Annotated in this window: 41 protein-coding genes and 2 pseudogenes; 18 read left to right on the top strand and 25 right to left on the bottom strand. The window is 70.4% G+C overall.

All coding sequences use genetic code 11. The features are described 5' to 3' along the window. Window positions 1–177: 177 nt before the first annotated feature. Window positions 178–1,146 carry a GlxA family transcriptional regulator gene (locus tag ACZ5ON_RS08410; protein WP_465587391.1) on the top strand — a complete coding sequence of 323 codons (969 nt, stop codon included), beginning with the start codon at window positions 178–180 and terminating at the stop codon, window positions 1,144–1,146. 202 nt (window positions 1,147–1,348) lie between these two features. Next, window positions 1,349–1,897, top strand: a complete 549-nt coding sequence (locus ACZ5ON_RS08405; protein WP_465587388.1) for a GNAT family N-acetyltransferase — start codon at window positions 1,349–1,351, stop codon at window positions 1,895–1,897. A 101-nt stretch (window positions 1,898–1,998) separates the two neighbouring features. Here the strand turns inward: ACZ5ON_RS08405 and ACZ5ON_RS08400 are convergent, their stop codons facing one another. Further along, window positions 1,999–2,322, bottom strand: a complete 324-nt coding sequence (locus tag ACZ5ON_RS08400) for a DUF1330 domain-containing protein (protein ID WP_465587385.1) — start codon at window positions 2,320–2,322, stop codon at window positions 1,999–2,001. 406 nt (window positions 2,323–2,728) lie between these two features. Then, window positions 2,729–3,745 carry an alpha/beta hydrolase gene (locus tag ACZ5ON_RS08395; protein WP_465587382.1) on the bottom strand — a complete coding sequence of 339 codons (1,017 nt, stop codon included), beginning with the start codon at window positions 3,743–3,745 and terminating at the stop codon, window positions 2,729–2,731. A 339-nt stretch (window positions 3,746–4,084) separates the two neighbouring features. Between ACZ5ON_RS08395 and ACZ5ON_RS08390 the strand changes: the two genes are divergently transcribed. After that, window positions 4,085–4,381: a hypothetical protein gene (locus ACZ5ON_RS08390; protein ID WP_465587379.1), complete on the top strand. Its 297-nt coding sequence runs from the start codon at window positions 4,085–4,087 to the stop codon at window positions 4,379–4,381. Between the two features lie 138 nt (window positions 4,382–4,519). Continuing rightward, a pseudogene (locus ACZ5ON_RS08385) lies at window positions 4,520–4,711 on the top strand (aldo/keto reductase); the annotation flags it as partial. A gap of 187 nt (window positions 4,712–4,898) precedes the next feature. On the opposite strand, the gene ACZ5ON_RS08380 reads toward ACZ5ON_RS08385, so the two are convergent. Genes ACZ5ON_RS08380 through ACZ5ON_RS08365 form a run of 4 tightly spaced genes read right to left on the bottom strand, consistent with a single transcriptional unit; the run spans window position 4,899 to window position 8,303 of the window. Beyond that, on the bottom strand, window positions 4,899–6,047 hold the full coding sequence (locus tag ACZ5ON_RS08380; RefSeq protein WP_465587376.1) for a hypothetical protein: 1,149 nt from the start codon (window positions 6,045–6,047) through the stop codon (window positions 4,899–4,901). Beyond that, window positions 6,044–7,666, bottom strand: a complete 1,623-nt coding sequence (locus ACZ5ON_RS08375) for a hypothetical protein (RefSeq protein ID WP_465587373.1) — start codon at window positions 7,664–7,666, stop codon at window positions 6,044–6,046. The genes ACZ5ON_RS08380 and ACZ5ON_RS08375 overlap by 4 nt, the downstream gene beginning before the upstream one ends. 38 nt (window positions 7,667–7,704) lie before the next feature. Further along, on the bottom strand, window positions 7,705–7,950 hold the full coding sequence (locus ACZ5ON_RS08370; RefSeq protein ID WP_465587370.1) for a hypothetical protein: 246 nt from the start codon (window positions 7,948–7,950) through the stop codon (window positions 7,705–7,707). Next, entirely contained in the window at window positions 7,947–8,303 is a 357-nt protein-coding gene (locus ACZ5ON_RS08365) for a winged helix-turn-helix transcriptional regulator (RefSeq protein WP_465587365.1), read from the bottom strand. The genes ACZ5ON_RS08370 and ACZ5ON_RS08365 overlap by 4 nt, the downstream gene beginning before the upstream one ends. A gap of 95 nt (window positions 8,304–8,398) precedes the next feature. On the opposite strand from ACZ5ON_RS08365, the gene ACZ5ON_RS08360 reads away from it, so the two are divergent. Then, a complete protein-coding gene (locus ACZ5ON_RS08360) occupies window positions 8,399–9,049 on the top strand; it encodes an FMN-dependent NADH-azoreductase (RefSeq protein WP_465587362.1) in 651 nt (216 codons plus the stop codon). Between the two features lie 357 nt (window positions 9,050–9,406). Continuing rightward, the gene (locus ACZ5ON_RS08355) at window positions 9,407–10,462 is read left to right on the top strand and encodes an NAD(P)-dependent oxidoreductase (protein ID WP_465587359.1); all 1,056 of its coding nucleotides are present in this window, start codon (window positions 9,407–9,409) and stop codon (window positions 10,460–10,462) included. A 195-nt stretch (window positions 10,463–10,657) separates the two neighbouring features. Here the strand turns inward: ACZ5ON_RS08355 and ACZ5ON_RS08350 are convergent, their stop codons facing one another. Continuing rightward, window positions 10,658–10,969, bottom strand: a complete 312-nt coding sequence (locus ACZ5ON_RS08350; RefSeq protein ID WP_465587356.1) for a hypothetical protein — start codon at window positions 10,967–10,969, stop codon at window positions 10,658–10,660. Window positions 10,970–11,513: 544 nt separating this feature from the next. On the opposite strand from ACZ5ON_RS08350, the gene ACZ5ON_RS08345 reads away from it, so the two are divergent. Next, a complete protein-coding gene (locus tag ACZ5ON_RS08345; RefSeq protein WP_465587353.1) occupies window positions 11,514–12,470 on the top strand; it encodes a MerR family transcriptional regulator in 957 nt (318 codons plus the stop codon). Window positions 12,471–13,141: 671 nt separating this feature from the next. Further along, entirely contained in the window at window positions 13,142–15,553 is a 2,412-nt protein-coding gene (locus tag ACZ5ON_RS08340; protein WP_465587350.1) for an ATP-binding cassette domain-containing protein, read from the top strand. A 270-nt stretch (window positions 15,554–15,823) separates the two neighbouring features. Here the strand turns inward: ACZ5ON_RS08340 and ACZ5ON_RS08335 are convergent, their stop codons facing one another. Next, window positions 15,824–17,440, bottom strand: a complete 1,617-nt coding sequence (locus ACZ5ON_RS08335) for an alpha/beta hydrolase (protein WP_465587346.1) — start codon at window positions 17,438–17,440, stop codon at window positions 15,824–15,826. A gap of 628 nt (window positions 17,441–18,068) precedes the next feature. On the opposite strand from ACZ5ON_RS08335, the gene ACZ5ON_RS08330 reads away from it, so the two are divergent. Next, window positions 18,069–19,064 carry an aldo/keto reductase gene (locus ACZ5ON_RS08330; protein ID WP_465587344.1) on the top strand — a complete coding sequence of 332 codons (996 nt, stop codon included), beginning with the start codon at window positions 18,069–18,071 and terminating at the stop codon, window positions 19,062–19,064. A gap of 137 nt (window positions 19,065–19,201) precedes the next feature. Here ACZ5ON_RS08330 and ACZ5ON_RS08325 read toward each other — a convergent pair whose 3' ends face one another. The 3 genes from ACZ5ON_RS08325 to ACZ5ON_RS08315 all read right to left on the bottom strand — a co-directional run bounded on the left by ACZ5ON_RS08325 (window position 19,202) and on the right by ACZ5ON_RS08315 (window position 22,732). Continuing rightward, window positions 19,202–19,807, bottom strand: coding sequence for a DJ-1/PfpI family protein (locus ACZ5ON_RS08325; protein ID WP_465587341.1), 606 nt, complete (start codon window positions 19,805–19,807; stop codon window positions 19,202–19,204). After that, on the bottom strand, window positions 19,804–20,775 hold the full coding sequence (locus tag ACZ5ON_RS08320) for a GlxA family transcriptional regulator (RefSeq protein ID WP_465587338.1): 972 nt from the start codon (window positions 20,773–20,775) through the stop codon (window positions 19,804–19,806). The genes ACZ5ON_RS08325 and ACZ5ON_RS08320 overlap by 4 nt, the downstream gene beginning before the upstream one ends. Before the next feature lie 463 nt (window positions 20,776–21,238). Continuing rightward, complete coding sequence (locus ACZ5ON_RS08315; protein WP_465587333.1) at window positions 21,239–22,732, bottom strand: DHA2 family efflux MFS transporter permease subunit; 1,494 nt, start codon at window positions 22,730–22,732, stop codon at window positions 21,239–21,241. On the opposite strand from ACZ5ON_RS08315, the gene ACZ5ON_RS08310 reads away from it, so the two are divergent. Further along, complete coding sequence (locus ACZ5ON_RS08310; RefSeq protein ID WP_465587330.1) at window positions 22,712–23,188, top strand: MerR family transcriptional regulator; 477 nt, start codon at window positions 22,712–22,714, stop codon at window positions 23,186–23,188. The genes ACZ5ON_RS08315 and ACZ5ON_RS08310 overlap by 21 nt on opposite strands. 446 nt (window positions 23,189–23,634) lie before the next feature. On the opposite strand, the gene ACZ5ON_RS08305 is transcribed toward ACZ5ON_RS08310, so the two are convergent. Next, entirely contained in the window at window positions 23,635–24,000 is a 366-nt protein-coding gene (locus ACZ5ON_RS08305; RefSeq protein ID WP_465587327.1) for a hypothetical protein, read from the bottom strand. Between the two features lie 794 nt (window positions 24,001–24,794). Further along, window positions 24,795–25,805, bottom strand: coding sequence for a quinone oxidoreductase family protein (locus tag ACZ5ON_RS08300; protein WP_198504319.1), 1,011 nt, complete (start codon window positions 25,803–25,805; stop codon window positions 24,795–24,797). Between the two features lie 391 nt (window positions 25,806–26,196). On the opposite strand from ACZ5ON_RS08300, the gene ACZ5ON_RS08295 reads away from it, so the two are divergent. Continuing rightward, complete coding sequence (locus ACZ5ON_RS08295) at window positions 26,197–26,331, top strand: hypothetical protein (RefSeq protein WP_465587324.1); 135 nt, start codon at window positions 26,197–26,199, stop codon at window positions 26,329–26,331. A 187-nt stretch (window positions 26,332–26,518) separates the two neighbouring features. Here ACZ5ON_RS08295 and ACZ5ON_RS08290 read toward each other — a convergent pair whose 3' ends face one another. From ACZ5ON_RS08290 to ACZ5ON_RS08280, 3 genes are all read right to left on the bottom strand, one after another. Further along, complete coding sequence (locus ACZ5ON_RS08290) at window positions 26,519–26,854, bottom strand: helix-turn-helix domain-containing protein (protein ID WP_465587321.1); 336 nt, start codon at window positions 26,852–26,854, stop codon at window positions 26,519–26,521. After that, window positions 26,851–27,366, bottom strand: coding sequence for a tyrosine-type recombinase/integrase (locus ACZ5ON_RS08285; RefSeq protein WP_465587318.1), 516 nt, complete (start codon window positions 27,364–27,366; stop codon window positions 26,851–26,853). Before ACZ5ON_RS08285 ends, ACZ5ON_RS08290 begins: the two co-directional genes overlap by 4 nt. A gap of 205 nt (window positions 27,367–27,571) precedes the next feature. Then, a complete protein-coding gene (locus ACZ5ON_RS08280; RefSeq protein ID WP_465587315.1) occupies window positions 27,572–27,880 on the bottom strand; it encodes a hypothetical protein in 309 nt (102 codons plus the stop codon). Window positions 27,881–28,301: 421 nt separating this feature from the next. Between ACZ5ON_RS08280 and ACZ5ON_RS08275 the strand changes: the two are divergent. Then, window positions 28,302–28,498, top strand: a pseudogene (locus ACZ5ON_RS08275) (DUF4158 domain-containing protein); the annotation flags it as partial. A gap of 111 nt (window positions 28,499–28,609) precedes the next feature. Here ACZ5ON_RS08275 and ACZ5ON_RS08270 read toward each other — a convergent pair. The 5 genes from ACZ5ON_RS08270 to ACZ5ON_RS08250 form a co-directional block, all read right to left on the bottom strand. Next, entirely contained in the window at window positions 28,610–29,815 is a 1,206-nt protein-coding gene (locus ACZ5ON_RS08270; RefSeq protein WP_465587312.1) for a tyrosine-type recombinase/integrase, read from the bottom strand. A 220-nt stretch (window positions 29,816–30,035) separates the two neighbouring features. Then, window positions 30,036–30,647 (bottom strand): cation diffusion facilitator family transporter, encoded by a 612-nt coding sequence (locus tag ACZ5ON_RS08265; RefSeq protein WP_465587309.1) that lies wholly within the window; start codon window positions 30,645–30,647, stop codon window positions 30,036–30,038. A gap of 33 nt (window positions 30,648–30,680) precedes the next feature. Continuing rightward, window positions 30,681–31,220: a Chromate resistance protein ChrB gene (locus ACZ5ON_RS08260; protein ID WP_465587305.1), complete on the bottom strand. Its 540-nt coding sequence runs from the start codon at window positions 31,218–31,220 to the stop codon at window positions 30,681–30,683. Window positions 31,221–31,286: 66 nt separating this feature from the next. Next, window positions 31,287–31,445: a hypothetical protein gene (locus ACZ5ON_RS08255; protein ID WP_465587302.1), complete on the bottom strand. Its 159-nt coding sequence runs from the start codon at window positions 31,443–31,445 to the stop codon at window positions 31,287–31,289. Continuing rightward, a complete protein-coding gene (locus ACZ5ON_RS08250; protein ID WP_465587298.1) occupies window positions 31,442–32,014 on the bottom strand; it encodes a recombinase family protein in 573 nt (190 codons plus the stop codon). The genes ACZ5ON_RS08255 and ACZ5ON_RS08250 overlap by 4 nt, the downstream gene beginning before the upstream one ends. A gap of 247 nt (window positions 32,015–32,261) precedes the next feature. Here ACZ5ON_RS08250 and ACZ5ON_RS08245 point away from each other — a divergent pair, with 247 nt between their 5' ends. After that, window positions 32,262–32,513 (top strand): MerR family transcriptional regulator, encoded by a 252-nt coding sequence (locus ACZ5ON_RS08245; protein WP_465587935.1) that lies wholly within the window; start codon window positions 32,262–32,264, stop codon window positions 32,511–32,513. Between the two features lie 16 nt (window positions 32,514–32,529). On the opposite strand, the gene ACZ5ON_RS08240 is transcribed toward ACZ5ON_RS08245, so the two are convergent. Then, the gene (locus tag ACZ5ON_RS08240) at window positions 32,530–32,937 is read right to left on the bottom strand and encodes an ArsR/SmtB family transcription factor (protein WP_465587295.1); all 408 of its coding nucleotides are present in this window, start codon (window positions 32,935–32,937) and stop codon (window positions 32,530–32,532) included. 104 nt (window positions 32,938–33,041) lie between these two features. On the opposite strand from ACZ5ON_RS08240, the gene ACZ5ON_RS08235 reads away from it, so the two are divergent. Together ACZ5ON_RS08235 and ACZ5ON_RS08230 are read left to right on the top strand one after the other, a co-directional pair. Next, entirely contained in the window at window positions 33,042–35,033 is a 1,992-nt protein-coding gene (locus tag ACZ5ON_RS08235) for a heavy metal translocating P-type ATPase (protein ID WP_465587292.1), read from the top strand. Then, window positions 35,030–35,443: a (2Fe-2S) ferredoxin domain-containing protein gene (locus tag ACZ5ON_RS08230; RefSeq protein ID WP_465587289.1), complete on the top strand. Its 414-nt coding sequence runs from the start codon at window positions 35,030–35,032 to the stop codon at window positions 35,441–35,443. Before ACZ5ON_RS08235 ends, ACZ5ON_RS08230 begins: the two co-directional genes overlap by 4 nt. A 230-nt stretch (window positions 35,444–35,673) precedes the next feature. On the opposite strand, the gene ACZ5ON_RS08225 is transcribed toward ACZ5ON_RS08230, so the two are convergent. From ACZ5ON_RS08225 to ACZ5ON_RS08215, 3 genes are read right to left on the bottom strand one after another with little or no spacing between them, the layout of a single operon-like run. Further along, entirely contained in the window at window positions 35,674–37,068 is a 1,395-nt protein-coding gene (locus tag ACZ5ON_RS08225; RefSeq protein ID WP_465587286.1) for a cation:proton antiporter, read from the bottom strand. A 60-nt stretch (window positions 37,069–37,128) separates the two neighbouring features. Beyond that, window positions 37,129–38,688, bottom strand: a complete 1,560-nt coding sequence (locus tag ACZ5ON_RS08220; protein ID WP_465587283.1) for an amino acid adenylation domain-containing protein — start codon at window positions 38,686–38,688, stop codon at window positions 37,129–37,131. Further along, window positions 38,685–39,827: an acyl-CoA dehydrogenase family protein gene (locus ACZ5ON_RS08215; protein ID WP_465587280.1), complete on the bottom strand. Its 1,143-nt coding sequence runs from the start codon at window positions 39,825–39,827 to the stop codon at window positions 38,685–38,687. Before ACZ5ON_RS08215 ends, ACZ5ON_RS08220 begins: the two co-directional genes overlap by 4 nt. A gap of 214 nt (window positions 39,828–40,041) precedes the next feature. On the opposite strand from ACZ5ON_RS08215, the gene ACZ5ON_RS08210 reads away from it, so the two are divergent. From ACZ5ON_RS08210 to ACZ5ON_RS08200, 3 genes are read left to right on the top strand one after another with little or no spacing between them, the layout of a single operon-like run. After that, on the top strand, window positions 40,042–40,335 hold the full coding sequence (locus ACZ5ON_RS08210) for an acyl carrier protein (RefSeq protein ID WP_465587277.1): 294 nt from the start codon (window positions 40,042–40,044) through the stop codon (window positions 40,333–40,335). After that, window positions 40,328–41,683: an NAD(P)/FAD-dependent oxidoreductase gene (locus tag ACZ5ON_RS08205; protein ID WP_465587274.1), complete on the top strand. Its 1,356-nt coding sequence runs from the start codon at window positions 40,328–40,330 to the stop codon at window positions 41,681–41,683. The genes ACZ5ON_RS08210 and ACZ5ON_RS08205 overlap by 8 nt, the downstream gene beginning before the upstream one ends. Before the next feature lie 9 nt (window positions 41,684–41,692). After that, window positions 41,693–43,054, top strand: a complete 1,362-nt coding sequence (locus ACZ5ON_RS08200; protein ID WP_465587271.1) for a TrpB-like pyridoxal phosphate-dependent enzyme — start codon at window positions 41,693–41,695, stop codon at window positions 43,052–43,054. Window positions 43,055–43,180: the final 126 nt, after the last annotated feature.

Raw genomic sequence — 43,180 nt, 5'->3', positions numbered from 1 at the left:
CCCCTCTTGGGCGTTTTGGGGGAGGCCTTTGCGAGGGCCAAACAGCCCGGTTTTCGCGTTGGTTTTTTCCTTCCTTTTTTTTTGTGTTGCCCCCTTTTCGCCGGCCCCCCACGAAGCTACGGGCCGTACGCCCCCCGGGGCAGTGGCGTGTCCGGCAGATTCGATACCGTTTCCGCCATGCGTGTCGCTGTGCTGGTGCTTGAGGGCGTGTTCGATTCCGGGTTGGCTGCCGTCCTGGACGTGCTGAGTTGCGCGAACGAGCTGCGAGAGCGGCTGCCCAAGCCGCCACCGTCCTGGCAGGTCACCAAGGTCGGTTTCACCGGCACGGTCCGCACCGGTGCCGGGCACCTGGTCGAGGTGGCCCCGGTCGAGCAGGCCGCCGACTGCGACCTGCTGCTCGTCCCGGCGGTGTCCGAACGCCGGCCCGAGGAGCTGGTGCGCTGGGCGGCCGGAGACGACGCGGCCCGGGCGCGCGAGCTGCTGGCCGACCTCCGCGCCCGACGTACCCCCGTCGCCTCCGCCTGCGCGGGTACCTTCCTGCTCGCGGAGGCCGGCATCCTGGACGGCCTGCGAGCCACCACCACCTGGTGGCTCGCCCCGCTGTTCCGCAGCCGGTACCCGAAGGTGACCCTCGACCAGCAGCGCATGGTGACCAGCTGTGACGGCATCACGACCGCAGGTGCGGCCTTCGGGCACGTCGACCTCGCGCTGACCCTGGTCCGCCGGCGCAGCCCGGCCCTGAGCGACCTGGTCGCCAACTACCTCGTCATCGACGAACGTCCCTCCCAGGCAGCTCACACGATGACCGCCACCCTCGCCGAGAGCGACCCGACGGTCGCCGCCTTCGAACGCTGGGTCCGCGACCACCTCCACGAACCCCTGGCCATCAAGGACGCGGCCGACGCCCTCGGTGTCAGTGAACGCACCCTCCAACGCACCACCCGCGCCGTCCTGGGCACCTCACCGGTGCGTTTCGTCCAGGACCTCCGGATCGAACAGGCCGTCCACCTGCTGCGCACCACGGCCCAGCCGATCGACGCCATCGCCCATCGCGTCGGCTACGAGAACGCCAACACCCTGGGCATCCTGCTGCGAGAGCGCACCGGCCGCACCGCCGGCCAGCACCGTCGCAGCCACCACCACTGACCGGGCGACGGTCGGTAGGGGGTGGAGACGGCTGCCCTGCCGGCGGGCGGCCGGCGCCTGTCCGGTGCCGGTACTCAGGGGCCTGCCCATCTCCGGCGTCGCGTACATGAGAAAACCGTTGGCAGGCGGCCTACCGCTGGCTGTTGGATCTCCGATGTCGGTACTGCTGCCCGCTGCGGGCGAACGGAGGAGCGGCGATCGGATGACTGTCACGTACGAGCGGCTCGACACCGAGGCGGACGCCGACCGGCTGGTGGCGTTCCTGACCGGTGAGGTGTGGCCCTTCCATGCCTTCGCCTCGCTGACCGAGGAGATCGTCCGGACGAAGCTGGCGGAGGGGTACTACGGCGGCGAGTCGACCCGGAGCTTCTGGATCAGCGAGGACGGCGAGCGAGTCGGCCTGATCCGGCTGGAGGACCTCGACGACGACACACCCCTCTTCGATCTGCGGATCGGCGCCGCGCACCGGGGCCGTGGCCTGGGCGGCCGGGCACTCCAATGGCTGACCGGTTACGTCTTCTCGGAGTTCCCCGACGTCACGCGGATCGAGGGCACCACGCGCCAGGACAACGAGTCGATGCGGCGGGTGTTCCGCGGCTGCGGCTACGTCAAGGAGGCGCACCACCGCGAGGCCTGGCCCGACCACGACGGCGCGCTGTACGACTCGATCGGCTACGGCATCCTGCGGCGGGACTGGCTCACCGGTTCGCGGACCGAGGTGCGCTGGGACGACGAACCGAACGGTCGTTGAGCTGTCGACCGGCGGACCGGCCGAACGCCCCGATGTGCGAGACGACTTGACTCATGGAACGGAATCACCACAGTCGAGCCTCGTACAGCGACAGCTCAGTGTCACTTGTGGAGCGCATCCGCGCCGTTGTAGCCCACCGGTAGGCCGTCGGCGAAGAACACGTCCGCGGTCATGTGGTCGGTGCGCAGTCTGAGGATCGCCTGATACGCGGGCGAGTCGTACCAGGCGCGTACCTGGTCGCGGTCGGGGAACTCGATGACGATCAGGTCGCCGGTCCAACCGCCCTCGATCGCTTCGACATTGCCGCCGTGCACCAGGAAACGGCCGCCGAACGGTTCCAGGGTGGCGTCGATCCGCTCGAGGTACTCCACGATGTCGGGGCCGAACTCGACCTGGTGGACGATGGCGACGGCGTAGGCGGGCATGGCGACCTCCGGTAGTCCTGGCTGATGGGCGGGCCCGGGGGCGAGAGCGGATCCGCGCTCGTTCCCCGTCACGTCATCGACGGTATGCCGGTGCACCCGAGCGGCGAATCAGTCACCTATCAGTCGTCGACTCCGAGACTCCGAATGTCGACTGCCCGGCCCCACAGCACGGCTTGCCGAGGCTGTGGGCAGGGCTGGTCCGCTTGCTGCCCCCGGCTCTACCCACAGCCCGTGGCCCGCTCGGTTGTTGGCAGAGCCGTGTGAAGCGGGTTGTGGGTTGTGGGGCTGGTACGGCTGCCGTCCTTCACCGGCAGGCTTGCTTGTTCCGCCCGCGTCCTCCGCGCCAACGTCCCGATCGAGCAGAGCAGTCGACCTTCCCGGCCATGACCGTCGAGCCGGAGGAGCTTCAACGTGCGACGATCCGCCGGAGCCAGCGGGAGCGGGCGTCGCGGGCATCCTGGCTGAGGACGGCCTGCGGTGCGAGAGTGTCGAATCCGTGGAAGGCGCCGGGCCATACGTGCAGTTCGGCCCCGCCGCCGGCCTGCCAGATCGCGTTGGCATAGGCCACGGCCTCGTCCCTGAAGGACTCGGCCGACCCGACCTCGATGTAGGCCAGGGGCAGCTCGGACAGATCCGTGGCGCGAGCAGGGGCCGCGTAGGGTGGCAGGTCAGCAGCCCCGTACAGGTCGCCCAGCAGTGCCTGCCACGCGGTCGCGTTGGAGGTCCGGTCCCAGGTGTCGCGGCCGGCCATCTGGTGGCTGGAGAAGGTGTCGTTGCGGTCGTCGAGCATCGGGCTCAGGAGCAGTTGACCGATCGGAACCGGCCCGCCGCGGTCGCGGGTCAGCAGGGCGAGTGCTGCGGCGAGTCCACCGCCGGCACTCTTCCCTCCGACGGTGATGCGGTCCGCGTCGACGCCCAGTCGGGCCGCGTGATCAGCCGCCCAGACGAGTCCGGCATAGCAGTCCTCCACGGGTATGGGGTACTGAGCCTGCGGCGCCAGTCGGTACTCGACGGAGATGACGGCGAGTTGCAGCGGGAGAGCCCATTCGCGAAGCAGGCGCGGAAGGACGGACCATGCATTGCCCGTGATCATCCCGCCGCCGTGCATGTAGTACAGGAGCGGCAGGGGCCCGGCGATCCCGGCGGGCCGTGCGCTGACGAGCCTGACCTCGCTCCCGTCCCGTCCCGGCGCACGCAACTCCTCCACCTCGAACCGGCCGTCGGCCTGGAGCTCCCGAACCGTCGGTCTGGGCCGGGCCACAGCATCCCGCTCCTGCCTGGCAGTGAGGCCCTCCGGGGTGACGGGCTCCTTCGCCTCCTCTCCCATGGCCGCCAGTACGGCCCGCAGCTCCGGGTCGAAGGGGGGTGCGTGCCGAGCCATCGACGCAGGGCCGTGCTCCGGCGGCATTCCAGCAACACCCATGACAGGACCTCCTCTTGGTCGAGGGACGCCGGGCGGCATCCGGACCAGGACAGCTTGTCAGGCCGACCGCGCCCTTGCGGAACGCGGTCTCCAAGCTGCCGCCCGTGACTCGCCGGAACCACCGCGACCCGTGACCGTCCGTACTGCCTCCGGCTGGTCACCATCGTTGCTCCGCAGGCCACTTCGGAAGCGGCTCGACCGGGCGTCACCGGCTCGTGGATCACCTGAACAGCCGTGAGCGCCGAGCAACGATGTTGCCGTCCACCACAGCGATCGGTCTCAAGTCGCCCCCCGCTGATGCCGATGGAGGAACGACTTCCCAAGTGAGAGGTGTCGTCCATGAAGCGAGTCATCCTTGCGGTGCTCACCGCCGCTCTGGCGGTCGGCCTGTTCGGTGCGGTCACCCCCCCGACTGCCGCCCACGCCGTCGACCGCGACTGCATCCCGGGAGCTCCGCCCACCCACGTGGGTGAGCCGCGCAAGTGCCTCTGGGACGGTGGCAGCACCGGTGACGGCTACCGGGACGAGGAAACCTGCGAGGCCGCCGCCGACCGCTACAACGACCAGGATCCCGATCGCAGCTACCAGTGCGAGGACGTCTTCGGGAACAGCCGGTACTGGGTCGTCCGGTCCTGAGAAGCGGAGCCGAGCCTCAAGGCACCGAGGTTCGGTCCGTGCGGAGCGAACCGAGGGAGCTGGCGCCGGCCGGTATGCGCGGGTTGCCAGCTCCGCCGGACCGCAGGATCGGCTGAATGATCGCCGAGGAGGCCGGAGATCGCCCGCGCACACGCTGCGGCACCCGCGCAGGTCCGGTTGGCCTGGACGTTGCACCGTGGGCCGCATGTGCTGGCGATCCCGGGCACCTCCAAGCCGGACCACCTGGCGGAGAACCTCGCCGCCGGTGCGCTGGGGCTCTCCCAGACGGAACTGGACCGCCTGCAGGCCGTCCCGCAGGACGACGCCTGACGGGGGTCGTCGAAAGGCGGGAGTGACGCGCCGGCTCTGCCGCGTGGGCCGGTGCGCAGCCTCACCCGTCGAAGGTGACGGCGGCGCACCCGGCCAATGCGGGTCGGGCGGGGGAGACCGGCCGGGAGGTGGGACCTCGGACGGCCGGGCCACCCGCGCGTGCGAGCAACTGCCCGGGACGAGGGGGTCAGCGGCGACGGGTGCGGGAGGCGGGGTGCGGGGCGGCGTGGTAGCCGTGGGAGGAGAGCGAGCTGATGTGTCTGGCGGCCTCGGCCGGTCCGGCCGGGGCGGTGGCCAGTTGCAGGCACGCGGTCTTCGGCGGGGTGGTGCTCTGGCCGAAGCGGCAGGCGACCGCGGTCAGTCTGATGGTGATGTAGTCGGCGATCTGCGCACCGTACTGGATGGGGGTGCCGTTGACGGTGATGTCGCCCACGGTGAAGCCCTTGTCCCGGGGCACCTCGTAGACGAACCGCACCGGGTGGGACTCGTCGCCGCGCTGGCGGGTCCAGTAGCTCTTGGGGTCGGAGCCGTCCGGGGTGGCCCAGCCGTCGGTCTTCAGGTCGTCGAAGTAGAGGCCGACCGGGTCGGCGAGGGCGATGTCGGCCTTCTGACGGGCGAGGGCGTTAACCGCCCCGCCGATGTGCGGGTCGCTGTTGCGTTCCGGCTCTCCGTACCGGCTGCACTGGATGAGGTCCTGGTCGGTGGTCAGTTCCGTGCCGTTGATGTTCCGTACGATGGTGGCCGCGGCGGCGAGTTCGATCTCGGCACCGAGGGTGTTGTTGGCCTGGATCAGGTGCATGGCGCCGTGGCTCGTGGAGTCGTTCCACTGGTTGCGCGGCTGGTAGGTGCCGGTGGCGCCGAAGAGGTCGCCGTGCTTCACATCGGGGCTGATGTGGGTCTGGTAGAGCTGGAGGACCTTGGCCGGGTCGGACTGCGCGAGGAGGCTCCAGTACTCCGGGCCCTCGCAGGTGAACATCACTTTGGTGATCTTCCCCGAGGCGGGATCGCGGGTGACGCTCCACTCGCAGTACTCGTCCTGGACGTCCCGGCTGGCATCGGCGCGCTGCCACCGCTGGATGTCGCTGAGCGAGTGGACCTTGATCCGGCGGGGGAAGGCCGTCCAGGTGACCGTGGCCGGTTGGGCGTCGGCGGCGGTGTCCGTCTTGACGAGGTCGTAGAACTGGCTGCGGGGGCTGTCGTTGAGGACCTGCGAGGGATCGGGCCCCTTGATCGCCTGGTCGACACTGTCGCCGATGAACGTGTTCCAGGCCTTCAGCCCGGTGTCGTCGAGATCGTCGAGATTTCCGGGCGGGCCGTAGGAGTTGATGGTGCTCAAGAGGGATCCTTCCCTGAAGGGGGACCGGCGGGCGGAGTTTCGCCCGGGGCGCGGGACGGCTGGGACGGCCTGGGGGCGACGGTGCCGTCCTCGAGCATCTGGAGACCGGACGCGTCCGGGGGGATGTTGGTGACCGGCAGGGTGAGTTCGAACTCGTTGAGCCGCATCGACCTGAAGTCGCGGCGGCGGGACTCGGCCAGCCGCACGTAGTCGTCGAAGCCGGCCGAGGTGCGGATCAGCTTCGCGACCCGGCCTTGAGCGGGCAGGTTCGCGGCGGCTTGGGAGATCGCCTGGACGATGTGGTCCTGCAGGGCCGTGACAGCGGTCGGCGTGCTGGGCACGTGGGCCATCAGCTGTGCCCGGGCCGGGCTGAACACCGGGTTGGTGAAGTCGAGCATGAGCGCGCAGGCGGCGAACTTGGCGGTGATGACGCCCTGCCGCACCAGCTGCCGCACCACGTCGTTGTCCTCGTAGGCGGCCTCCGGCACCACGAAGGCGAAGAAGGTGTCGCCGGGCTGGGAGAACCCGCTCGCCTTCTCCTCCAGGTGGAATCCGAAGGCGGACAGGCCGGCGACGTAGAGGGCGGCGGGCGCCATGGGCAGGGCGGAACTCACGGGGAGGGCGAGGTCGTCAAGCAGGGCGTCCTTGTTCAACCAGAAACCCGCCGGCAGCGCCAGGTCCCCGCCGGACGCCGTGATCACCGAACTCTGGGTCGCCGAACTCGCCAGGTTCACCGTGGTACTCGTGAACAGATGGCGCATCAGATGGTCGGGCTGCGCCACGCTGCCGCCTCGGGTGACGGCGGCCAGGCGCGCGGTCGTCCAACGGCTGATGAGCGAGCGGACGGTGAGTTCGAGACTCTCCCCGCCGATGACCTGCTGGTACAGCGGATTGCCGCGGAGCTGGTCGTCCGGGGCGAGCTGGATCGTCGCGGCCTGGGACTGCCAGTTGATCCAGGGAAGCTTCAACTCCTTCATCACCACACTGCCGTTGATGTGGCTGTCGAAGCACCCGTTCCCACGGGAACCGGAGGCCAGGGCCGACCAAGAGTTGCCCGCCCAGACCCAGGCCGGACTGATCCGCATGTAGTAGTTGAAGACCCCGGCGGCCTGGTCCCAGGCGGCGACCTGGAGGAAGGTCGTCGCGGGGTCGCTGTCGGCTCCGGTGCTGATCAGCAGGTCCACCTCCCGGCCCTGAACGGCGCGGGTGATGGCGAACCGCAGGTCACGCGGCAGGTCGACCCCGGGAGGGATCTGCCCGGCCTCGCTGATCAGGTAGACGGACTGGGGCGCCGCGGCCGTCGGCTGCGGAAGGCCGGCGAGGAGGTCCTGGACCGTCATCGGGTACTTGTTCTGCTGGAAGAAGACCGTGGCCATCGGGTCGCGCAGCTCCTGCAGCTCCTGAGCATCGAGCGGGCGCGCCTGCTGATCGATGCCGGAGACGTAGCGGTACAGCGTTGCCGCCCCGGCCGCCATGGAGCCGGGATCACCGATCGCGGCCAGCACGGCATGCCTGGTGGCGGCCCCGACCACCGGATCCCGGGCGGAATCCCCCGAGTCGCCAGCGCCCGGGCGCAGCAGCCAGGCGGTCGCCCGTCGGCGCTCTCGGAAGTCATCCACCGATTCCGCCCTTCGTCAGCGAACTCTCGCCAGCGAGGCTAGACGTGAGCCATCCGTAGGGCTGGATCCTGCTCGGCGTGCCTTCGGGCGTCACCCGCGCGCACCGGAGCCCGGGCTGCCTTCAGCGCAGGGCCGCGCCCGAGCGGGAGCTGGCGGCAGGCGGTGTCCTCGGCCGCTTCGGCCGGCCCGACTACGACGGTGCGCCGGCCGTCGGCTCCGCCCGGCCACTGCTCCGCCGGGGCGACGGCGGCGACGAGGTCGCACAGCTGCAGCAGGCGGCTCATGCCTCGCGCAGGCAGGGTCCGCCGCCGTTCAGATGCTCGGCCGCCCAGCGCCCCAGCTCCACCAGGGCGGGTTCCAGCGCCCTCCCCGATTCGGTCAGCCGGTAGGAGACCCGCAGCGGCGGTCCGGCGTCCACCTCCCGCAGGACCAGGCCCGCCGTGCCGAGTTCGGTGAGCCGGTCCGACAGCATGCGTTCGCTGATGCCCGGGATGGCCCGCCGCAGGTCGGCGAAGTGTGCGGGGCCCGGGAGCAGTGTGGCGACGATCAGGCCCGTCCAGCGCTTGCCGAAGAGCTGGAAGACGCGCGTCACGCCTTCGTCGACTGTTCTGCAGGCCTGCTCGCTGTGGTTCGGCATGTACTCCAGGGTAGTCGCCGTGCAGAGCTGCAAAAAAGTAAGTGACTGTGTTATCAATAGCTACGTAAGATCCTTCCGAAACGCCGGAGCTTCCCATGGCCACCCTGCTGCACCTCGACTCCTCCGCCCTCTCCCACGGCTCCGCCTCGCGCGAGGTGACGGCCACCTTCCGCAAGGCGTGGGAGGAGCAGCACCCCGAGGGCAAGGTCGTGTACCGCGATCTCGCCGCCGAGCCGCTGCCGCACCTCTCCGCCGCCGGCATCACCGCAGCTTTCACCGACCCGGCCGACCAGACGGAGGAGCAGAAGGCCGCCCTCGCCCTGCGTACCGAGCTGGTCGAGGAGCTGGAGGCGGCGGACGCGGTGCTCATCGGCGCTCCCATGTACAACTTCACGATCCCCTCCAGCCTCAAGGCCTGGCTGGACCAGGTGATCATCATGGGCCGCACCGGCGGCGAGAACTCCACCGTCGCCGGCAAGCCGGTCACCGTAGTCGCCAGCCGCGGCGGCGCCTACGGGCCGGGCACCCCGCGTGAGGGCTTCGAGTTCGCGGCCAACTACCTGGAGAAGGTGCTGAGCGGCCTGCTCGGCCTCGAGGTGGTCGACGTCATCGTGCCCGAGCTGACCCTGGCCCGTACCGTCCCGGCGATGGCCGACCTGGTCGGAGCGGCCGACGCCTCCCGAGCCCAGGCCCACGAGGCGGCCGCCGCCACGGCGAAGGAGCTGGCGGCCCGCCTCTCCGCCTGATCGGCGCTCCGGGATTTCGTGCGGACCTCCAGCCGAGTCACTCGGCTGGAGGGCACCGCCGAACTGACCGGCTGCCGCTGCGTACGGATGTGGTGGTCGAGGAACGGCCCCTGGGGCGGGGCGGAGGACTCAAGCTGGCGGCCACCCTGGCGATCCTCTTCCGAGCGTCAGTTGTGGTCGACGAGTTCGCGTTCGATGTCGTCCAGGTCGTGTGGCGTGTTGATGGCGGGCCCCGGCCGGTGAGGGTGAACCCGCACTGTCTCCTGCTCTCCGGAGGGCGGCGGTGCAACGGCTTGGCGTCCATTTGCCGCCGGCCCCGGATCCCGTAAGGTCCGCAGGCAGGGACAGGGGGGACTCATGGAGACGCGGGTACTGCTGCTCGACGCGGCTCCCGGGCAGCTGCTCGATCGTGAGCTGGAGCGCCTGTTGGCGCACGGGTTGGCCGTCACGCTCAACCTGCGGCGGGTGGCCGACCAGGCGAGCGCGCGGGCGGCATGGACGGGCCGGGTGGACTTCACCGATCTCGACGCCTTCGACGAGCCGGCCCTGATCGCCGGGATCGTCCGGGACGGACGCGGCTACCACGCGGTCAAGTCGCGTGCGGGCATCCCGTTGCGGGCGGGCCTCCTCGCGGCGGCGACCGATCCCGCACTGGCCAACCGGCTCCGGGTGATCGGCCGGGCCGGTGCGGGCACCGACCACGTCGACCTGGCCGCCGCAGCCCGCCATGGTGTCACCGTCACCCACACCCCGGGCTCCAACGCGAACGCGGTCGCGGAGTTCGCCCTGGCCCAGCTGCTCGCCCTGACCCGGAACCTGCCGGCGCACAACGAGGCCGCACAACGCGGCCGCTGGAGCACACCGTCCACTCCCGCGGTCGAGCTTTCGGAACTGACCCTGGGAATCGTGGGGTTGGGGCGGATCGGCCTGGCCCTGGCAGACCGGGCAGCGGCCCTGGGCATGACCGTCCAGGGCTTCTCACGGCATCCGAGCGGTGCGCCGGTGCGCCGGGCCGAGTCCCTCGGCACCCTCCTGGGCACCAGCGACGTGGTGTCGCTGCACCTGCCGCTCACCCCGCAGACCCGTGGGCTGATCGGCCGGAAGGAACTGGCGCTGATGAAGCCGGGATCGGTCCTGCTGAACACTTCCCGGGGCGGGATCGTCGACGAGCAGGCACTCGCCGACGCACTGCGCGCCCCAGCACATCCGCTGGCAGCCGCCGCCGTCGACACCTTCGCCCACGAGCACGCCGCCTTCGCCTCACCACTCTTCGGTCTCCCCAACGCCCTGCTCACCCCGCACATCGCCGGCATGACCAGAAGCGCCATGGCCGAAGCCGCCCTCCGCTGCGCCGACCACCTGGCCTCGCTGCTCGCGGGCCGCCCTGACGGCATCCCCGTGGTGACACCGTGACACCGTGACACCGGCAGTCGACGGCGGCGGCCGGCGGTCCGCCTGTCGCCGGCAAGTCCTTGCAACGTGCGGGAATTGACGGAGAAGCCCGCACTCCCGACCGACGCGGACGATCTCGCACACGTCGAGCGTGATCGGGGAAGGCGGCACCGTGCAGGCATCGGGCAACACCGGCATCTGCCTGGCCGCGTCGCGCTACCCGAGCTTGGTGCGGGCGCCGGCAGGTCTGACGCGGCCCCGGCTGGTGCGTGCGGGGCGGGACGGGCGCCGGTCGGGGCGGCTCCCGGTGCTCTCCGTACGGCTTGCAACCGCGGCCCGCATCGCCCGTACCGCCATGATCACGGCGACGGCGGCGAGTTCAGCAGGCTCCTCAATGCCCTGCTCGGCCATCACGGCCCGGCAGACGGAGCACCAGACGCTGCTCGCGGCCGTGCCGTCCCCGTACCGCAGGCCGTCGGGTGGCAGGTAGGCGATCGCGCACTCCTGGCAGACGAAGACGAGCCTCATCCCGTCACCACCCCGGCTCCTCCACATGTGGTGCACGGCGACCAGTAGCGGTTCTCCCGGGCCACCGTGTTCCCCTGCTCGTCGCGTTCGTAGGTGTGCTGCACCTTCTCAGTGCCTCTCTGGCCCGCGCAGGCCGGGCAGGGCCGTGGTTCTGACATCGCGATACCTCCTGCACTGACAGTAGCGGTCCGTGTGCAAGATCAGGAGTGGTCCAGCATTTCACCCGAGCGGGCAGATGTGCCGGGAGCGGCGTCGACGGTTCACGGAGAGGGAGAGGCCATGCCCGTTGCGGTTGCTGCCAACTCCCCTTCACCCCGTAGGACATCAGTCCCGGCGGGCCCGGCTCTGCGCGGCCGCCGCTGACCGGATTCCGATCGGGGCCGGACTGCTCCAGGGAAGGCTACGCCGAGGACGCCGCCGCGCTCATCGCCCACCCCGGCCTGAGCCCGTTGTCCTGAAGTAGTTCCAGCACGCGTAGCCCAGGAAGCGGGGCGCTTGACCTTGCCCCCGAGGGCAAGGTTTAGGTTCCTTCGCGGGTGATGACGTGAAGATCAGTGAAGTCGCGCGACGCGCAGGTGTGACGGCGAAGACGGTTCGCTACTACGAGGCTGTGGGGTTGATAAGGCCTGCCCGGCTCGTCAACGGCTACCGGGACTACTCCGAGCATGACGCCCGGATGGTGGCCGAAGCCCGAGCGCTGAACCGACTGGGGATCCCGGTCGAGCGGACACGCCCGTTTCTCGAATGCCTGGCCGCGGGCCGGGACCACGCGGACGACTGCCCGTCCTCGTTGGCCGGCTACCGGGATGCCATCGAAGACCTGACCCTGCGGATCGAGGCACTGACCGCCCGTCGGGCGGTGCTGGTCCGGCATCTGCGGGACGCCGCCTACCGCAACAGCAGCGCCGGTCGCCCCGGCGAGAAGGAGGACACCGTGAGTGACCCGAGCCGGCTTCCCGCAGGCCTGCCAGTCCCCGACGACGACGGCGCCGCCGACCATCTCGCGGGCTCGACGGTGCCCGATCTCGACCTCCCGAGTACCGCCGGTGGCACCGTCGCGCTGCATGCGCTGGGCGAGGGCCGTTCCGTCGTCTACTGCTATCCGCTCACGGGCCGGCCCGACCGGGACATGCCGGACGGCTGGGACAACATCCCCGGGGCGCGCGGATGCACTGCGGAGGCATGCGACTTCCGCGACCACCATGACGACCTGATCGCCGTCGGAGCAGCCCGCGTGTTCGGCCTGTCCAGCCAGGAGACCGGATACCAGCAGGAGGTGGTCGGCCGTCTCCGGCTGCCCTTCGCGATGCTCTCGGACACCGGTCTCCGTCTCGCTGCGACGATCGGGCTGCCCACCTTCGAAGCCGGAGGAGAGACGCTCTACAGGCGCACCACGCTGATCATCCGTGACGGCGTGATCGAGCACGTCTTCTATCCGATCTTCCCGCCGAACGAGCACGCCGGACAGGTGCTGCGCTGGCTGAAGGACAATCCGGCCTGACCGGGGCCGTGCGCGGGACGGCCCGCCGCCAGGCTGCGGTGCGGGGCACCCGGCCGAGGCGGTGGGCTTCCGCGCGGCTCGGTCCCGTCGCCTGGGCCCAGGGCCCAGGAGCGGGCGAGCGGTCCGATGGAAGCTCATCGCTGTTCGGTTGTCGCGATCGCTCTTCGCAGGGTCTGCCGGGCCTGGGCCAACTCACCGGCGCGCCGGTGAGTTGGGTGAGCTGGGCGAGTTGGGCGAGCTGGGTGCGGAACGTCCCGGAGAACCATGCGCTGCAGTGGGAGCAAGGTGACCGGTCCGTCGCGTAGACTGCTTCGACCCGCATGCGTCGGTCACGCCGTACCGCTGGTTCCGAATCCTCCCGCGCCGCAACCGCGCTTGGCACGAGGTGAACGAGACGCCCGGCGGCGAGCCGAGTCGCGGCCTCCGCTGGTCGGTCCGGCGCCCCGGCCCGGGCGCGGGTCGCGCCATGGCCAAGGACGGCACGCGCCGATTCCCGTGGTCCCCCGCGCCGAGCGTGACCCCGGTCGGCATCGCCGATCGGGTGGACAGCTACCGTGGCCGCGACCGCGCCGACGGAGGAGAACCGGCCGTGCTGCTCGACGCCGGTCGGGTCGAGCCAGGTGACGCCGACGGAGACCGCGCAGGCGGCCCGCCTCACAGACGGAGAGACGATGAGCATGCCCACGAGGACGGACACGCCCGCGCCGCACGCCGCCGACAGCCATGAGGTGATCCGCGTGCACGGCGCGCGTGAGAACAACCTCAAGGACGTCAGCGTCGAGATCCCGAAGCGCCGGCTGACGGTGTTCACCGGCGTCTCCGGCTCGGGCAAGAGCTCCCTGGTGTTCGACACGATCGCCGCGGAGTCGCAGCGGCTGATCAACGAGACCTACAGCGCCTTCGTACAGGGCTTCATGCCGACGCTGGCGCGGCCCGAGGTCGACGTACTCGAAGGGCTGACGACCGCGATCATCGTCGACCAGCAGCGGATGGGCGCCGACCCCCGCTCCACGGTCGGCACCGTCACCGACGCCAACGCGATGCTGCGCATCCTCTTCAGCCGGCTCGGGCAGCCGCACATCGGCTCGCCCAGCGCGTACGCCTTCAACGTCCCCTCGGTCCGGGCGAGCGGTGCGATCACCGTCGAGCGCGGTGCCCGCAAGGCCGTGAAGGCGACCTTCTCCCGCACCGGCGGCATGTGTCCGCGCTGCGAAGGCCGGGGCGCGGTCTCCGACCTCGATCTCGCCCAGCTCTACGACGACTCCAAGTCGCTCACCGAGGGCGCGCTCACCGTTCCCGGTTACAAGGCGGGCGGCTGGAACTACCGGCTCTACAGCGAGTCGGGCTTCTACGACCCGGACAAGCCGATCCGCGAGTACACCAAGAGGGAGCTGCACGACTTCCTCCACCGCGAGCCGACCAGGATGAAGATCGCGGGCATCAACATGACGTACGAGGGGCTGGTCCCGCGGATCCAGAAGTCGATGCTCGCCAAGGACCGGGAGGGGATGCAGCCGCACATCCGGGAGTTCGTGGACCGGGCGGTCACCTTCGCCACCTGCCCCGACTGCGACGGCACCCGGCTCAGCGAGGGCGCCCGGTCGTCGAAGATCGACGGGATCAGCATCGCCGACGCGTGCGCGATGCAGATCAGCGACCTGGCCGAATGGATCCGCGGCCTGGACGAGCCCTCCCCGAGCTCTTCGAGCAGGGGATACCCCATGGTGGCGCCGCTGCTCGCGAAGCTGCGGCACAGCCTCGACTCGTTCGTGGAGATCGGGCTCGGCTACCTCTCGCTCGACCGGCCGTCGGGCACGCTCTCGGGCGGTGAGGCACAGCGCGTCAAGATGGTGCGCCACCTCGGCTCCTCGCTCACCGACGTCACCTACGTCTTCGACGAGCCCACCACGGGCCTGCACCCCCACGACATCCAGCGGATGAACGACCTGCTGCTGCGACTGCGGGACAAGGGCAACACCGTGCTCGTCGTGGAGCACAAGCCGGAGGTGATCGCGATCGCCGACCATGTCGTGGACCTCGGCCCGGGTGCCGGCAGCGCGGGCGGCACCGTCTGCTTCGAGGGCACCGTCGAGGGGCTGCGGGCCGCCGGCACCATCACCGGCCGCCACCTCGACGACCGGGCCGCCCTCAAGAAGACGGTGCGCAAGCCCACCGGCACATTTGCGATCCGCGGTGCGACGACGCACAACCTGCGCGACGTCGACGTCGACATCCCACTCGGGGTGCTTGCCGTCGTCACCGGTGTCGCCGGCTCCGGCAAGAGCTCGCTGGTCCACGGCTCGATCCCCGTAGGCGCGGAGGTGGTGTCGATCGACCAGAGCGCGATCCGCGGCTCCCGACGGAGCAACCCGGCGACGTACACCGGGCTGCTCGACCCGATCCGCAAGGCGTTCGCGAAGGCCAACGGCGTGAAGCCGGCGCTGTTCAGCGCCAACTCCGAGGGCGCCTGCTCCAACTGCAACGGCATCGGTGTCGTCTACACCGACCTGGCGATGATGGCCGGCGTCGCCAGCACCTGCGAGGAGTGCGAGGGGAAGGGCTTCGACGCATCGGTGCTGGAGTACCACCTCGGCGGCCGCGACATCAGCGAGGTGCTCGCGATGCCGGTGACCGAGGCCGAGGAGTTCTTCGGCGCCGGCGAGGCGCGCACGCCGGCCGCACACCGCATCCTCGGCCGGCTGGGCGACGTCGGGCTCGGCTACCTCACGCTCGGCCAGCCGCTCACCACGCTCTCCGGCGGTGAGCGGCAGCGGCTCAAGCTGGCCACCCGGATGGCCGAGAAGGGCGGCGTCTACATCCTTGACGAGCCGACCGCCGGCCTGCACCTCGCCGACGTCGAGCAACTGCTCGGCCTGCTCGACCGGCTGGTCGACTCCGGCAAGTCGGTCATCGTCGTCGAGCACCACCAGGCCGTGATGGCGCACGCCGACTGGATCATCGACCTCGGCCCCGGTGCCGGCCACGACGGCGGCCGGGTCGTCTTCGAGGGCACACCCGCGGACCTCGTCGCCGCCCGCTCCACCCTCACCGGCGAGCACCTCGCGGCCTACGTCGGTGCCTGACGGAGCATCCGGTGCCCCACCGGGCCACCACGGGCCCGCTGTTTCGGCACCGAATTTCCTAACACTCATGCGCGTCACCTTTCGATCGTGTTGCGTGACGCGCCTCGGTGCTCTGTTTCCGGGCTACGCTCGGGCCGAAGACATGTCAAGCTGCGCTGTCTGCCCCACCTACTGTCAGTACCGAACTCGAAGAGCAGGGTGTCCAAGCCGCTCGAGATGGTCGGCGGCCGTCGGCTGGGTGCCAACGGCCGCCGGGCTGTGGCTGGTTGGTTACCGGAGGACGCCGTGGACGGCCTCGGGGTCGGTGGGCGGCAGGGGGCCGGTGGTGGTGGCGGATTTGGCGGTGAGGGTCGGGGTCACGTAGACGGGGGTGGGCTCGGGTTCGGGGGCGCAGTTCTTGGCGATGCGGCCGTTGCCCTGGGGCAGGCTGCCGTCGCGGAGGTAGGCGGTGAAGGTGTCGTCCAGGCAGGCGTTGCCGTGGAAGAGGATCTCGTGGAAGCTGCCGCCTGTCTGGACCACCAGCTTGGAGCCGGGCAGTGCGTCGTGCATGGCGAGCCCGCCCTGGTACGGGGTGGCGGCGTCCTCGGTGGCCTGGAAGAGCAGGACGGGCGGCAGGCCCTTGCCGGTGATCTTCGTCCGACCGGCCGGGTTGCCCTGGTACGGCCAGAACATGCAGGCTGCGTTGTACCACATGTTGTTGTAGGCGTAGAAGGGTGCGGTGGCGTTGACCTTGGCCTGGTCCTTCTTCCAGAACTCCCAGTCACGCGGCCAGGCGTTCTCGGTGCACTGCGCGGCGTTGTACGCCGGGAAGGTGCCGTCGTCGGCGCCGGGCGCCGCGTAGCGGTTGTAGGCGATGTTGAGCGGCCGGGTGTCGTGCTGGGTGAGGTAGGCCGAGAGCACGGTGGCCATCCGGGGCCAGCGTAGGAAGTTGTAGCCGCCGCCGTAGAAGGTGTCCTCGAACTCGGCCGGGCCGATCCTGCCCGGGGCCGGGGTGGCGTCCACCGGGCTGGTCCGCAGGGCGGCCTCGACCTGGTGGTAAGCCTTCTCGACCGCGGCGGCGTCCGTGCCCAGGTGGTAGACCGAGTCGGCCTTGGCCGTCCAGGCCGCGAAGGCGTCGAAGCGGCGCTGGTGCTCCTTGTCCTGCAGGACGTTGTGGTCGTACCAGCTGATGGTCGGGCCGACGATGCTGTCCAGCACCATCCGCCGGACGTGTGAGGGGAAGAGCTGGCCGTACGTGGAGCCCAGCGAGGTGCCCCAGGAGCCGCCGTAGAAGTTGATCTTCGGCACGCCGAGTGCCCGCCGGATGCTGTCCATGTCGCGCGCGTTGTCGACGGTCGTCATGTGCGGCAGAAGCCAGGACCAGTCGGCCGCGCAGTCGGCGGCGTACCCGGCCGCCTTCGCCAGCCAGGCCTTCGAAGTGCCCTGGCTCACCTGGTAGTCGGGCCGCTCGGCGTCGAAGTAGTGGGCGTCGCAGACGACATGGGGATCGCTGCCGTTGGTGCCGCGCGGGTCGAAGCCGATCCAGTCGTAGGTCGAGGCGACGTCCTTCGGAATCTGCCCGGAGATGTAGGCGGGCATCCAGAGGCCGGAGTCCCCGGGGCCGCCGGGGTTGAGCAGGATCGGGCCCTGCTGCTTGGCCTTGGGCGCGGTGGCGGGGAGCCGGTTCACCTTGATCGTGATCTTCGGGCCGTGCGGGTGGGCGTAGTCCACCGGAACGTCGAGCATCGCGCACTGCAGCGCGGGCGTGGTGTTGTCGTTGCAGGAGCTCCAGATGAGCTTCCCCTGCCCGGTGTCCTCGGGCGCGGCATCGTCGGACGCGGCGGCGGACGCTCCACTGAGGGCGGCGACGGCCGCGGCTGCCGAGAGCAGGGCGATGACTTTTCTCATGGGGAGCATGATGTGATATGTGCAATGTTACATCCAGAGAGCTGACTGGACGTTATCAAGCTGTGACTGCGGCGGAGTTGGTGCCTGCCGAGACCGGCGGTCGAAGTCGGGGCAAGCCACCCTTGCGGTCAATCGCCCGGCAGACAACGCGAGTTCAGCGGGATCCGGTCAGGAATCCGGTGGCTCGAGCCAGTCACCGGACGGCGTCGGCACGAACACCTGACAATGGCTACCGTGACCAGTCCGGCGCGGGGTCGGTGGCGAGGAGCGGTCGGATGGCGCCCAGTAATACTCGGCTGGCCGCACTGGTTCCAGGTGGTCCTGATGGTGACCGAACTCGGCCTGCCGCCGGTCTACTTCTGGCTGGCGGATGCCGAGGAGCGGGCGGTGCGGGGGCAGGGCCAGCGGTTCGGCCCCGCCCGGCGGACCCGGACCGGCGAAGGCCCGGGGCGTCAGGTGAGGATGCCGCAGAAGCGGGCGAGATCTGTTGCGCCCGAGCGGCAGTACGGCGGTCACCCGGGCTTCCGGAAGGCAGCAGGCCGGCCCGGGCCGGAGGCGGGGCGGCGGATAGGGTTCCGGTGCGGGCGGGCGGACCTCGCCCGTTGGAACGACCGAAGGGACCCTCAGCATGCCGGCCGTACCCGTCACCGGACCCTCCGTCAGCTCGCCCCTCGCGCGGTTCGGCCTCGGCACGGCCGCCGTCGGACGGCCCGGGTACATCACGCTCGGGCGCGACCTCGACCTGCCGGCCGAGCGTACCGTCGAGGCGATGCGCGAGCGGACGCACGAACTGCTCGACGCCGCCTACGCGGCAGGGGTGCGGTACTTCGACACGGCCCGGTCCTACGGCCGCGCCGAGGAGTACGTCGCCGAGTGGCTGGCGGCCCGGCCCGAGGCAGCGGCCGAGGTGGTGGTGGGCAGCAAGTGGGGCTACACCTACACCGCCGACTGGCGGACCTCCGGCGTGTCCGCGCACGAGGTCAAGGAGCACTCGGTGGCGGTGTTCGACCGTCAGGTCAATGAGAGCCGGGCGTTGCTGGGCCGGCACTTGGACGTGTACCTGGTGCACTCGGTCACCCCGGACAGCCCGGCGCTGACCGATCAGGCGCTGCAGGCACGGCTGGCAGAGCTGGCGGCGGAGGGCCTCCGGATCGGCCTGTCGACCAGTGGCCCGGCACAGGGCGAGGCAGTACGGGCGGCGCTGGAGGTGACGGTGGACGGCCGGCCGCTGTTCGCCGCAGTCCAGGCCACCTGGAACCTGCTCGAGCCGTCCGCCGGGCCGGCACTGGCCCAGGCGCACGCCGCGGGATGGCTGGTGGTGGTGAAGGAGGGGATGGCCAACGGCCGCCTCGCCGACCGCAACGCCACCGGTCCCGACACCGCCGCGCTGCGCTCCCTCGCCGCCCGCACCGGCGCGTCCTGCGACGCCCTCGCGCTGGCCGCCGCCGCTGCCCAGCCGTGGGCGGACATCGTGCTCTCCGGCGCCGCGACCCCGGAGCAGCTGGCCTCCAACCTCACCGCCGCCGGACTCGGCCTCGCCCCCGGTGACCTGGCCGGGCTCGCTGAGCTCGCCGAACCCGCCGAGGAGTACTGGCGGACCCGCGCCGCGCTGCCCTGGGCGTGAGCGGGTCCCCGCCGACGTGAACCCGAGGTCGCGACGCTGCCCCGTTGCGCAGCGCGGCGAGGGGCCGACCCGTCCCCCGATCAGGTCGGCCCCGGGCCGTGTTGCCGCGTCCCGCTCCTCAGACGGCCACCGGCTCCTCAGACGGCCATCGGCTCGTCGGCGAGGTACGGCGGGGCGGGCTCGTACTGGATGTAGCGGCGTACGGCGCGGGCGTGGTCGCGGCCGTGCAGCCGGCCGACCAACCAGAGCGCCATGTCGATACCCGCGGACACCCCCTGGCTGGTGGCCAGTTCACCGTCGACCACGTAGCGTGCGTCGCGGACCACCGTGATGTCCCCGCGCGCCTCCAGGGCGTCCTCGAAGGCGTGGTGGGTGGCCACCCGACGGCCACGGGCCGGTCCGGCCTGGTGCAGCAGCAGGGCTCCGGTGCAGACGCTGGTGGTCCAGGCGGCCTGGGCGGAGGTCTTGCGGATCCACTCGACGAGTACCGGGTTGGACACCTCGGTGCGGGTGCCGTTCCCACCGGGCACCAGCAGCACGTCGAGCGGCGGGTGGTCGTGGAAGGTGTGGTCGGGCAGCACCCGCATGCCCTTGTTGCAGCGGACGGCGTCCGGCCGTTCGGCGATCAGTACGGCGGTGTCGCCCTGGTCCCGGATCATCGCGGAGGAGGTGAACACCTCCCAGGGACCGACGAGGTCCAGCTCCTCGGCTCCGTCGAACAACAGCAGTCCGTAGGTCGTCATGCGTACTCCCTGATGGATCGGAATCTGTCCCGGTACTCGGACGGCGCGACGCCGACCTGCCGGTGGAAGGCGCGCCGCAGCGTCTCCGCGGTACCGAAGCCGTACCGGTGGGCGACGGCCTCGATGGGGTCGTCACCCTCGACCAGGGCCCGGCGGGCCGCCTCCACGCGTACCCGCTCCACATAGCTCGCCGGAGGCGTGCCGAGTTCGGCGGTGAACCGGCGCTGGAGGTGACGGGGACTCAGACCCGCCTGGACGGCCAGGTCGGTGATGCCGTGCCGGGCGCCGGGATCCGCGTGGATCGCCGCCACCGTGGCCCGTATCGGGTCGCTGGACGGCTGGCGCGACCACAGCGGCACGCTGAACTGCGACTGGCTGCCCGGCCGGCGGAGGAAGAGCACCAGCTCCTGGGCGACGGCGTGGGCGATGCCGCGACCCAGGTCGTGCTCCACCAGGGCGAGCGCGAGGTCCATGCCGGCGGTCACCCCGGCCGAGGTCCACACCCGCCCGTCCCTGATGAAGATCGGGTCGCGGTCCACCCGCAGATCCGGGTGCTCCCGGGCGAGCTGTTCCGCACGGGCCCAGTGGGTGGTGACCCGGCGGCCCTCGACCAGCCCGGCGGCCGCCAGCAGGAACACCCCGCTGCACACCGAGGTGACCCGGCGGGCGGTCGCCCCGGCCGCGGCGACCCACTCGGTCAGCGCACCGTCCCGCACCGCCCGGTCGACCCCGCTGCCGCCCACCGCCACCAGGGTGTCGATTCCGCGCGGGTCGAGATCGGCCACACCGTACCCGGCGTGCACGGGCAGGCCGCTGGCCGACCGGACCGCGCCGGCGCTCGGCGCCAGAATCCGGCAGTCGTAACCGCCCGAGAGCGAATCCGCGTACTGGAACACGTCGTGCGGGCCGACGAGATCCAGTGACTGGAAGCCATCGAAGACCACGAAGACGATTCGGCGTTGTTGCACGTCCTCAGCCTGCTGGGACCTCGGTGACGGCGTCAACGACGGACATCCCACGATTTGCGCCATCGCCTGAACGGCTGCGGTCCGGACGATGACCGGGGCCACCGCTGCCACGCGCCCGGCACGGCGGCAGCGCTCCCGCCACGGGCCGCCCGCGCCTAGTCAAGTCCTGCTGCTGTCGTGGGGTTACCGGCCATCGCGTCCACGGCGAGCACGGACACCCCACACGCTCACTGTTCGCCTCCCCGTCGGTGCAAGGAGCACATCGCGCAAGGCAGTTGGAAGTGCTGCAAAGCAAGCCTGCTGACGTGCCGTCAGTTGGCGCGGGCCCGCACCACCGCCGGTCGTAACTCGTCGTCCATCTCGGTGCCGAGGACGTCGCGGCGCTGCGCGACGCCCTCGGCACCCGTGGCCCACCCCAGTGGAGCCCTGACGGCCCGGGAGATCTGACCGACGCTCCCCTGCCTTACGACTGGGACCCGGCCATCGTGCCCGCACGTTCGGCCGTGCCGCGTGCCCAATGGCTGGAGCTGACCACGCCGAGGACGAGGATGCCCGCGCCGAGCACGAGGACCATCCACCACACGCCATGCGCCGCGCCCGTGAACGCCGTCCGGCCATGGGCGATCTCCGGCCCGATGACCGTCCCGGAGATCGCGACGCCCAGTGTGGTGCCGGCCTGGCGGCCGGTGGAGGCCAGCGAGCCAGCCAGCCCGGCCATCGAGCGGGGCATCCCGGAGATCGCCGAGTTGGTGATCGGCGGGTTGACCGCGCCGAGGAAGACGCCGAACAGCAGGTAGATCGCCAGCACGGCCGGGAGGGGGGTATCCGGCCCGAGCCATAGCGACACGCCGCCGCCGAGGGCCAGGGCGGTCCCCGCCACCACCAACGGGAGCAGGGGGCCGCGCTCGCCGACCAGGCGCCCGGTGAGCGGTGATACCACCAGGACCGGCAGCCCGACCGGGAGCAGGCACAGCCCCGCCGTCACCGGCGACAGGCCGCGTACGTCCTGCAGGTACTGGGTGGTCACGAACAAGAACGCGCCGAAGCCACACAAGGCGAACAGTGCCATCACGATCGCCGAACTGAACGGCACGCTGCGGAAGAGACGCAGTTCAAGGAGCGGGTCGGCGCGGCGCGGTTCGTAGCCGAGGATGCCCGCCACGCCGAGCGCGGCGACGGCGAGCAGCCCGACGATGACCGGCGAGGTCCAACCGAGCGACCTGGATTCGATGATCGCGTACACGACACCGCCCAGGACCAGGACCATCAGCGCCTGGCCGACAGGGTCGAACCGGCGTGCCCGGGCGGCACGGGACTCGGGCACGAACAGCGCGGCACACACGATCGCCACGGCCACGATCGGGACGTTGATCCAGAAGACCGACCGCCAGCCGAGGGCGTCGACCAGCCCGCCGCCGAGGATCGGGCCAAGTGCCAGCGCCAGCCCTGACATCGAGGCGAAGACCCCGATGGCCCGTGCCCGCTCGGCGGCACCCGTGAACGTGTTCGCGACGATCGCCATGGCCACCGGGTTGAGCATGGTCCCGCCGACGGCCTGCAACACACGCGCCGCGATCAGCCAGTCGATGCCCGGCGCCAGTCCGCACAGCAGAGACCCGAGGCCGAAGGCCGCGAGACCGGCCTGGAAGACACGCCGCCGGCCGACCCGGTCGGCGGTGGACCCGGCCAGCACGAGGAACCCGGCCAGCACCAGGGTGTAGGCGTCGACCGTCCACTGCAGGCCGGACTCCGAGGTGCGCAGGTCGCGCCCCATGGAGGGAAGCGCGACATTGACGATGGAAATGTCCATCACCACGACGACGATGCTGGCGCAGCAGATCGCGAGCACCAGGGACTTGTGGCGCGGGCTCAGTTCGGCAGCCGCGGTGGGAGAGAGCACTGATGAACTCATGGCCACGACGTTAGGATTTAGAGCGTGCTCGAAATCAAGTCGCACCCAGCATCCGGCACCGCCGAGTCGAAGGCGCACCCCGGCGCCGTGCCCGAAGAAGGCGTGACCATCGCCGAGGCGGCCCGCCGTACCGGGGTGAGCGTGCACACCCTCCGGTACTACGAACGGGCCGGCCTGGTCATCAGCCCGGTCGACCGCACGAGCGGCGGCCGCCGCCGTTACCGGGGACTCGACCTCAAGTGGATCATCATCTGCACCAAGCTGCGCGCCACCGGCATGCCCATCAGGGGCATCCGTCGGTACGCCGAACTGGTCGCCGCCGGACCGGGCAACGAGGCGGACCGGCTCGCGCTCATGGAAGCCCACCGCGCCGATGTCCTGGCCAAGCTGGCGGAGACCCAGGAGAACCTGAAGACGATCGACCGCAAGATCGAGGTCTACCGGGGAAGCCTGGCCGCGGGCGATGCCGACCGGCTCTGGGCACCCGTCAGCTCCCGTTGAGCAGCGCGCCGGGTGTCGGCGGCCATACGGGAACAGCGCCTGGACTCCCGTGGGTTCGGGGAAGCCGTGGGTCCTTCTGTGAGGACCACGGAACCGCCGGTGAGCGTCAGGCCGATGCATCCGTGGGTTCGGGCGAAATACGAGGATGCTGAGCGATCCGAGGGGCTCCGGCGGAAACCTCGGCCGGACCTCCTCCATCCGAGTTGCTCCCGTCACCTCCCCGCCCCATCGACGTCCTCGAGGTCCTGCCGAGCAAACCGCCCATGCCACGTCCCGGCCGACCGGACAGGACCACGGGCGAGACGGAGAGGCGAGGATCTTGGCCCGCCCCTCGGATCCGACTCACCCGCACAGGTAGACTGCGGGCTCGAAGACCAGTGATCGGCCACGCGGACGCTCAAGGCTTCTCGGCCAGAGGCCCGGTGGTCCACGAGAGGGCCGTGGGCTCAGCTCATCGCCGGGGCGATCCAGCCGAAGTACTCGATCGCCGTGCCGAGCAGCAGACCGCAGCAGTGCAGTGCGAAGAGCGCGGCCCGGTTCCCCCGGCGCACCGCCGGCGACAGCAGCATCAGGGCCGGTACCGCCAGGCCCAGCGCCGGGCCCGAGGCGAGCAGCAGTGCCAACAGGACCACCGCACCCACGGTTCCGCCGGAGGCGAGCCCCATCACACCGGTCACCAGGCCGCCGCCCAGGATCATCGTGACCATCGGGGCGGCGGCGAACAGCTGCAGCATCCCCAACAGCACCCAAGGCCAGGTCAGTTCGTCACCTTGACGGGCTCGGGACGGCTCTTTGACGTAGGTCTCCGCCATGCCGCTCACTTCCTCGCAGACGTGTCTCGCTGTGCTTGCTGATCCATTCTCGGGATCACACGAGGCTGCGGCCTGAGTAGCCGTACTCAAAGGAACCCGGGCACACTTGGAGGGCAGCCACCCCACCTCCCGAACCCTGTGCCACTCTCGCCGCCGGCCGGGAACCGTAACCGCTGTCTTCATCGATGAACGGCACCTTGTCCACCGGAGCACCATACCGACGCCCCGGCTCGCCCTACCGCCCGGCCTGGTTCACCGGCGTCGGTACTGGTGAGCTCGCCTATTCAACTGTCGCCAGTTCGCCGTGGAGTCCGGCCCGATGGTGACCGTAGGTGATCGCCGGCGGCGTACTGGCTCCAGGTAGTGCCCGGTGCGCAGGGGTTGCGCACTGCGGTCGGGGCCAGGGTGCCGCGGGTTCAAGGCGAACGGGGCGTCAAAAGTTTTGACAGTAAACCGGGCTCTTCGGTCCGTTCCTGCCGGACCCCGGGTGCGCCCCGCTGCTCGACCGTGGGCTAGGAGATCGCCAGCCAGCCTCAGCATCGTGAAAGTGTGACAGGCTTTCAGGTCAGGACGGAGGCCCGGTGGGCTAGGTGTTCTGTCCCGGGAGGTTGTGGACGGGTGAGCCAGGCCTCGACTGAGGGATCTTGAAGGGGTGTGACCCAGATACGCCAGAAACCCGCCAGAACTTGATCTTGGCCTGCTGAGTGCCTGACGCTGTCGGGGATCTTGGCGATGACGGTCGGCCATGCCCTCGACATCTCAGTCTTCAAGATCCCCGACCTCGTCACCCGCGATCAGCTCTGCGTCTCCTCGCGGCGTCCAATAGCGGCCGCATCGGGTACGACGAGCAGCTTGCCGGTGGTACGCCGAGCCTCCAGATCGCTGTGGGCCTGGGCGGCCTCGGACAATGCGTAGCGGCCCGTTACGGTGACCTCAAGCGCCTTGGAGCGCACCCACTCGAACACATCGGCGGCCCGTCGGAGCAGTTCGGACCGATCGGCGATGAAGTCCCCGAGGCTGGGCCGGATCAGGGTCAGCGAACCGCCGTGGGCGAGCCGAATCGGATCAAACGGAGGCACGGCACCACTTGCCGCGCCGAAGAGCACGAGATGGCCGCGGGTTCGCAGGCTGGCGAGGCTCGCATCGAAGGTGTGCGCGCCGACGCCGTCGAAGACAACCGGCAGTCCCTGACCGCCGTTGAGCCGCCTCACCTCGGCTGCGAGATCGTCGACTGCGGAGGAGAGGATCACCTCAGCGGCCCCGGCACGCTTCGCCAGCTCGGCCTTCGCCGTGGTCGACGTCGTGCCGATCACCCTGCCGCCGAGATGGGTGATGAGCTGGGTCAAAAGCAGCCCCATGCCACCAGCAGCCGCATGCACGAGCACCGTGTCGCCCCCCTGAACCGGGTAGGCGTCCTTGACGAGATAGTGCGCGGTCATGCCTTGGAGGAGCACGGCGGCGGCTGTCTCGAAGCCGATATCGTCGGGCAGCGGCACCAGCCGGGAGGAGTCCACGACAGCCCGCTCGGCATACGTGCCGGGAATCTCCACCCAACCGACCCGGTCCCCGACTGCGACGTCAGCGACGCCGGGTCCAACTTCGACGACCGTGCCGGCGCCCTCAGCGCCCGGGGTGAAGGGCAGCGGGAGGCTGTACCGGCCTTCGCGGTGGTAGACGTCGAGGAAGTTGACCCCGGATGCGGCGACCTCCACGATCGCCTCGCCCGGACCCGGCCGCGGTTGGTCCACCTTGGCCTCCTGCAGCACCTCGGGACCGCCCACTTCGTACACCTGAATCGCTCTCATGGCCCCACCAACCCCGTTGATGGCGATCCGATTCCCGGCAGGCAGACCAGCCCGCCGCCCCCGCCGAGAGCTGAGACGCCTGCTTTGCACCCGGGTCTGGGACAGGAGACCGAGGCCGTCAAGGGTCGACGAAGGCACCACCCGCCGCTTCCGCACCGCCGTACGGCCACCCACCATAAACGGGCTGCGGACGACCGTCTTGTTCGGACCCCCGGACCCGGCAACCTTCCGCACGATGGTGGACACCCGGATCGCGAACCTCCGGCTCGTCCTGGACCGGCTCAGCTACCTTCCGCTCGCCCGGGTCATGGACTCCGGCCTCGGTACTGGTGGGCTCGCGTATTCAACCGTCGCAGCTTCCCCGAGGAGCCCAGCCCGCCGGTGACCGGGTGTGATCGCCGGCGGCGTATCGGCTCCAGTTTCCGCCGGCCTCTCGGAGGAGGCGGCGAAGCCGCAGCGCGAGCAGTCGAAGGTCTGGGAGAAGCCGGCGCAGGTCGTGCAGATCGCCGAGCCGTCGACGGGGTGAAGTCCGGGGAGGGCGCGGTCCTGGACGCATCCTGGGCAGGTGCCTCGGGTTCGAACTGCGCGGTCCGAGCAGGTGCGGCAGACGTATCCGTCCGGCCAGGTGCCGGCCTTGTGCCTGCGCTGGCCGCAGCGGCAGCACTCGGCCATGAACCAGCGTTCGTACTGCTCGTCGGTGGCGTAGGGGCGGCTCATGCGTCGGGCAGGATGCGGGCCGCGCGGGGCCGGAGCTTCGCGACGTTCGCGGGCGGGGTGGGCAGGTCGCCGGTGGCGGTCTTGCGGACACCGGCGTTCTCGGCGGTGGTGGTCACCAGGTCGGCCGGGGTGCAGGAGAGGATGTCGCAGAGCGCGGACAGGACCTGCAGCGACAGCCGCTCCGGGGTTCCGGAGACCATGCGGTGGACCTGGGAGGCGGACAGGTCGATGCCGCGTTCGCGCAGCAGCGGGACCAGTTCGGTCGCGGTGAAGATGCGGTGTTGTGCCATCACCTCACGCAACCGCCAGGTGTAGCCGACCTTGCGCTTCATGCCTGCTTCCCGTTCTGGGCCTGGAGGGCGGCGGCGACGGTGGCTTCCAGGTGCCGGCGCAGGGTGCGGGTGCGGAAGTCCGAGGAGACGCAGGTGTAGATGGACGTGGTGCTGGCGTGCTCGTGACCGACTTGTTCCTGGACGAAGCGGGGGTCCCAGCCGTCCTCGATGAGATGGGTGACGTAGGACCTTCGGAAGGAGTGGTAGTCCAGCCCGTCGTCCAGGCCCAGGGCCTTGCGGTAGGTGATGAAGCGGGAGTTGATGCGCTGGCAGCCGATCCGAAGCCCGCGTTCGGAGGGCCAAGCCGCCGGGTTGCCGTCGGTGCCCAGCAATGGGCGGACCTCGGTGAACCACTCGCCCAGGACATCGGGGGTCCAGCCGAATACGGTCAGCACCCCGCGACGCTTGGGTGGTGAGCCCTTCTTGGCCTTGCCGAACCGGACCTGGCAGCGGCCGAACTCGCCGTACTCGGCGCCGTGCGGGTTGCGGCCGAAGTCGGCGGCGTCGAGCATCCGCGTCTCGTTGCGCCAGCCCGTAGGCGTAGGCGGTCTTGAACAGGGTGGCGTCGCGGAACGCCGGCAGCCAGCCCTTGCGGCCGAAGGCCCTGATCCGGGCGACCTCGTCGTCGCAGTGCTCGAAGAACGCGTGCAGCTCGGCCTTGGTGAACGCCCGCTTCTTGGCGTCGGCCTCGTTGTCCTGGACGTGCACCGCGGTGTTCTATTCATGAACGACCTGGACCGGGTGGGTGCCGAACCGCTCCTCACAGGAGGCTGCCCAGTCGTAGAGCGGGTCGGTGACGAAGTGGCAGAACGCTCGGACCGCCTCCGAGTAGGACCGGATCGTGGAACGGCGCAGGTCCCTCAGCGAGCGCAGGTCACCGAGCCACTCGTCGAACATCGCCGGCGTCCAGTGCCACGGGTAGGAGTTCACGTACGCGGCGAACGCTTTAACCGTGTTCTCCCGGCCCTCCACCGTCGTCCGGGCCAGATTCCGCGCGAGCTGTTGGTTGGCGAACCCGGTCAGCATCGCGGTGCCAGGTGTAGCCGTGCCGCACCTGGGATCGACCCGTTGAACCCCACCGGTCCACCACCCTCCGTCACTCGCGTCGTATGCGAGAAAACCGCATCTGATGCGAGTCGGTGGGCAAACCGCAGGTCAGTCAGCCGGACGAGTGACACCGGCTGGCGTCATCGTCACGCCCGTCGCTACCGTCGCCACGAGCAGGCCGAGCTAACTTCCATGGTCAGCGTGCTGGTTGGCGCCGTTGCCCACGACGATTCGCGAACCGTCGCGAGCTTGCATCGGATGCAATTGGCGGCGCTTGGATCAACGGGACAGCCGTTAGCGCTAAGGAATGATCTTGCCGTCTACCACAGTGATCGCCTGCGGGATTGGGTTTCAGCGGAAGATCGGATGAGCGGGTCGGCTGACCGCTAGCGTCCGCCTGGTGCCGGTGGAGTTTCTGACTGATGAGCAGGCCGAGGCGTAAGGGCGGTTCGTTGAGGAGCCGACACGCCCGGAGATGGAGCGGTTCTTCTATCTCGATGACGTGGACCGGAGGCTGATCGGGGAGCGGCGGGGTGATCACAACCGTCTGGGCTCGCGCTGCAGATGTGCACGGTCCGCTACTTGGGGCTGTTCCTCGACTGATCGTCCCTCGTGTCCCGGCGAAGGTGGCGCGGACCCACGTGGTGTACTCCTCCCGCGGGACGTGGCGCCGCCGGTCCGGCAGGTCCGGGACTGCGGCCAGGGCATTCACCGCTGGTTCTCCAACGCCCGGGTGTAGTCGGCCAGCACCGCCTCATCGGAGACCCGGGTATAGATTTTCGTCGATTCCGGCGAAGCGTGTCCGAGCCGCTTCTGTAGCGACAACTCGCGCATCCCGCCCTCCCACATCGCCGTGGCGTGGGTGTGTCGCAAAGCGTGCGGAGTGGCCTCCGGCGTGCGCGCGCCAAGCTTCGCCATCCGGCGGGAGAACAACCGGACGAGCGCGTCGTAGCTCAGCGGCTCCAGCCTCCGGGATCCATTGCCGCCGACGAGGAACACGAACGGGCTGGCGGACTCCAGAGGCCGCTCGTGCATGACGTAGCGGCTGACCGCGTCCAGTGTGCGCGGGTCGTGCAGGTCGACGACCCGCTCGGAGCGCGGCTTCCCGAGGGCTCCGCCGGGGTGGTCGTCACGCTTGCCGATCGTCACCCGTCGCCGCCCATAGGAAAGGTCGGCCAGATGAAGGGACAGCACCTCGCCCGGCCGCAGCCCTCCGTCCAGCATCAGCAGGAACATCGCCAGGTCACGCAGCTTCGTCAGGCTCGCGATAAAGCCCTCCAACACCGCCTCGTCCATCGGACGCGGCAGCCGCCGCGGCTGCTTGACCGTGACCGCACGCCGCACCGGCTGCTGACGGCTGGCCTTGCCCATGAACGGCTGATGCCGGCCCGGCACCCGCGCGAGAGCCGGGTCCGGGCGCATCTGCATCGGCGAGCCCATGCCGTCGTACTCCTCGGCGACCATGGCCCAGTCGTAGAAGCTCGACACCGCGGCCAGGATGCGGTTCACGGTCGACGGCGGCAGCAGACTGCCGGGCAGGTCCGCTCCGCCGACCACGACGGTCAACCCGAGACGCTGGGCTGGCCGGCGGCTCGGATGACGGCGCAGGAAGCCCAGCAGCCGCAATGCGTCCGGTGCTCGGAAGTCCCGCCAGTCCAGGCTCTCCCGGGCCAGGAAGGTGAACAGGTACTTCAGGTCGTAGGCGTAGGCGCACCAGGTGTTCGGCGACAGCCCCCGATCACTGAGATGCCCCAGAAACCGGCAGACCGGATCGATCTCGGAGCCGGATGCGTCGATCAACCGGACGCGACGGACGATGCCGCCGTCTCGGTCCTTCACCACACGCAGCTCGCACTCCACAGCACCATCAACGAGCGGCGACGAGGAGCGCGACGCCGAGAAGCTGAACTCCACCCGGGAGTGTCCAGATAAGAAGCTGTTGGGCCGCTACAGCTTCCGCGGCTCCACCCCGGCCGGCGGGACGCTTCGACCCCTGCGCGACCCGGCCGAGGCCGACGCGGAGGAGGACGAGGCCGGCCGAAGGCTGACCCGGCGGCTCGGCGGGCGCGGCTCGGATGCGCCAGCCCCCCGGCCTTCAGGCCGAGGGGCTGGGGTGGCGCGGCGGCTGCGGGCTTCAGTGGTCTCCGAAGAAGATCTCCTTCACCTCGCGCACCGCGTAGTAGACGAGGACGTAGCCGGCCGCCGGGTCGGCCCACCACCAGCCGAGCGTGGTGTTGAGGACAAGGCCGAGCAGGACGGCGGCGGCCAGCAGGCCGTCGATGAGGGTGACGCGGCCCTCGGTCTTGAGGACCGGGTTGTCCAGGGCGGCGCCGGTGCGGGCCTTGCCGAAGGCGAGGCTGAACATCACCGTGGCGGTGATCGCCGTCCAGATGATCCCGAGCGTGGAGTGGTGCGGGCGGAAGCCGGCGGCCAGCACCCAGGTGGACTGCACCAGCAGGTACACCGCCAGCAGGGCGAAGCCGACGCCGATCAGCCGAAGCGCGCGCTTCTGCCGTTCCTCGCCGGTGCCGGACAGCTCCCAGATGACCACGGTGGAGGCGCCGATCTCGATCAGCGAGTCCAGGCCGAAGCCGGCCAGCGCCACCGACCGCGCACCGATCGCCGCGATGGCGAGGACCACGATGCCCACCACGTTCCAGCCGAGCGTGGCGTACTCCAGGGCGAAGCCCCGGCGCAGCAGCGCCGCGCGGGGCGTCCCGACAACCTCAGATTCTTCCCTCGTCACGCCGAAAGAGTAACGGCCGTTAGATTATGTCTGTCACAGATGATCTGTCTCGGTTGCGTAAACACGTCCGGCGAAGCCCTCCAAGGCGGCCGAGCACCTCTCCAGTGCCTCGGCGGCCTCCTGCCAGCGGGTGGCGCCGAGCTGGTCGCGGGCGCGGATCTTGTCCAACCAGGACCTCAGCTTGGCCAGGTCCTCGTCGTTCTCCTCCAGCTCGGCGTAGGTGAAGTGCTCGCCGGCGGTCTCCGCCTCGATCTCCGCCAGGAAGTCCCGGCACTTGCCCAGCAGCTCGCCGTACTCCTCATCGCGGGCAGCGTTGAAGGCAGCGACCACCTCGTCCTGCCCGGCCAGCGCCTCGGCCCGCAGCACCTGCGCCGAGCCGCCCATCTCGCCGATGTCGTTGCGCAGCACCCGTAGCGCCCGCTCGGCCTCCGGCGAGGCCGGCAGCACCGCCACGGAGTTCTGCAGGTACACCGCGCCCAGGGCCTTCAACCTCCGCCACACCCCAGCGCGCAGCCGGGTCGGCTCGGTGGGAATCCGGTAGCTGAGCAGCAGCCATTCGATCGCATCCGCCATGCGGCAAGTCTGCCCGCCCGCGGCCGGACGCCGTCGGGCGGCCTGGCGCGTTTGCGGGCGGTCGTCTCAGCAGCGCGGCACGGCGTCGTCCGCACCGGCGGGCTCGCCCTCGTGTGCCGCTTGGTCGTCCTGCTCGGCCCAGGTGCCGAACGGTCCGGGCAGACCCGGCTCCTCCGCCCCGAGCCACGGTGCGCCGCCCTTCATGCGGTGCGGTCCCGGGATCACGGGTGCGCCTCCTCGCGTTCGTCGGCGTCCAGGACGGCGCGTTGTGCCACCAGGCGCTCGCGCAGTTCGATCTCCTCGGCGGTGAGCGGGTCTTCGGGCCGTTGCAGGCGTACGGGCGTCGGCTGACGGGGCGGGTCGTCGTCGGCCCGGGCTGCGATGGCGGCTTCCTCGGCCTCGGCGATGGCCCGGTACACCGAGGCGACCGACGGGTGCTTGCCGGCGTTCTTGCCGTCCTTGATGACCAGCTTCCGGGCGATCTCCGGGACCGGGACGTCCTTGGCCTTGAGAGCGAGGGCGAAGGTCAGCGAGTCGTCGTCGATGACCTTCGGGCGGCCGCCGTGGTTGCCCTTGGCTGCGGTGACCTGCTGGCCTTCCAGGGTCTTCTCGCGGATGTAGTTGCGGTCGAGCTGGGCGGCGACGGCCAGGACGGTGAAGAATATCGCGCCCATCCCGGTGGGGTCGTAGATGCCGGTGAGCGGGCCGGTCGGCAGCTCCAGGGAGATGTCCGCCTTCTCCAGGTCGGCGGACAGCTGCATCAACTCGGCGGCGTTGCGGGCCAGGCGCTTCATTGCCTCTCAGAACACCGGAGTTCTGCGATATGTTCTGCGAAATGAGACCCGGACAAACCGGATGCGCTCCGGGGGTCTCGCAGAACTCTCACAACTGACCATTTCTGCGAATAGTCCACGGCCCCGAAGCCGCCCCCGCCGCATGCGATAGTGTGATGATCCACCCGCAACCGTTCCGGCGGAGCCTCTCACCCCCTACTTGACCTTCGAGTCAGGTTGAAGGTTTACCGTCGCTGGTGTGACCACGATGCGGATCTCGCAGCTTGCCGAGCGCAGCGGCGTCCCGGCGGCCACTCTGCGGTTCTACGAGGGCGCCGGGCTGCTACCCGCCAACCGGACCCCGGCCGGCTACCGGGAGTACGGCGAGGAGGCGGTCGAGCGGTTGGCGTTCATCGGCGCGGCCAAGCACCTCGGCCTAGTAGCTGCAGAGAGCTTCGCCGTAGCTGTGCAAGCAGCAGGGCGTCACCGCAATCACCCATGGCGACGCCGGATGGTGTGACGGGTCGGGCGCCCGGTCAGTGCGTCGGCTGGGCCACCGTGTCGTCCGCGAGGTCCGCGCCCTCGGTGTCGGCGGTGTCGCTGAGTCCGAGGCGCAGGTGCTCGGTGTGGTAGACGGCCTGGTCCAGGAGTTCGGCGACGTGGTTGTCGTACAGCGCGTAGACCACCGAGCGCCCCTGCCGGGTGCCGACGACCAGGCCGAGGTTGCGCAGCAGCCGCAGCTGGTGGGAGCAGGCGGACTGCTCCATGCCGACGGCGTGGGCGAGTTCGGTGGCCGCGCAGGGCCCTTCGCGCAGGCGGGCGAGGATCAGCAGCCGGGAGGGGGTGGCCAGGGCTTGCAGGGTGGTCGCCACCCGGGCGGCGTTGTCCGCGTCCAGGCGTGTGCGCGGGACGGCGTTCTTCACGGGAGCGGCTCCATGACCCATGCGCCAATACTACAGACAAAGCATGAAAGACTGTTCATGCGTTCCTGTATCGTGGATCGGGCCGTCACTCCTGCCCATGGCCTGTGCGAAGGGTCCTGCCTGCCGTGTCCTCCACCCTGATCGAGCGCCCCGCCCCCGAGGTGGCCTCCTCCTCCGCCAGTGTCGCCCCTCGGCGGCGCACGCGGATCTTCGCGCTGCCCGAGGCCCGGTGGGCTCTGGCTGCGACGGTACTGTTCCTGATCGCGCTGCCGCTGCAGCTGACCGGCGCCCCCGCGTGGGCGTGGGGGCCGCTGTACGCGCTCGCCTACGCCACAGGAGGCTGGGAGCCCGGCTGGGCCGGGCTGCAGGCGCTGAAGGAGAAGACCCTCGACGTCGACCTGCTGATGATCGTCGCTGCGATCGGCGCCGCCGCCGTCGGCCAGGTGATGGACGGCGCGCTCCTGATCGTCATCTTCGCCACCTCCGGCGCGCTGGAGGCCATCGCCACCGCCCGCACCGCCGACTCGGTGCGCGGGCTGCTGGACCTCGCCCCCACCACCGCGACCCGGCTGCTGGACGACGGCACCGAGGAGAGCGTGCCGACCGAGCAGCTGGCCGTCGGCGACACCATCCTGGCCCGCCCCGGTGAGCGGATCGGCGCCGACGGCCGGGTCCTGGACGGCGCGAGCGAGGTCGACCAGGCCACCATCACCGGCGAACCGCTGCCAGTCGCCAAGGAGACCGGTGACGAGGTCTTCGCCGGCACGCTGAATGGCACCGGTGCGCTGCGGGTGAAGGTTGAGCGGGACGCCTCCGACTCGGTGATCGCCCGGATCGTGAAGATGGTCGAGGAAGCCTCCGAGACCAAGGCACCCACCCAGCTGTTCATCGAGAAGGTCGAGCAGCGCTACTCGATCGGCATGGTCATCGCGACCCTCGCCGTGTTCGCAGTCCCGCTGGCGTTCGGCGCGGCGTTCACCGGGTCGCTGCTGCGGGCGATGACCTTCATGATCGTCGCCTCGCCGTGCGCCGTGGTGCTGGCGACCATGCCGCCGCTGCTGTCCGCGATCGCCAACGCCGGACGCCACGGCGTGCTGGTGAAGTCCGCGGTCGTGATGGAACGCCTGGGCCAGATCGACGCCGTGGCGCTGGACAAGACCGGCACCCTGACCGAGGGCACCCCCCGGGTCACCGACATCCGCCCGCTGGCCGGCTCCGGCCTGTCGGAGGAGGAGCTGCTGGCGCTGGCCGCCGCAGCCGAGCACCCCAGCGAGCACCCGCTCGCCCGCGCCATCGTGGACGCCGCCCGCACCCGGGGCCTCGCCCTGGCCACGGCCGAGGACTTCGCCTCCGCTCCCGGCATCGGCGTCACCGCCACCGTCACCGGCCGCGCCGTCGCGGTCGGCGCCCCGGCCCGGCTCTTGAACGACGCCCAGGCCACCGCCTCCGCCCGCGCCACCGCAGTCGCCGGCGAGCTGGAGGACGGCGGCCGCACCGCGGTCCTGGTCGAGGCCGACGGCCGCTCGGTCGGCGTGCTCGGCATCGCCGACCGCCTGCGCCCGGACGCCGCCGCCACCGTCACCGCGCTGACCTCCCTTACGGGCACGGCGCCGATGCTGGTCACCGGCGACAACCCGCGCGCCGCCGCCCGCCTGGCCGCCGAGGTCGGCATCACCGACATCCGCGCCGGCCTGCTGCCCCAGGACAAGGTCACCGCCGTCAAGGAGCAGGAGAAGGCCGGACGCAAGGTCATGGTGATCGGCGACGGCGTCAACGACGCCCCCGCCCTTGCCGCCGCCCACACCGGCATCGCCATGGGCCGCGCCGGCTCCGACCTCGCACTGGAGACCGCCGACGCCGTGATCGTCCGGGACGAACTCGCCACCGTCCCGGCCGTCGTCGCCCTCTCCCGCCGCGCGCGTTCCTTCGTCGTGCAGAACCTGGTGATCGCCTCGGTGTTCATCTCCGGCCTGGTGATCTGGGACCTCGTCGCCACCCTCCCACTGCCGCTGGGCGTCCTCGGCCACGAGGGCTCCACCGTCATCGTCGGGCTCAACGGCCTGCGACTGCTGCGCGAGGCCGCCTGGACCCGGGCCCGCGCCGAGGGCCGTCGGTGAGCCGGCACACCCGCAAACCGGCCGCCGCCCCCACGAAGGGGGCGGCGGCCCGCTGCATCGTCACCGTCTGCCGCGGCTGCTGCTGCGGCACCCCCAAGGTCCCGGGCCTGGACCACCGCGCCCAGCTCACCGACCTGCGCGAATCTCTCGCCGGAGTCGCGAACGTGCGGCCCACCGACTGCCTGGACGCTTGCGAGCAGGCCAACGTGATCGTCGTCCAGCCCTCCGCCGAAGGCCGCAAGGCCGGCGGACGCCCCGTCTGGCTCGGCCGGGTCAACGACCCCGACGCCGCCCGCGACATCACCGCCTGGGTCCAGGCCGGCGGCCCCGGCCTCGCCGACCCACCCGACACCCTCGACCTCTACGCCTTCAGCCCCTCACGCCGCCTCCGCCAGCAGATCGACAACTGAAGCGGACCAATACCAATCCCCGCGGCCGTTCACGCACACGACCGCGCGGCGCGTCCAGGCGATCGCCGTAGTGGCCGCAGGTGGTCTCACCGGGAGGTCCGCCGCGCAGGCCGCGGAGCAGTGCGAGGAGGGCCAGCTGTGCTCGTCCAACGACTACGACGCGCACGGGCAGAACTGGCAGCCGCAACCCGTTGCACCCGGCAAGCGCTGTCCGCGCCCCGGCACACGCCCTACCGGTGATCGGCCGCGCCGCGACCGAGGGCGCGGTCGCCCACGGCTCCCACAGGCGTGCCCGGTTCAGCCGCCTCGCCGAGGTCGTGGAACGCGGCCAGTTCGCGCCGGCGCTGTACCTCCTCGGCGGTGTGCTCCAGACGGTTCATGGCGGATCGCAGGATGGGGGAGGCCGTGATCGAGGTTGCGACGGCGACCAGGATGATGATCGTGTAGGCCGCGGGGGTCAGGACGCCCAACTGGAGGCCGGCGGTGGCGATCACCATCTGGATGACGCCGCGCGAGTTGAGTCCGGCTCCCAGGGCAAGTGCCTCCCACCTGCCCAGACGGACGGCCTTGGCGCCGGCGAACGCGCCGGCGAACTTGCCCAGGACGGCTACCGCGAGAACTGCCGTGCCGGTGAAGAAGACGGTGGGCCTGAGCAGTTCGGTGAGGTCGACGCGCAGTCCGACAGTGGCGAAGAAGATCGGTGCGAGCACGGCTATCACGACGGATCGCAGGGGCGCGAGCCGGGCCAGGATGCCCGGTGTCGTCCTGGTGCTGATGACCAGCCCGGCCAGGAAGGCGCCGAGCATCGCCTCCAGGTCCATGGCCTGGGTGGCCGCCGCGGACAGCAGGGTCAGTGCGGCCGCGAGGGCCATCGCCGGTCCCGGGCCAGCGGACTTCTCCGCCGCCCGTAGCATCCAGCCCGCGACGGGCCGGCCCAGCAGGGCCGCGGCCACGACCACCAGCAGGACTTTCAGAACCGACAGGAGCACGTCCTGCGGGTGGACGCCGCCGAGCGCGATGGCCGAGACCACGGACAGCAGCAGCCAGCCGACGAGATCGTCGAAGATCGCGGCGGCGAGGATCAGCTGTCCGATGTCACGGTGGACGAGGTTCATGTCGGCGAGCGTTTTGGCGATCACCGGGATGGCGCTGACGCAGAGGGCCACGCCGAGGAACAGCGCGAAGACGGATCGCGCGGTGCCGGCCGGGATGAGGGCGGAGGGGATCAGCCATCCCGTGGCGATGCCGCCCGCCAGTGGCACGAGCAGGCCGGTGGAGCCGACCACGAGCGCCGTCCTGCGGCGCCGGCGGACCAGCGAGACGTCGATCTCGACGCCGGTCATGGCCACCAGCAGCACGACTCCGAGCTGGCCCACGGTGTCCAGGTAGTGGAACTGCACGGGGTCGGCCGGCAGAAACGGGTGGTCACCGGGGCCGAGGAGGTGGCCGAGGACGCTGGGCCCGAGCAGGACGCCCGCACTCAGTTCGCCCACGACCGCGGGCAGGCCGAACCGTCTGGCGGCGCGGCCCAGGACGAAGGCGAGTGCGAGCAGCAGACCGGTCTGGAGCAGGAGGAGGGACAGGGCGTGTGAGGGAAGCGTCGGGATGGGGCTGAGGGAAGGCATGAGAGCTCCTGTGACCGGCGACTCGGGTGGACCGGACTGTCGGTCGTGTCCCAGGGCAGGTCATCGCCTCGTGTCGGAGGCGGGCCGGGCGGCCCATTCGGCGAGTTGGCGTCGGTCGACCTTGCCGTTGCGTGTGAGCGGGAGGGCGTCGACGGTGCGCACCGCGTCGACGATCATGTGGCGGGGCAGTCGTCGGGCGCTGTGCTGTTTGAGGTCCAGCAGGTTGGGGTGGTGCCCCTCGGCGGCGACGACGAAGGCGATCAGACGGGTGTCGACGCCGCTGCCTGCGGCGCTGACCCCGACCTCGGCGACCGAGGGGTGGTTGCGCAGGTGGGCTTCGATCTCGCCGGGTTCCACCCGGTACCCGCGGACTTTGATCATCGCGTCGAGTCGTCCGAGGTAGCGGAAGCCGCCGTCCGGGAGCACCTCGACGAGGTCACCCGTGCGGTGGGGGGCATCGCCTCGGGCGGCCCGCCCCCAGTAGCCGATCATGACGGAGGGGCCGGTGACGAGCAGTTCTCCGCGCTCGCCGGGGCCGGCTGCCGTACCGTCCTCCCGTTGTGCCCAGACCTCGTCGCCGGAGCTCGCGTGGCCGATCGGCACGGAACCGGCCTCGTCGTCAGGGACCTTCTCCACCTCGTGCCAGGTGCACACGTTCGTCTCGGTGGGCCCGTACAGGTTGAGGAATCGGACGGTGGGCCAGGCCGCACGGAGCGCGCGCAGGTGGGGCAGTGGGAAGGGTTCTCCCGCGAAGAGCAGCAGTCGCAGTGCCGGGGGGCGGACGTCGGCCAGGTCGGCGAAGCGCATCATCAGGACCAGGACGGAGGGCACGGAGTACCAGACGGTGATCTCGTGGTCGAGGAGGAACGCGACGAGCTGGGCGGGAGCGTAGGACGCTTCGGCGGGCACCAGATGGACGCAGGCGCCGACGCTGAAGGCGGCGTAGAGGTCGAGTACGGACAGGTCGAAGTGGAAGGGCGCGTGGTTGGCGAACCGGTCCTGCGCGCTCGCCCCCAGCTCGCCGACCGCCCAGGACACGAAGGCCAGCGCGTTGCGGTGGCTCAGGCACACGCCTTTGGGTTCGCCGGTCGAGCCGGAGGTGTAGAGGATGTACGCCAGGTCGTCGGGGCCGAGCGCCGGCTCGGGGAGCGGGGCGCAGGAGCTGCGCTCGACGTCGGCCCAGCACGGTGCGTCGTCGCCGAGGCGGGTCCGTCCGGTGGTGACCGTGGCGATCACGGCTTTCGTCGTGCGGAGCGCTTCGGCTCGTTCGGGGGTGGTGACCAGCGCGCTCGCCCCGCAGTCGGTGAGCAGCCGCGCGGCTCGCTCCGCCGTGATCAGCGGGTCGATGGGGACGTAGGCCGCCCCCAGGCGCAGTGCGGCCTGCATGGCGACGACCGCGGGCACCGACTTGGGCAGCCACAGGCCGATACGGTCGCCCGGGCCAGCGCCCAACTCGCCGAGCACTCTGGCCAGTTGATTGGCCGCGCGGTCGACGGCGGCGTAGTCGGCGGTCGCGTCGGCAGCGGTCACGGCCGGTGCTTGAGGGGTGGCGGTGGCGGCGCGGGCCAGGAGGTGGTGCAGTCGTAGTCCGTCGTCGGGCGTGCCGTGGGGCAGGCTCACAGGCCCATCCCCTTCACGATCACCTCGCGCTGGATGTCGGAGGTGCCGGAGAAGATCGTGCCCGGCAGTGCGGCCCGCAGGTCGCCCTCGACGCCGGTTTCACCGAGCACCCCCGCACCGCCGAACAGCCGCAGGGACTCCAGGGCCACGTCGGCCACGGTTTCGGCGGTGGCGAGTTTGGCCATGGCGACGTCGAGCGCGGAGGACGTGCCGCGGTCGATCAGCCAGCAGGCCCGGTGGATCAGCAGACGGGCGGCTTCGAGGCGCACGCGCAGCTCGGCCAGTCGGTGGGCCGGGGCCTGGTTGGCGCCGATCGGGCGGCCGAACTGGTGGCGCTTCCGCGCGTGTTCGACGCAGCGTTCCAGCATGCGGAAGCCGGCGCCGAGGTAGGCGGCGAACAGGCAGGTGCGTTCCCAGTTCATCGAGCTCTGGAAGATCGCCCCGCCCGTCCCGGGGCGGCCGATCAGGTGGTCGGCCGGCACTCGGCAGCCGTCCAGGGTGACACGGCCGGCGGGGCAGCTGGCGGGGCCCAGCTTCGTGAACGCGGGGCCGGGCAGGAGCCCAGGGGTGTCGCGCTCGACGACGAATGCGCTGAGGCCGAGGTGCCCGAAGCGCGGGTCGGTGGTGGCGTACACGACGAAGAGGTCGGCGACAGGCCCGTTGCTGACGAAGGACTTCTCTCCTGTCAGGACGTAGGAGCCGTCGGGCTGGACCTGCGCGCGGGTGGTGAGCGCGGTGACGTCCGAGCCGGCGCCGTCCTCGGTGATGGCGTTGGCCGCGATCCATTCACCGGAGCAGAGCTTGGGCAGCACGGCCGCCTTGAGGCCGTCACCGGCGTGCTCCACGACGGGCATCGCGCACGCGCACAGGTGGGCCATGGCGGCGAAGACGAGACCCAGGTCCGGGCAGGTGCGGCCGAACCCCTCGGCCGCGTGGGCCGCGCTCACCGCGTCCAGGCCCAGGCCGCCGTACTTCCGCGGGACGCACAGGCCGAGGACGCCGGCCTCGGCGCACAGGCGCCATTCCTCCGTCGTGTAGAAGCCGTCGCCGGCGCGGGGTGCCGCCCAGTCCCACGTGGCGGTCACGTGAGCGACCCGGTCGTACACGGCGACCTGTTCCGGGGTCCAGTCGAAATCCATGCGGCGACCCTAGGGCAATCAGCCGTTTTCCCCTTCCCCACGGCGGCTGAATTTCCGCGCTGAAATGCTCTCCTCCCTTGGGGTGAGAAGGAACCCCTCCCGTCGGGGGATATGCGCACGCGGCCGCAGGAGAAAGTCAACCTGTGGGGGGAAAGACGGAGCGAGGTGGGCGTGTATAGATTGACCTGCGCTTACAACGGACCGGGAGGCGCCGATGGATTATGCGGAGACCTACAAGGCCCTGGAGGCTTTCATTACCGAGCGAATAGTCCAGGGTGACGACGTCGCCATTGCTCCGGACACGCCGCTGCTGGAATGGGGAATCCTCACCTCGCTGACCACGATGGAGCTCATCACGTTCATCCAGCAGGAGTTCGGAATCACGATTCCCGTGGACAGGATGTTCGGTGAGAACTTCATGAACCTGGACCGTGTGACCCGGCTGGTCACGGAACTGAGGTCCGAGTCGGACGCCGCGCCGGAAGGGACGGGGGAAGCACATGAGTAACACCGATCGGGTGGACTTCGACGTCGCGATCATCGGTGGGGGGCCGGCCGGTTCGACGGCGGCGTCCTACCTCGCCAAGGCCGGTCTGTCCTGTGCCGTCTTCGAGGGGGAGATCTTCCCGAGGCCGCACGTGGGGGAGTCGCTGGTGCCGGCCACCACCCCGGTCCTGGACGACATCGGTGCGCTGCCCCTGATGGAGAAGGCCGGTTTCCCCCGCAAGTACGGGGCGGCTTGGACGTCGGCCGCTCCGGCCACGATCCCCACGATGGGTTTCACGGGTCTGTCGCACGGCTTCAGGGCCGCCGAGATCGAGTTCAGCGAGCGTGATCAGCCGGGTGTGACCCAGGACTACACCTACCACGTGGACCGGGCCAAGTTCGATCTGATGCTCCTTCAGCACGCCGAGTCGCTCGGCGCCCAGGTGTACCAGGGGACCCGGGTGCACGAGGTCGACTTCGGCGGGCCGAATCCGGTGGTCTCCCTGCGGATGGGCAGCAGCGACGTGCGGTTGCGCGCCCGGATGGTGGTCGATGCCAGTGGCCGCGGCACGATGCTCGGCCGCCAGCTCAAGCTCAAGGTGCCGGACCCGGTGTTCAACCAGTACGCCATCCACACCTGGTTCGAGGGCCTCGACCGCACGGCGCTGTCGCACGACAGCGAGCAGGCGGACTACATCTTCATCCACTTCCTGCCGGTGACGGACACCTGGGTGTGGCAGATTCCCATCACGGACACCGTGACGAGCGTGGGGGTGGTGACCCAGAAGAAGCACGTCACCTCGTCCAGGAGCAGCCGTGAGGAATTCTTCTGGGAGTGCGTCGGCAGCCGTCCCGAACTGCGCAAGGCGCTCGAGGCCAGCGAGCGGGTGACCCCGTTCCGCACCGAGGGCGACTACAGCTACGGCATGAAGGAGATCTGCGGCGACGGCTGGCTGCTCATCGGCGACGCGGCTCGGTTCGTCGATCCGATCTTCTCCAGCGGTGTCAGCGTCGCCCTGAACAGCGCCCGGCTGGCCAGCGCCGACATCATCGCCGCGGCGAAGGAGGGCTCCTTCGAGAAGGCCCGGTTCTCCACCTACGAGTCGACGCTGCGGCGCGGGGTCAGCAACTGGTACGAGTTCATCTCCATCTACTACCGGCTGAACATCTTGTTCACCGCGTTCGTCCAGGACCCCCGGTACCGCAACGACGTGCTCAAGATGCTCCAGGGCGATGTCTACGAGGACAGCGAGCCGCGGGCGCTGGAGGCCATGCGGGAGATCATCCGCCAGGTCGAGGCCAACCCCGACCACCTGTGGCACCAGCACCTGGGCAGCCTCCGTTCGCCCAGCCTCGCCCCGATGTTCTGAAGGAGCCACATGCAGAAGATAGTTCTGCCCACCGCGGACATCCCGACCCACTGGTACAACGTCGTCGCCGACATGCCGGTGCCGCTGCCCAAACCGCTGCACCCGGGCACCCTGCAGGAACTGCGTCCGCAGGATCTGGCGCCGTTGCTGCCCCGGGCCGTCATCGACCAGGAGTTCTCCACCGAGCGCTGGATCGAGATCCCCGAGGAGGTCCGCGCGGTCTACGCGGCCTGGCGGCCCAGCCCGTTGTACCGCGCGGAGCGGCTGGAACGGGCGCTGGACACCCCGGCGAAGATCTACTTCAAGTTCGAGGCCGGTTCGCCGCCCGGTTCGCACAAGCCGAACACGGCCGTGCCGCAGGCGTTCTACAACGCCGCGGAGGGCGTGCGCCGGGTGACCACCGAGACGGGAGCCGGGCAGTGGGGGTCGGCGCTGTCGTTCGCCGGAAGCCTCTTCGGCCTGGAGGTGACCGTCTACATGGTCAAGGCCTCCTACAACCACAAGCCCTACCGGCGCTCGCTCATGGAGGTGTGGGGCGGCAAGGTCCACGCGTCCCCGACCGACCGGACGCAGGCCGGACGCGATGTCCTGGCCAAGGATCCCGATTCTCCGGGCAGTCTCGGCATCGCCATCAGCGAGGCCGTCGAGGACGCCCTCGCTCACGACGACACGAAGTTCGCGCTGGGCTCGGCGATGAACCACGTCGTGCTGCACCAGAGCATCATCGGCCTGGAGGCCCGCAAGCAGCTGGAGCTCGCGGGTGACTACCCGGACGTGGTGATCGGCTGTGTCGGTGGCGGATCGAACTTCTCCGGTCTGGCGTTCCCCTTCCTGGCCGACCGGCTGTCCGGGGCCCGCCCGGGCGTGCGGTTCGTCGCGGCCGAGCCCGCCGCCTGTCCGACCCTCACCCGGGGCCGCTACACCTACGACTACGCCGACACCGCGGGCCTCGGCCCGGTCCTGCGGATGCACACGCTCGGCAGCGGCTTCATCCCGGCCCCGATCCACGCCGGCGGGCTGCGCTTCCACGGGGACGCGCCGACGCTGTGCGCGCTGGTGGAGTCGGGTCACATCCAGGCCCTCGCGCACACCCAGACCGACGTCTTCACCGAGGCCGTCCGCTTCGCGCGGCACGAGGGCTTCGTTCCCGCGCCGGAGTCGGGGCACGCGGTGCGGGGCGCGGTGGTGGAGGCGCTCGCGGCCCGGGAGGCCGGTGAGGAGCGGACGATCCTCTTCGGTCTCTCCGGTCACGGCCACTTCGACATGGCCGCCTACGACTCGTTCCTCGCGGGCCGGATGGAGGACTTCGAGCTTCCCCAGGCCGAGATCGAGGCCGCGCTCCAGAGCGTTCCGGCGGTGGCCCGGCCGTAGCGGGTGCGGGGGGGGGGGGGGGGGGGGGGGGGGAAGAAAACCCGAGAGGAAGAGCCAAGAGTGTTCGGGGGTTTTTGGTTTCTCCCCTCCCCAGGGGGCAAGGACGAGAAAAAAGGGGACCACGGC

This window comes from Kitasatospora sp. NPDC032150, from assembly GCF_055579945.1.
Note: the sequence above shows the minus strand (reverse complement) of the source record. Positions and strands in the feature narration are given on the sequence as shown.

Bases quoted from the DNA above. Each gene is read 5' to 3' on its own strand.
- ACZ5ON_RS08410 (WP_465587391.1), top strand. From the start codon at position 178: ATGCGTGTCGCTGTGCTGGTGCTTGAGGGCGTGTTCGATTCCGGGTTG.
- ACZ5ON_RS08405 (WP_465587388.1), top strand. From the start codon at position 1,349: ATGACTGTCACGTACGAGCGGCTCGACACCGAGGCGGACGCCGACCGG.
- ACZ5ON_RS08400 (WP_465587385.1), bottom strand. From the start codon at position 2,322: ATGCCCGCCTACGCCGTCGCCATCGTCCACCAGGTCGAGTTCGGCCCC.
- ACZ5ON_RS08395 (WP_465587382.1), bottom strand. From the start codon at position 3,745: ATGGGTGTTGCTGGAATGCCGCCGGAGCACGGCCCTGCGTCGATGGCT.
- ACZ5ON_RS08390 (WP_465587379.1), top strand. From the start codon at position 4,085: ATGAAGCGAGTCATCCTTGCGGTGCTCACCGCCGCTCTGGCGGTCGGC.
- ACZ5ON_RS08370 (WP_465587370.1), bottom strand. From the start codon at position 7,950: ATGAGCCGCCTGCTGCAGCTGTGCGACCTCGTCGCCGCCGTCGCCCCG.
- ACZ5ON_RS08365 (WP_465587365.1), bottom strand. From the start codon at position 8,303: ATGCCGAACCACAGCGAGCAGGCCTGCAGAACAGTCGACGAAGGCGTG.
- ACZ5ON_RS08360 (WP_465587362.1), top strand. From the start codon at position 8,399: ATGGCCACCCTGCTGCACCTCGACTCCTCCGCCCTCTCCCACGGCTCC.
- ACZ5ON_RS08355 (WP_465587359.1), top strand. From the start codon at position 9,407: ATGGAGACGCGGGTACTGCTGCTCGACGCGGCTCCCGGGCAGCTGCTC.
- ACZ5ON_RS08350 (WP_465587356.1), bottom strand. From the start codon at position 10,969: ATGAGGCTCGTCTTCGTCTGCCAGGAGTGCGCGATCGCCTACCTGCCA.
- ACZ5ON_RS08340 (WP_465587350.1), top strand. From the start codon at position 13,142: ATGAGCATGCCCACGAGGACGGACACGCCCGCGCCGCACGCCGCCGAC.
- ACZ5ON_RS08335 (WP_465587346.1), bottom strand. From the start codon at position 17,440: ATGAGAAAAGTCATCGCCCTGCTCTCGGCAGCCGCGGCCGTCGCCGCC.
- ACZ5ON_RS08330 (WP_465587344.1), top strand. From the start codon at position 18,069: ATGCCGGCCGTACCCGTCACCGGACCCTCCGTCAGCTCGCCCCTCGCG.
- ACZ5ON_RS08325 (WP_465587341.1), bottom strand. From the start codon at position 19,807: ATGACGACCTACGGACTGCTGTTGTTCGACGGAGCCGAGGAGCTGGAC.
- ACZ5ON_RS08305 (WP_465587327.1), bottom strand. From the start codon at position 24,000: ATGGCGGAGACCTACGTCAAAGAGCCGTCCCGAGCCCGTCAAGGTGAC.
- ACZ5ON_RS08300 (WP_198504319.1), bottom strand. From the start codon at position 25,805: ATGAGAGCGATTCAGGTGTACGAAGTGGGCGGTCCCGAGGTGCTGCAG.
- ACZ5ON_RS08290 (WP_465587321.1), bottom strand. From the start codon at position 26,854: ATGAAGCGCAAGGTCGGCTACACCTGGCGGTTGCGTGAGGTGATGGCA.
- ACZ5ON_RS08285 (WP_465587318.1), bottom strand. From the start codon at position 27,366: ATGCTCGACGCCGCCGACTTCGGCCGCAACCCGCACGGCGCCGAGTAC.
- ACZ5ON_RS08280 (WP_465587315.1), bottom strand. From the start codon at position 27,880: ATGCTGACCGGGTTCGCCAACCAACAGCTCGCGCGGAATCTGGCCCGG.
- ACZ5ON_RS08260 (WP_465587305.1), bottom strand. From the start codon at position 31,220: ATGGCGGATGCGATCGAATGGCTGCTGCTCAGCTACCGGATTCCCACC.
- ACZ5ON_RS08250 (WP_465587298.1), bottom strand. From the start codon at position 32,014: ATGAAGCGCCTGGCCCGCAACGCCGCCGAGTTGATGCAGCTGTCCGCC.
- ACZ5ON_RS08245 (WP_465587935.1), top strand. From the start codon at position 32,262: ATGCGGATCTCGCAGCTTGCCGAGCGCAGCGGCGTCCCGGCGGCCACT.
- ACZ5ON_RS08240 (WP_465587295.1), bottom strand. From the start codon at position 32,937: ATGGGTCATGGAGCCGCTCCCGTGAAGAACGCCGTCCCGCGCACACGC.
- ACZ5ON_RS08225 (WP_465587286.1), bottom strand. From the start codon at position 37,068: ATGCCTTCCCTCAGCCCCATCCCGACGCTTCCCTCACACGCCCTGTCC.
- ACZ5ON_RS08215 (WP_465587280.1), bottom strand. From the start codon at position 39,827: ATGGATTTCGACTGGACCCCGGAACAGGTCGCCGTGTACGACCGGGTC.
- ACZ5ON_RS08210 (WP_465587277.1), top strand. From the start codon at position 40,042: ATGGATTATGCGGAGACCTACAAGGCCCTGGAGGCTTTCATTACCGAG.
- ACZ5ON_RS08205 (WP_465587274.1), top strand. From the start codon at position 40,328: ATGAGTAACACCGATCGGGTGGACTTCGACGTCGCGATCATCGGTGGG.
- ACZ5ON_RS08200 (WP_465587271.1), top strand. From the start codon at position 41,693: ATGCAGAAGATAGTTCTGCCCACCGCGGACATCCCGACCCACTGGTAC.